55 protein-coding genes and 1 pseudogene (1 of these 56 only partly in view) are annotated in these 54,825 nt (G+C 65.1%); 26 read left to right on the top strand and 30 right to left on the bottom strand.

Annotated features, from left to right (window positions below; all coding sequences use genetic code 11):
- The 6 genes from MRBLSP13_RS07835 to MRBLSP13_RS07810 form a co-directional block, all read right to left on the bottom strand.
- Positions 1-814, bottom strand: partial view of a phage major capsid protein gene (locus tag MRBLSP13_RS07835; protein ID WP_363753867.1) — the 5' portion only. It extends 299 nt beyond the left edge of the window; only the first 814 of its 1,113 coding nucleotides appear in the window; it begins with the start codon at positions 812-814; its stop codon lies off the left edge, out of view.
- A gap of 127 nt (positions 815-941) precedes the next feature.
- Positions 942-1,334 (bottom strand): HK97 family phage prohead protease, encoded by a 393-nt coding sequence (locus MRBLSP13_RS07830; RefSeq protein ID WP_363735291.1) that lies wholly within the window; start codon positions 1,332-1,334, stop codon positions 942-944.
- On the bottom strand, positions 1,327-1,647 hold the full coding sequence (locus tag MRBLSP13_RS07825; protein ID WP_363735292.1) for a DUF6127 family protein: 321 nt from the start codon (positions 1,645-1,647) through the stop codon (positions 1,327-1,329). The genes MRBLSP13_RS07830 and MRBLSP13_RS07825 overlap by 8 nt, the downstream gene beginning before the upstream one ends.
- A 23-nt stretch (positions 1,648-1,670) precedes the next feature.
- Positions 1,671-2,801 (bottom strand): phage portal protein, encoded by a 1,131-nt coding sequence (locus tag MRBLSP13_RS07820; RefSeq protein WP_363753865.1) that lies wholly within the window; start codon positions 2,799-2,801, stop codon positions 1,671-1,673.
- Between the two features lie 113 nt (positions 2,802-2,914).
- Positions 2,915-3,253, bottom strand: coding sequence for a hypothetical protein (locus MRBLSP13_RS07815; protein WP_133651678.1), 339 nt, complete (start codon positions 3,251-3,253; stop codon positions 2,915-2,917).
- 143 nt (positions 3,254-3,396) lie between these two features.
- On the bottom strand, positions 3,397-4,710 hold the full coding sequence (locus tag MRBLSP13_RS07810; protein WP_363753862.1) for a DNA-packaging protein: 1,314 nt from the start codon (positions 4,708-4,710) through the stop codon (positions 3,397-3,399).
- Positions 4,711-4,774: 64 nt separating this feature from the next.
- Here MRBLSP13_RS07810 and MRBLSP13_RS07805 point away from each other — a divergent pair, with 64 nt between their 5' ends.
- Positions 4,775-5,221 (top strand): acetyltransferase, encoded by a 447-nt coding sequence (locus tag MRBLSP13_RS07805; RefSeq protein WP_363735424.1) that lies wholly within the window; start codon positions 4,775-4,777, stop codon positions 5,219-5,221.
- 318 nt (positions 5,222-5,539) lie between these two features.
- Here MRBLSP13_RS07805 and MRBLSP13_RS07800 read toward each other — a convergent pair whose 3' ends face one another.
- The 3 genes from MRBLSP13_RS07800 to MRBLSP13_RS07790 form a co-directional block, all read right to left on the bottom strand.
- On the bottom strand, positions 5,540-6,103 hold the full coding sequence (locus MRBLSP13_RS07800) for a hypothetical protein (protein WP_363735296.1): 564 nt from the start codon (positions 6,101-6,103) through the stop codon (positions 5,540-5,542).
- 161 nt (positions 6,104-6,264) lie between these two features.
- Entirely contained in the window at positions 6,265-6,990 is a 726-nt protein-coding gene (locus MRBLSP13_RS07795; protein WP_414714704.1) for a hypothetical protein, read from the bottom strand.
- Between the two features lie 119 nt (positions 6,991-7,109).
- Positions 7,110-7,352 carry a hypothetical protein gene (locus MRBLSP13_RS07790; RefSeq protein ID WP_133651675.1) on the bottom strand — a complete coding sequence of 81 codons (243 nt, stop codon included), beginning with the start codon at positions 7,350-7,352 and terminating at the stop codon, positions 7,110-7,112.
- Between the two features lie 42 nt (positions 7,353-7,394).
- Here MRBLSP13_RS07790 and MRBLSP13_RS07785 point away from each other — a divergent pair, with 42 nt between their 5' ends.
- From MRBLSP13_RS07785 to trmB, 6 genes are all read left to right on the top strand, one after another.
- The gene (locus MRBLSP13_RS07785) at positions 7,395-8,015 is read left to right on the top strand and encodes a GNAT family N-acetyltransferase (RefSeq protein WP_363753858.1); all 621 of its coding nucleotides are present in this window, start codon (positions 7,395-7,397) and stop codon (positions 8,013-8,015) included.
- 12 nt (positions 8,016-8,027) lie between these two features.
- The gene (locus MRBLSP13_RS07780; protein ID WP_133651674.1) at positions 8,028-8,663 is read left to right on the top strand and encodes a YqaA family protein; all 636 of its coding nucleotides are present in this window, start codon (positions 8,028-8,030) and stop codon (positions 8,661-8,663) included.
- Between the two features lie 11 nt (positions 8,664-8,674).
- Positions 8,675-10,249 (top strand): apolipoprotein N-acyltransferase, encoded by a 1,575-nt coding sequence (gene lnt, locus MRBLSP13_RS07775; protein WP_363753855.1) that lies wholly within the window; start codon positions 8,675-8,677, stop codon positions 10,247-10,249.
- Between the two features lie 58 nt (positions 10,250-10,307).
- The gene (gene metK / locus MRBLSP13_RS07770) at positions 10,308-11,513 is read left to right on the top strand and encodes a methionine adenosyltransferase (protein ID WP_363753852.1); all 1,206 of its coding nucleotides are present in this window, start codon (positions 10,308-10,310) and stop codon (positions 11,511-11,513) included.
- A gap of 122 nt (positions 11,514-11,635) precedes the next feature.
- Positions 11,636-12,343 carry a methyl-accepting chemotaxis protein gene (locus MRBLSP13_RS07765; RefSeq protein WP_363753849.1) on the top strand — a complete coding sequence of 236 codons (708 nt, stop codon included), beginning with the start codon at positions 11,636-11,638 and terminating at the stop codon, positions 12,341-12,343.
- Between the two features lie 557 nt (positions 12,344-12,900).
- On the top strand, positions 12,901-13,596 hold the full coding sequence (gene trmB, locus MRBLSP13_RS07760) for a tRNA (guanosine(46)-N7)-methyltransferase TrmB (protein WP_363735301.1): 696 nt from the start codon (positions 12,901-12,903) through the stop codon (positions 13,594-13,596).
- Between the two features lie 383 nt (positions 13,597-13,979).
- On the opposite strand, the gene MRBLSP13_RS07755 is transcribed toward trmB, so the two are convergent.
- From MRBLSP13_RS07755 to hpxZ, 3 genes are read right to left on the bottom strand one after another with little or no spacing between them, the layout of a single operon-like run.
- On the bottom strand, positions 13,980-14,978 hold the full coding sequence (locus tag MRBLSP13_RS07755) for a bile acid:sodium symporter family protein (protein WP_363753846.1): 999 nt from the start codon (positions 14,976-14,978) through the stop codon (positions 13,980-13,982).
- A 37-nt stretch (positions 14,979-15,015) separates the two neighbouring features.
- Positions 15,016-16,596 carry a gamma-glutamyltransferase family protein gene (locus MRBLSP13_RS07750; protein WP_363753843.1) on the bottom strand — a complete coding sequence of 527 codons (1,581 nt, stop codon included), beginning with the start codon at positions 16,594-16,596 and terminating at the stop codon, positions 15,016-15,018.
- Entirely contained in the window at positions 16,596-16,979 is a 384-nt protein-coding gene (gene hpxZ / locus MRBLSP13_RS07745) for an oxalurate catabolism protein HpxZ (RefSeq protein ID WP_363753840.1), read from the bottom strand. The genes MRBLSP13_RS07750 and hpxZ overlap by 1 nt, the downstream gene beginning before the upstream one ends.
- 221 nt (positions 16,980-17,200) lie before the next feature.
- Between hpxZ and MRBLSP13_RS07740 the strand changes: the two genes are divergently transcribed.
- Both MRBLSP13_RS07740 and MRBLSP13_RS07735 read left to right on the top strand, forming a co-directional pair.
- Complete coding sequence (locus tag MRBLSP13_RS07740; RefSeq protein ID WP_363753838.1) at positions 17,201-19,621, top strand: TonB-dependent receptor; 2,421 nt, start codon at positions 17,201-17,203, stop codon at positions 19,619-19,621.
- Positions 19,622-19,629: 8 nt separating this feature from the next.
- Entirely contained in the window at positions 19,630-20,595 is a 966-nt protein-coding gene (locus MRBLSP13_RS07735) for an isopenicillin N synthase family dioxygenase (RefSeq protein ID WP_363753837.1), read from the top strand.
- An 80-nt stretch (positions 20,596-20,675) separates the two neighbouring features.
- On the opposite strand, the gene MRBLSP13_RS07730 is transcribed toward MRBLSP13_RS07735, so the two are convergent.
- Positions 20,676-21,902 carry an MFS transporter gene (locus MRBLSP13_RS07730; RefSeq protein WP_363753834.1) on the bottom strand — a complete coding sequence of 409 codons (1,227 nt, stop codon included), beginning with the start codon at positions 21,900-21,902 and terminating at the stop codon, positions 20,676-20,678.
- A gap of 127 nt (positions 21,903-22,029) precedes the next feature.
- Positions 22,030-22,953, bottom strand: a complete 924-nt coding sequence (locus tag MRBLSP13_RS07725; RefSeq protein ID WP_363735309.1) for a LysR family transcriptional regulator — start codon at positions 22,951-22,953, stop codon at positions 22,030-22,032.
- A gap of 116 nt (positions 22,954-23,069) precedes the next feature.
- Here MRBLSP13_RS07725 and MRBLSP13_RS07720 point away from each other — a divergent pair, with 116 nt between their 5' ends.
- The 7 genes from MRBLSP13_RS07720 to MRBLSP13_RS07690 are packed head-to-tail and all read left to right on the top strand — an operon-like array spanning position 23,070 to position 29,644.
- Positions 23,070-23,903, top strand: a complete 834-nt coding sequence (locus MRBLSP13_RS07720; RefSeq protein WP_363753831.1) for a creatininase family protein — start codon at positions 23,070-23,072, stop codon at positions 23,901-23,903.
- Complete coding sequence (locus tag MRBLSP13_RS07715; RefSeq protein WP_363753828.1) at positions 23,900-25,237, top strand: FAD-binding oxidoreductase; 1,338 nt, start codon at positions 23,900-23,902, stop codon at positions 25,235-25,237. The genes MRBLSP13_RS07720 and MRBLSP13_RS07715 overlap by 4 nt, the downstream gene beginning before the upstream one ends.
- A 2-nt stretch (positions 25,238-25,239) precedes the next feature.
- Positions 25,240-26,940 (top strand): CocE/NonD family hydrolase, encoded by a 1,701-nt coding sequence (locus MRBLSP13_RS07710; protein WP_363753826.1) that lies wholly within the window; start codon positions 25,240-25,242, stop codon positions 26,938-26,940.
- Positions 26,933-27,367, top strand: coding sequence for a cupin domain-containing protein (locus tag MRBLSP13_RS07705; RefSeq protein WP_363735312.1), 435 nt, complete (start codon positions 26,933-26,935; stop codon positions 27,365-27,367). Before MRBLSP13_RS07710 ends, MRBLSP13_RS07705 begins: the two co-directional genes overlap by 8 nt.
- Positions 27,367-28,137 (top strand): cysteine hydrolase family protein, encoded by a 771-nt coding sequence (locus tag MRBLSP13_RS07700; protein WP_363753824.1) that lies wholly within the window; start codon positions 27,367-27,369, stop codon positions 28,135-28,137. The genes MRBLSP13_RS07705 and MRBLSP13_RS07700 overlap by 1 nt, the downstream gene beginning before the upstream one ends.
- On the top strand, positions 28,134-28,310 hold the full coding sequence (locus tag MRBLSP13_RS07695) for a hypothetical protein (protein WP_363753822.1): 177 nt from the start codon (positions 28,134-28,136) through the stop codon (positions 28,308-28,310). Before MRBLSP13_RS07700 ends, MRBLSP13_RS07695 begins: the two co-directional genes overlap by 4 nt.
- Positions 28,307-29,644, top strand: coding sequence for an AtzE family amidohydrolase (locus MRBLSP13_RS07690; protein ID WP_363753820.1), 1,338 nt, complete (start codon positions 28,307-28,309; stop codon positions 29,642-29,644). Before MRBLSP13_RS07695 ends, MRBLSP13_RS07690 begins: the two co-directional genes overlap by 4 nt.
- A gap of 375 nt (positions 29,645-30,019) precedes the next feature.
- Here MRBLSP13_RS07690 and MRBLSP13_RS07685 read toward each other — a convergent pair whose 3' ends face one another.
- Genes MRBLSP13_RS07685 through MRBLSP13_RS07665 form a run of 5 tightly spaced genes read right to left on the bottom strand, consistent with a single transcriptional unit; the run spans position 30,020 to position 34,542 of the window.
- Positions 30,020-31,192 (bottom strand): glycosyltransferase, encoded by a 1,173-nt coding sequence (locus tag MRBLSP13_RS07685; RefSeq protein ID WP_363753818.1) that lies wholly within the window; start codon positions 31,190-31,192, stop codon positions 30,020-30,022.
- 3 nt (positions 31,193-31,195) lie between these two features.
- Positions 31,196-31,687 carry a DUF2141 domain-containing protein gene (locus MRBLSP13_RS07680; protein WP_363754334.1) on the bottom strand — a complete coding sequence of 164 codons (492 nt, stop codon included), beginning with the start codon at positions 31,685-31,687 and terminating at the stop codon, positions 31,196-31,198.
- 5 nt (positions 31,688-31,692) lie between these two features.
- A complete protein-coding gene (locus MRBLSP13_RS07675) occupies positions 31,693-32,637 on the bottom strand; it encodes a hypothetical protein (RefSeq protein ID WP_363753815.1) in 945 nt (314 codons plus the stop codon).
- Positions 32,634-33,803 (bottom strand): glycosyltransferase, encoded by a 1,170-nt coding sequence (locus MRBLSP13_RS07670; protein WP_363753812.1) that lies wholly within the window; start codon positions 33,801-33,803, stop codon positions 32,634-32,636. Before MRBLSP13_RS07670 ends, MRBLSP13_RS07675 begins: the two co-directional genes overlap by 4 nt.
- A 1-nt stretch (position 33,804) precedes the next feature.
- Positions 33,805-34,542 (bottom strand): polysaccharide deacetylase family protein, encoded by a 738-nt coding sequence (locus tag MRBLSP13_RS07665; RefSeq protein ID WP_363753810.1) that lies wholly within the window; start codon positions 34,540-34,542, stop codon positions 33,805-33,807.
- 221 nt (positions 34,543-34,763) lie between these two features.
- Between MRBLSP13_RS07665 and MRBLSP13_RS07660 the strand changes: the two genes are divergently transcribed.
- Positions 34,764-35,807: an endonuclease/exonuclease/phosphatase family protein gene (locus tag MRBLSP13_RS07660; RefSeq protein WP_363753808.1), complete on the top strand. Its 1,044-nt coding sequence runs from the start codon at positions 34,764-34,766 to the stop codon at positions 35,805-35,807.
- On the opposite strand, the gene MRBLSP13_RS07655 is transcribed toward MRBLSP13_RS07660, so the two are convergent.
- From MRBLSP13_RS07655 to MRBLSP13_RS07645, 3 genes are read right to left on the bottom strand one after another with little or no spacing between them, the layout of a single operon-like run.
- Positions 35,791-38,082, bottom strand: coding sequence for a TonB-dependent receptor (locus MRBLSP13_RS07655; RefSeq protein ID WP_363753806.1), 2,292 nt, complete (start codon positions 38,080-38,082; stop codon positions 35,791-35,793). The genes MRBLSP13_RS07660 and MRBLSP13_RS07655 overlap by 17 nt on opposite strands.
- Positions 38,054-39,079, bottom strand: a complete 1,026-nt coding sequence (locus tag MRBLSP13_RS07650; RefSeq protein ID WP_363753804.1) for a FecR family protein — start codon at positions 39,077-39,079, stop codon at positions 38,054-38,056. Before MRBLSP13_RS07650 ends, MRBLSP13_RS07655 begins: the two co-directional genes overlap by 29 nt.
- 40 nt (positions 39,080-39,119) lie before the next feature.
- Positions 39,120-39,638 (bottom strand): RNA polymerase sigma factor, encoded by a 519-nt coding sequence (locus MRBLSP13_RS07645; RefSeq protein WP_363735326.1) that lies wholly within the window; start codon positions 39,636-39,638, stop codon positions 39,120-39,122.
- A gap of 391 nt (positions 39,639-40,029) precedes the next feature.
- Here MRBLSP13_RS07645 and MRBLSP13_RS07640 point away from each other — a divergent pair, with 391 nt between their 5' ends.
- Complete coding sequence (locus tag MRBLSP13_RS07640; protein WP_363753802.1) at positions 40,030-41,529, top strand: right-handed parallel beta-helix repeat-containing protein; 1,500 nt, start codon at positions 40,030-40,032, stop codon at positions 41,527-41,529.
- 298 nt (positions 41,530-41,827) lie between these two features.
- On the opposite strand, the gene MRBLSP13_RS07635 is transcribed toward MRBLSP13_RS07640, so the two are convergent.
- The 3 genes from MRBLSP13_RS07635 to MRBLSP13_RS07625 form a co-directional block, all read right to left on the bottom strand.
- Complete coding sequence (locus MRBLSP13_RS07635; RefSeq protein ID WP_133651661.1) at positions 41,828-42,376, bottom strand: hypothetical protein; 549 nt, start codon at positions 42,374-42,376, stop codon at positions 41,828-41,830.
- Between the two features lie 234 nt (positions 42,377-42,610).
- Positions 42,611-42,862 carry a hypothetical protein gene (locus MRBLSP13_RS07630; RefSeq protein WP_363753800.1) on the bottom strand — a complete coding sequence of 84 codons (252 nt, stop codon included), beginning with the start codon at positions 42,860-42,862 and terminating at the stop codon, positions 42,611-42,613.
- 79 nt (positions 42,863-42,941) lie between these two features.
- Positions 42,942-43,172: a hypothetical protein gene (locus MRBLSP13_RS07625; protein WP_363735329.1), complete on the bottom strand. Its 231-nt coding sequence runs from the start codon at positions 43,170-43,172 to the stop codon at positions 42,942-42,944.
- A gap of 185 nt (positions 43,173-43,357) precedes the next feature.
- Here MRBLSP13_RS07625 and MRBLSP13_RS07620 point away from each other — a divergent pair, with 185 nt between their 5' ends.
- Entirely contained in the window at positions 43,358-44,470 is a 1,113-nt protein-coding gene (locus MRBLSP13_RS07620) for a sensor histidine kinase (RefSeq protein WP_363753798.1), read from the top strand.
- Position 44,471: 1 nt separating this feature from the next.
- Positions 44,472-45,215 carry a LytR/AlgR family response regulator transcription factor gene (locus tag MRBLSP13_RS07615; RefSeq protein WP_363735334.1) on the top strand — a complete coding sequence of 248 codons (744 nt, stop codon included), beginning with the start codon at positions 44,472-44,474 and terminating at the stop codon, positions 45,213-45,215.
- Positions 45,216-45,384: 169 nt separating this feature from the next.
- Here the strand turns inward: MRBLSP13_RS07615 and MRBLSP13_RS07610 are convergent, their stop codons facing one another.
- The 3 genes from MRBLSP13_RS07610 to MRBLSP13_RS07600 form a co-directional block, all read right to left on the bottom strand.
- On the bottom strand, positions 45,385-45,729 hold the full coding sequence (locus MRBLSP13_RS07610; protein ID WP_363735335.1) for a UrcA family protein: 345 nt from the start codon (positions 45,727-45,729) through the stop codon (positions 45,385-45,387).
- Between the two features lie 435 nt (positions 45,730-46,164).
- A complete protein-coding gene (locus MRBLSP13_RS07605; RefSeq protein ID WP_363753796.1) occupies positions 46,165-46,302 on the bottom strand; it encodes a hypothetical protein in 138 nt (45 codons plus the stop codon).
- Positions 46,303-46,318: 16 nt separating this feature from the next.
- Entirely contained in the window at positions 46,319-46,891 is a 573-nt protein-coding gene (locus MRBLSP13_RS07600; protein ID WP_363753794.1) for a septal ring lytic transglycosylase RlpA family protein, read from the bottom strand.
- A 159-nt stretch (positions 46,892-47,050) separates the two neighbouring features.
- On the opposite strand from MRBLSP13_RS07600, the gene uvrA reads away from it, so the two are divergent.
- Entirely contained in the window at positions 47,051-49,963 is a 2,913-nt protein-coding gene (uvrA, locus tag MRBLSP13_RS07595) for an excinuclease ABC subunit UvrA (RefSeq protein WP_363735337.1), read from the top strand.
- A gap of 9 nt (positions 49,964-49,972) precedes the next feature.
- Here the strand turns inward: uvrA and MRBLSP13_RS07590 are convergent, their stop codons facing one another.
- Positions 49,973-51,838, bottom strand: coding sequence for an NACHT domain-containing protein (locus tag MRBLSP13_RS07590; RefSeq protein ID WP_363753792.1), 1,866 nt, complete (start codon positions 51,836-51,838; stop codon positions 49,973-49,975).
- A 210-nt stretch (positions 51,839-52,048) separates the two neighbouring features.
- On the opposite strand from MRBLSP13_RS07590, the gene MRBLSP13_RS07585 reads away from it, so the two are divergent.
- From MRBLSP13_RS07585 to MRBLSP13_RS07565, 5 genes are all read left to right on the top strand, one after another.
- The gene (locus MRBLSP13_RS07585) at positions 52,049-53,044 is read left to right on the top strand and encodes a hypothetical protein (protein ID WP_363753790.1); all 996 of its coding nucleotides are present in this window, start codon (positions 52,049-52,051) and stop codon (positions 53,042-53,044) included.
- 192 nt (positions 53,045-53,236) lie between these two features.
- Positions 53,237-53,449 carry a cold-shock protein gene (locus MRBLSP13_RS07580; RefSeq protein ID WP_363735342.1) on the top strand — a complete coding sequence of 71 codons (213 nt, stop codon included), beginning with the start codon at positions 53,237-53,239 and terminating at the stop codon, positions 53,447-53,449.
- 135 nt (positions 53,450-53,584) lie between these two features.
- A complete protein-coding gene (locus MRBLSP13_RS07575) occupies positions 53,585-53,761 on the top strand; it encodes a hypothetical protein (RefSeq protein ID WP_363753788.1) in 177 nt (58 codons plus the stop codon).
- A 117-nt stretch (positions 53,762-53,878) separates the two neighbouring features.
- Positions 53,879-54,097 (top strand): hypothetical protein, encoded by a 219-nt coding sequence (locus MRBLSP13_RS07570; RefSeq protein WP_363753786.1) that lies wholly within the window; start codon positions 53,879-53,881, stop codon positions 54,095-54,097.
- Between the two features lie 172 nt (positions 54,098-54,269).
- Positions 54,270-54,614, top strand: coding sequence for a glycine zipper 2TM domain-containing protein (locus tag MRBLSP13_RS07565; protein ID WP_363735346.1), 345 nt, complete (start codon positions 54,270-54,272; stop codon positions 54,612-54,614).
- A 62-nt stretch (positions 54,615-54,676) separates the two neighbouring features.
- On the opposite strand, the pseudogene MRBLSP13_RS07560 reads toward MRBLSP13_RS07565, so the two are convergent.
- A pseudogene (locus MRBLSP13_RS07560) lies at positions 54,677-54,825 on the bottom strand (electron transfer flavoprotein subunit alpha/FixB family protein); the annotation flags it as partial.

The raw sequence follows: 54,825 nt of genomic DNA, 5'->3' as shown, positions 1-54,825 counted from the left end.
TCTTGCGAATGACCGACAGCGTCGCCGAATTCATCATGAAACAGGCCCCCTGGCGATAGGGCGCGCGCAACGCCTGCACCAGGTCGATCAGCTTGTCCTGCCCCGACGCGGCAAAGGCGCCCGACGCGCCCGACGCCACATATTGCAGCAACCCGAAGGCCCGCACGCTGTCCACCTCATTGGTGGTCGTATAGGTCAGGAAGCCCTTGGGCTTGTTCGTCCCATTGCCGTTGACGAAGGCCGCGCCCTCCGCCGCCGCGAACTCGCGGGCGATCTCCCCCGCCAGCCAGCTTTCGACATCGAACTGCGCATCGTCCAGCATCGCCTGGCTCGCCGCCGGATTGGCGTAAAGCTCGCCCGAAGGGGGCACGATCTCGTTGAAGCTCGGCGTCACCGTCTCCGCCCGCGCCCCCGTCTCGCTGGCCCAGCCCGACACGATGCCGCCGGCCGTCACCAGCTTGCGATAGCCCGCCGTCCCGGTCCGCACGACATTGGCGATCGAACGAATGGGCGAAATCGCCTTCAGCGTCGCCCCGATGATCTGGTCGATCTCCCGCGGCACCGCATAGCCGCCAGCCGCGCCCGACGCCCCGGAAAAGCTCTTCAGCTCGACTCCGGCCTCCAGCCCCTGCCGCACATATCTCTCGACAAAGGCGCCGCGCTGCGGATCGACCGCCCCGCCCTTGACGCCATCCAGCGCCGGCCGCTGCTGCATCAGCAGGGCCCCTTTCAGCGCCGCCACCTCGCTCTCCAGTCCCGCAATGCGTTCACCCTGCACCACCGCGTCAAAGCTCGCTTCCAACTGATCCGTCATCCACCACTCCCACGAAAAAGGGCGGCCCAACCGGACCGCCCGAACACTTCCTTCTCCCAGCGGGAAAAGGATACGAAACCTTGGCGACCCAGCCGCCTAGGCGAAGTTGGATGAGGGCGACTGCCCCCTATTCCACCGCGATCACCCTCGCCCGATCCTGCATCGGATGGGTCACGACACTGACCTCCACCACCTCCAGTTCCAGCAGTTCACGCGGCGCTTTCCCCCGCGCCTCCCGCACCCGATAGCCAAAGGACAAGCCGTCCACCGCCTTCTCCCGCAACGCCCGCGCCGCCTCCCGCCCAACGGCGGTCCGTGCCGACACCCGGCCGATCACGCGCAGTCCAAGGCGATCCTCCTCGACCTTCTCCACCGTCCCGATCACCTCGCCCGGCCTGTGCTGCCACAGCAGCGGCATCCCTGCCGCCACCCCGACAAAGGCCCCCGCCCGCACCACGTCACCGCCCCGATCCACCCGGTCGAACACCGCCGCATAGCCGGCAAACCGGACGTCACTCATGCCCCAGCCCCAGCAATCCCATCTTCACCGCCATCCCCAGCAGCATCAGCGCCGTCACGATCCGCACGACCCATGCGACCACGGCGCCGCGCGCCGCCTTCTTCGCGTCGCGCCAGGCACCCAGCAGCTCGCGCAATTCCCGCACATCCGCCTCGGCCCCACGATCCGCCAGTCCCAGCCGCGCCAGCGCCCGCCCGGCGCCCAATTCGCTCGCCTCCTCGATCAGCGCCCGGATCATCAGCATGTCCATCCCCACCGGCTGCACCTCGGCCTGCGCCACCAGCCGCGCCAGCATCTCTCCGTCATGTTTCATCCCTTGCCTCCGCACCCGCCGCCTCAACCCATGCCCAGCATCGCCTTCTTCTCCTCCGCCGACAGGAAGTCCGCCGCCGCCACCCGGTCCCACAGCGCGCCGCGCTCCTCGTACAGCGCGGGCACCGCATCCAGGTCGGCGCTCAGGCACAGCGCCGGCCACCAGCCCTGCAACCCCTGCGCCAGCCCGCCCCAGATCTTCGCCAGCAGCGGCAGGATCGTCTGCCGCCACAGCGCCCGATTGGCCTCGCGATAATTGGCGTAGCTATTGTCCCCCGGCAGTCCCATCAGCATCGGCGGCACGCCAAAGGCGAGCGCGATCTCCCGCGCCGCCGCCGCCTTCAGCCCGACGAAATCCATCTCGGCGGGCGTCAGGCTCATCGCCTTCCAGTCCAGCCCGCCCTCCAGCAGCATCGGCCGCCCGGCATTGGCCGCGCCGGAAAAGGCCATCTCCATCTCCCGCTTGACCCGCTCGAACTGTTCGGGGCTCATCACCGATCCGTCACCCGGATCATAGACCATCGCTCCCGAAGGCCGCGCCGCATTGTCCAGCAGCGCCTTGTTCCACACCGTCGCCGCATTGTGGATCGCCACCGCCCCGGCCGCCGCGCCGACGCAGCCCAGCCCGTAATGATCGTCCAGCGGATGCAGCGCCTTCAGATGCACGATCCCGGTCCGTCCGGCGCCATCCTCCGGCGACAGGCGCGTCACGCTTTCGCCGACGCGATACAGATAGGCCGCCGGCCAGCCCCGCGCATCCGCCTCCACGCTCACCCGTTCGGGCCGCAGTGCATAGAGTTCGCCCGGCATCCCGTCCGCGCCCAGGATGATCTGGACATAGGCGTTGCCGTGCAGCAGCAGGTGGCTCGCCACCGTCTCGACCAGCGACTGGCCGGAGGAACAGCGCGTCACCAGCGCCTTCACCCGCCCCCGGACATCCTCCGCGACGCCGCCGACGACCGGCACTGTCCCGCCCGCCCCCTCCGCCACCAGCCGCAGGGCGCGCTGCGCCACCGGATTGCCGACCACCCCGGCGCGCACCTGCTGCTCATAGCTGGCCGGCCATTCGCCCAGCGCGACCCCGCCCGAACCCCAGGCACGCGCCAACACCGGCCGCGCCCCGCCGCGCCCCGCCTTCACTCCGAAAAATTTCATTAGATGCACCCACAAAAAATCCTCCCTCCGGAACCGGGGGGAGGATAGTGAAGGTCGACGACGCCCGGCCGCCTACCGAAAGCTATAGGGGGGCTGTCCCGCCCCCGACATCCTCAGGGATTGCGCGCCAGGACCCGGTCGCAGGCCGAATTCGTCCCTTCGCTCTTGCCGATCACGCGGCCCGCCACGGCGCCCGCCGCACCGGCCAGCAGGGACTCGCCCAGGCTGCCACCGGCCAGCGCGCCCACGCCCGCGCCACCCGCCGCGCCGATCACCGTGCCCTTGTCCCGCCCCTTCTTGGCCTGGAGCAGGCAATAACGCACATCATCCCGGTCCCGCGGCGCTGCCCGCGCCACCCGCGCCCGCTCCTTGCTGTTCAGCGAAGCCGCCAGCACCGGCGAGCCCACCAGCGCCAGCCCCGCGGCAGCCATCGTCCATTTGGCCAATCTCATGACCCGATCTCCTTGCAAATCACACGAAAGGACTACGCAGACCCCCGCACTCTTGTTCCCTCATTCCGCCACCGCAACAGAGCCTGTCCCCGCGCCGTTCCGCGCTCCTGTGAAGGCGGGAACAGGAAGGAACCCGGCTTCCCCTAAATCCCCCGCACCCGCGCATCCCCGCGCCGCCCCAGCATCAACTCCGTCAGGCCCCAGACCAGTGCATCGGCGCGATCCGGCGATCGCCCCGGCCCCTCATATCCACCGCCCAGCATCATCCCGCACATCTGGTCCTCCAGTTCCGGAAAGCTCCCGCGATGCCCCACCCGCCCGGCCTCGTACAGCGCCGCCACCGGCTCTGCCCGCGCCACCTTGCCCCGGCTCGCATGCACCAGCCGCACGGGCAGCCCGGCCTCGGCCGCGCGCAGCACGCTCTCCACCATCGCGCCGCCATTATTGGCCTCCGCCACCACCCGGTCCGCGCCATGCAACAGCGCCGCCGCCGCCGCCGCCCGCGCCCAGCCCTCGGGCGTCGCCCCCTCCACGGTCGCATCGGCAATCACATAGGCCCGCCGGTCCTCGCCCAGCCCGACCACCACGATCCCGCAGGCATCTCCATGGGCGGAGGCGGGCGGATCGACCGCCACCACCACCCGCGCCAGCGCGCCACGCACATGCGCCACCCGGCACCGCTCCAGCAGGTCCCGGCGCCACAATGCGCCCTCGATCTCCTCGATCAGTTCGCCGTCCAGTTCCTGCCGCCCCAGCCGCGTGCCGCCATAGCCGCGCTCCATCGCCGCGAGGAACCCTTCGGCCAGATGCGCGACATTGTCCGCCGTCCGCCCCCGCGTCACGGCCACGTCGACGCCGCTGCGCGCCACCAGTCCCCGCAGCAGGGCGACGGGCCGCGGCGTCGTCGTCGCCAGCACGCGCGGCGCCGCGCCCAACCGCATCCCCATCATCAGATTGTCCCAGACGGCCTCGCTGCCCGCCCATTTGGCGATCTCGTCGGCCCAGCCATGGCTGAACTGCGGCCCGCGCAGGCTCTCCGCCTCCGCCGCGCCATAAAGCGTCGCGACCGCGCCATTGGGCCAGACCAGCTTGCGCAGCGCCGGCGCGAAGGCCGGCCGGTTCCACCAGGGCGCGATGGACAACAGGCCCGACGCCCCCTCCACCATCACCGCCCGCGCCTCGCCCAGCGTCGCCCCGACCAGCGCGATCCGCGCCGACGGGTCGCTCTCCGCAATGCCGCGCACCCATTCCGCCCCGGCCCGCGTCTTGCCGAACCCGCGTCCCGCCATCATCAGCCAGATGCGCCAGTCCCCTTCGGGCGCCAGTTGCTCCGGCCGCGCCAGCCAGCGCCAGTCATGCGCCAGCGCATCGGCCGCCGCCGCGCTCAGCCCCGCCAGCACCCGCTCGCGCGCGCCCTCCGGCAGATGCGCCAGCCGCTCGAAATCCGAAAGAGCCATGCACCGCCTCCATTCATCGATTTTCTCCCGGCCCGGATTTGGCCGACCCGCGCCCCGCCCCTATATGGCCGCCATGAGTTCGATCCGCCCCGCCCGCACCGCCGATGGCGCCCGCCTGCTCGACATCTGGCGCAAGGCCGTCGACGCGACCCATGATTTCCTGACGCCGTCAGACCGCGTCGCGATAGAGGCGGAGGTCGCCGCCTTCCTGCCCCATGCCCCCGCCTGGCTCGCCACCGACCCGGACGATCACGCCATCGGCTTCATGCTGATCGACGGCACGCATATGGAGGCGCTGTTCATCGATCCCGCATGGCGCGGCCAGGGCGTCGGCCGCCGCCTGGTCGACCACGCCCTCTCGCTCCACCCCACGCTCACCACCGACGTCAACGAACAGAATGCCCAGGCGATCGGCTTCTACGAAGCCATGCGCTTCGCCCGCACCGGCCGCTCCGACCAGGACGGCCAGGGCCGCCCCTACCCCCTGATCCACCTCCGCTACGCCCCCTGAAGGCATGGCTGGAAACGACCATTTGCGGCCGTTGACTGAATATAGCCCATCGCTCAAAAGTGGTCGCTATGGGGACCAAGAAGCTCGCAGTATGGCTCATCATCTCAGCGACGGCTTTTTCCGTTTGCTGCCTTGTCATGCTTCGATACGGTCGTTCTATGGATGCACCTGTATTGGTTTACCCATTCATGACCGTATGGGGTGTGAGTGCGCTCGCTTGGCCACTGTTTTTCGTTCGGCTGGTGCGTAAGTCTATCGTGGCAGCTTTTGCAAAGGCACGCTCATAACCGGACGGTCCGCAATCCACCCGAAATCCCCCTATCCCCCGCTCCGCTTCCGCACCTCATCCAGCGCCACCCGCAACCGCGCCACCGCATCATCGCCATCCGGCCGCTCCACGCTCTCCAGCCGCTGCATCTCCTCCACCTCCTTCTCATGCGCCCTGAACAGCAGCGCCTGGATCATGTGCGGATGCCCGCGCCTGATCTTCCGGCTCTTGACCGCCCCTTCCGCGTCCAGCACGATCTCCTCATCCTCGATGCCGAACAGCGCCTGCCGCAGCATCAGCGCCCTCAACTCCTCATGTCCGATGCTCAGCGCCTGCTTCCACGCCCGCGCAAAGGCCGGATCGCGCCGCTTGAGATAATAGACCGTCGACAAATTCCGTCCGACGACCCGCGCCGCCTCGCTGACGTTGCAGGTGAGCGCCAGCGTCTCCAGGAACTTCTGCCGCAGTGCGGGCGTCCAGCCATTCTTCCGCACCGCCCGCATCTGCGGCGCGACGCCCAGCGCGCCCTGCGGCCCATTTTCCAGCGCCAGCACCCGCTCGGGCGCATCGGCCCGACCGCCGAACCGGCTTCTCTTCCCTTCTCCGTCCGCCACAGCCAATCCCCCGCATGCAAAGCAAAAGGGCCGGCCCCGCAAGGACCAGCCCTTCACCGCCTCTCCGGCGACTCACATTTTCCCAATATCGACTTATGTGCCAGAACAGCGTTACGATGTCAAGAAAAATGTTCCATATAGGTTAAATCAGCGCAGCCAACTCACCGCCCCGCATCGTCCGCGCCCGCCACGCTGCGCGTATAGTCGATCCTGATCCGCACCCAGCTTCCCACCATCACCTTGCCATTGACCCGCGGCGGCAACACCAGAAATTGCCACGCCGCCAGCCGAACCGCCTTGGCAAAGCCCGACCCCATGGGCGATTCGCCCAGCGCCTGGCAGTTTTCGACATGATAATGGTCCACCGTCTTGCACGCGACCAGGCCCCATCCACTGGCCGGCGCATTGACGGGAAGGTAGCCTGCCAGTTCCGCATGATTCGGCCGGCGGTACCATTCGGCGTCGAACAATTGCACGCCGCCCGGCCCTTCGCCCGGCCCGGCCACGGCCGCGCTGTTGCCCGGGCCAGTCGCTCCGTCCGCCGCGCCCTTCTTCGCCATCTTGCCGATGTCGGCGGACGCCAGCTGCTGGCTGTCCATCACCAGGAAGGGCAATGGAGAAGGCGGCTGCTCGACCGGCTTCACCACCGGACGGTTGGGCCTGACCACCGGCTGCACCTGCCGCTGTGCCGGTTTCTCCTGCTTCTTCTTCTCGCTCTTCTTCTTCTCGCTCTTCTTCGCCTTGCTCTGCGCCTTCTCCGCCTTGGGCGCGGGCGCCATCTCGAACGTCACCGGATTGCGCAGGTCGGGCAACCGGATCACCGGATCGGGCGCCAGCGTCAGCAACGCCAGCAGCAGCAGCGCATTGAACAGCAGAGCCAGCAGCAATCCGCCGCCGCGCTCGCGCCATTGGGAAGGAAGGGACAAGGTCAATTTCACTCGGTGCGCCGGGCCGGATTCAGAAGGGGGTCATGCCCAGACGCCGCCGCGCCGTCAACGCCGTGGCGTCAACAGATGTCCTCCTCCCGGACGACAGGACGACTTTCCCGGGTCGCCCGCATCCGGCTCGCCTTGTCTTCCGGGTCGGAGGTCAACACGACATGATCCTCATGCACCTCCAGCAGCACGCCGGCAAAGGGCATGCCCTCCAGGCTGCCCGTCACCCGGTAGCTGACCGAATCGCCGACCTTGAAGGTCGCCGGATCAGTGTTGAAATCAAAGGGGCAGGCGCCCGTTCCCATGCCTAACATATGCGTATCTCCTACAGGCCACATAGCTAGTGCAGTCCTGCCATGGCTTTCAAGCCCCCGTCGCTTTCAAACGCCGCCGCTCTCAAACCTCACCGCCTTCAGACCCCTGTCGCTTCCATCGCCGCCGCGCTACAGCGCGCCATGCCCATCCGCCTCGCCACCCTGTCCGACCTCCCGCGCCTGCACCCGGTGATAGAGCGTGCCTATCGCGGCGACACCGCCAGCGAAAGCTGGGCCTTCCAGTCCGCGCCACCCGCCAGCCCACGCACCAGCCTGCCCGCGCTGGCGGACATCCTCGCCGATCCCGCCGAACGGCTGCTCATCGCATCGGGACCGGACGGCGCGCCCGACGGCTGCGTCCAGATCTCGGACCGGGGCGACGGCCGCGCCTATCTCGGCCTGCTCTGCGTCGATCCGGCACTTCAGTCCGACGGCCTTGGCCATCGCCTCATCACGGCCGCCGAACAGCTCGCCATCACCGACTTCGGCACCCGGCGGATGGAAATGACCGTGATCTCCACCCATCACAAGCTCATCCAATATTATCAGCGACGCGGCTATGAACCCACCGGGGAACGGCGCCCCTATCCCGTCTTGCTCGATCCGCCGCAGCAGATGATCGTCCTGGCAAAAGCACTGGCGGCCCGAAAGCAGTTCGGCTAGGGCCTCAATCCGATGCTCACAAAGCTCTACCAATGGACGCTGGCGAAAGCCGCCCACGCCCACGCCGAACGCTGGCTCTTCGTCATCAGCTTCATGGAAAGCAGCTTCTTCCCCATCCCCCCGCACCCGCTGCTGGGCCTGATGTGCCTTGCCCGCCCTGAACGCGCGATCCGCTTCGGCCTGATATGCACCATCGCCTCGGTGCTGGGCGGCCTGTTCGGCTATGCCATCGGCCATTTCCTCTATGAAACGGTCGGGCAACAGATATTGCACGCCCTCGGCCTTGCCGCCAAATTCCCCGTCGCCGCCTGCTATCTGCGCGATTACGGGGCAGAGATCATCCTGATCAAGGGCGCGACGCCGATCCCCTTCAAGCTCATCACCATCACGGCGGGCTTCATCGGCCTGTCGCTCTTCACCTTCCTCTGGGCCAGCGTGCTCAGCCGCGCCTTCCAGTTCATGCTGGTGGGCTTCCTCTTCTGGAAGTTCGGCCGCCCGATCAAGGCGTTCATCGAGAAATATCTCGGCCTGCTGTCCGCCGCCTTCCTGGTGCTGCTGGTCGGCGGTTTCATCGCGGCCTCGGCGCTGTCGGGCGGCGGGGAGAAAAGCGACAAGTGCAGCAACGCCACCATGGCCACGCTGCACTGACCGGCGGCGGCATGAGGCAGATTCCGTCCCGCGTGCCGAAACTCGCCGCCATGCTCGCCGGATGCCTGGCGGCCACGGGCTTCGAACCGCTGAACCTCTGGCCGCTCACCCTGGCCTGCTTCGCGCTGCTCATCGTCCTGATCGAACAGGCCCCCGACCGCCGCGGCGCCTTCATGCGCGGCTGGCTGTTCGGCGTCGGCCATTTCACCCTGGGCCTCAACTGGATCGCCCACGCCTTCACCTTCCAGGACGCGATGCCCCACTGGTTCGGCTATGGCGCGGTTTTCCTCCTGTCCCTCTATCTGGCCGTCTATCCCGGCCTGGCGACGCTCGCCGCCTGGTGGCTCAGGCACCGGGTACGGACCGCCATGCTCTGGCGCAACCAGGAACGGGCCGCACTTCCCCTCATCCTCTTCCTGGCCGCCACCTGGCTCGCCTCCGAATATCTCCGCGCGACCGTCTTCACCGGATTCGCCTGGAACCCGTTGGGCGTCATCCTCCTCCCCACCGGCATGGCGATCGCCGCCACGCTGATCGGCACCTATGGCCTGGGCGCGCTCGCCATCCTCGCATCCGGCGCGCTCCTCCTCGCCCTTCGCCGTCGGATCGGGCCCGCCGCCGCCATCGCCGCACCGCTCTGCGCCCTCGCCCTCTGGGGGAATTTCTCGCCCGCGCCGCCCACTCCGGCCGGCGCGCCGCGCATTCGCGTGGTCCAGCCCAATATCGGCCAGGACGAAAAATATTCGCCCGAACTCGAACAGGCCCATTTCCGCACCCTCGCCGCCCTGTCGGGCACGCCACGCCCCGCACCGCGCCTGATCTTCTGGCCGGAAGCCGCCATTCCCGCCTATCTCGACATGGAACCGGAATGGCGCGCCCGGCTGGCGGCCCTGCTCGGCCCCGGCGACCTCCTGATGACCGGCGCCACCAAGGTCTATTTCAAGCAGGTCGCGAAAGACGGGATCGCGGAAAACGCGCTCGCCGGCGCCAACAACAGCCTGTTCGTCGTGGATAGCGGCGCCCGCCTGCTGGGCCGCTACGACAAGTCCCATCTCGTCCCCTATGGCGAATATCTGCCGATGCGGAACATCCTCCAGCCGCTCGGCCTCTCCCGCCTTGTGCCCGGCGATGTCGATTTCTGGCCCGGCCCCGGCCCGCAAAGCCTGACCCTGCCCGCCACCCTTGGCCGTCCGCAACTCAGCATGGGCGGCCAGATCTGCTACGAAATCATCTTCTCCGGTCAGGTGGTGGACAAGGCGCACCGTCCCGACTTCCTCTTCAACCCCTCCAACGACGCCTGGTTCGGTAGCTGGGGGCCCGTCCAGCATCTGGCGCAGGCCCGCCTCCGCGCGCTGGAGGAGGGCATTCCCGTCGTCCGCTCCACCCCCACCGGAATCTCCGCGGTGGTCGATGCCCGCGGCCATATATTGAACAGCATCGGCCATCATCGGGCAGGCTATATCGACACCGCACTGCCCCCCGCGCTGCCGCCGACGCTTTTCTCCCGCCTCGGCAACCTGGCGCCTTTCGCCTTCATGGCCGTGCTTATCCTGCTGGCCATTGCCACCCGCAGAACGACCCGCTAATAGCCACATAAACTTTTCTTTATGTCGCCTGCTCAAACAGCGTGCTAACGGGAGTCCCATGCGCAACAACTATCTCTTCACCTCGGAATCCGTCTCCGAAGGCCATCCCGACAAGGTCGCAGACCAGATTTCCGACGCCATTGTCGACCTCTTCCTGTCGAAGGATCCGGAAGCCCGCATCGCGTGCGAAACGCTGACCACGACGCAACTCGTCGTGCTGGCGGGCGAAATCCGCTGCAAGGGCGTCTATGAAGATGGCGAATGGGCGCCCGGCGCGCAGGAAGAGATTGAGAGCGCCGTACGCGAAACGGTGAAGCGCATCGGCTATGAACAGGACGGCTTCCATTGGGAAAGCTTCCGCTTCGAAAACAATCTGCACGCCCAGTCCGCGCATATCGCGCAGGGCGTGGACGCGGCCGGGAACAAGGATGAGGGCGCCGGCGACCAGGGCATCATGTTCGGCTTCGCCTGCGACGAAACGCCCGACCTCATGCCCGCAACACTGGACTACAGCCACAAGATCCTGGCGAAGATGGCCGCCGACCGCCACAGCGGCCGCGCCCCCTTCCTGGAACCCGACGCCAAGAGCCAGGTGACGCTGCGCTTCGAAAATGGCAAGCCTGCCGCGGCCACCGCCATCGTCGTCTCCACGCAGCACGCCAAGGGCTATGACGAGGGCGCGAAGGAAGCGGAACTCAAAAATTACGTGAAGGGCGTCGTCGCCGAAGTCCTGCCCGGCAACCTGCTCTCCGACGAGACCGTCTACCACATCAACCCGACCGGCAGCTTCGAGATCGGCGGCCCGGACGGCGATGCCGGCCTTACCGGCCGCAAGATCATCGTCGACACCTATGGCGGCGCCTCGCCCCATGGTGGCGGCGCCTTCAGCGGCAAGGACCCGACGAAGGTCGACCGTTCGGCCGCCTATATCACCCGCTATCTTGCGAAGAACATCGTCGCCGCCGGCCTCGCCCGCCGCTGCACGATCCAGCTTGCCTACGCCATCGGCGTGTCGGAACCGCTGTCGCTCTATGTCGACACCCACGGCACCGGAACGGTCGGCGACGACCGGATCGAGCAGGCGATCAGGAACATCAAGGAACTGGGCGGCCTCACCCCGCGCGGCATCCGCACCCATCTGGGCCTCAACAAGCCGATCTATCAGCCCACCGCCGCCTATGGCCATTTCGGACGAAAGGCGGAGGGCGACTTCTTCCCCTGGGAACGCACCGATCTGGTGGAAAAGCTCAAGGCCGCGCTTTAACCGCACTGAAAAGGCCATGCCGATAAAGGGGTTGCCGGTCGCCCGGCAGCCCCTTCTTCTTATGCCCTTACCTTTCCTTAACCATGCCTGGCCTAGCGCGCGACGGATCAAGGAGACATGGTTTGGCCTCTTCCCTCTCATATGGCACCAGCGGCGCCGAAGCAGCCTGGACCGCCCTCAACCGCAGCCAGGCGGTGATAGAGTTCGCGCTGGACGGCACGATCCTGACCGCCAATGCAAATTTCCTGTCCCTGATGGGTTATCAGCTCGAAGAGGTCGTCGGCCAGCACCACCGGATCTTCTGCGCGCCGGACCATGCCGCTTCGCAGGATTATGCCGATTTCTGGCGGAAACTCGGCTCCGGCTCATTCGACGCGGGCGCCTATGACCGCCGCGACCGCCACGGTCGCGAAATCTGGTTGCAGGCGACCTATAATCCCGTCTTCGAAGCCGACGGCACGCCGCTCAAGGTGGTCAAGATCGCCACCGACATCACCCGCCAGGTCCGGCAGGAGCAGGAGGCCCGCCACCGCCTCGCCGACAGCCACCGCCTTCAGCATGATCTGGAGCGGCAGAAGAACGCGCTGGAAAGGACCATGGACCAGTTGGCCGACATCGTCTCCACCATCCGGGGAATCGCGGCCCAGACCAACATGCTCGCCCTCAACGCCCGGATCGAGGCCGCCCGCGCCGGCGAGGCCGGGCGCGGCTTCGCGGTCGTCGCGGGCGAGGTCAAGAAACTGGCCGACGACACCCGCGTCGCCACGGAACGCGCCGCGGCCATGATGCAGCAGGAAGGCATCGGAATCGCGTGCTCCGGCGCGCGCTGACGCCCGACTCGCATTGCGGCAACATGACGAAAAGTTCATTGGCATGCCGCCTGCAAAACGCCCATAAACAGGGCGTCGGACCCGCACCCCTGTCGGGTCCGGCAACCCTCTTACCAAGGGGAATGCGATGACCAGGTCACTGACTTCCGCCCTCCTCGGCCTTGCTCTCGTGGTTGGCAGCGCCGCCCCAGCGCTCGCCGCACCCTGCAAGGACGCGAAGGGAAAGTTCGTCAAATGTCCGCCCAAGCCGGTTGCCAAGAAGGGACCGTGCAAGGACGCCAAAGGCCGCTTCACGAAGTGCAAATGACCTGACGGGTTCCGCGCCGACCCTCATCGAACGCGGCACCCGATCCCTCGCACCCCAAGGAACAAGCCGGCGCCCGCCCACGGCGTCAGGCCTGAGCCTCCTGTCCCCGGCCCAACCTCCTCAACACCGGGGACAGGAGGCGCCCCATTGCGCCTCGATCTTCTTGCCGCGCCCTCCCATTTCGATCGACCCCGCATCTTTATCCGCGGGGTGATTTCGTTCGCCTCGAAAATGCTCTATCGGGCCGCGCATGACTGCGCATAAATCCGGCGATCCCACCACGCTCAACCGCCTCTACGGCCGCCAATCCGGGCACAAGCTCCGCAAGGGGCAGCAGGAACTGGTCGACACCCTTTTGCCGGCCCTTTCCGTGCCGGAGGAGGGGGAAGTCACCGCCGCTGGCCTGTTCGGCTATGATCGCCCGCTGCATTTCGAGATCGGCTTTGGCGGCGGCGAACATCTCGCCTATCGCGCGGACCTGCTGCCCGATCATGGCTTCATCGGCTGCGAACCCTTTCTGAACGGCGTCGTCACGGCGCTCGGCCATGTCCGCGACCAGGCGCTGGGCAATGTCCGCCTCCATATGGGCGACGCGCTCTCGGTCCTGAGCCGGATACCGGACGGTGCGCTCAGCTTCGTCTATCTGCTCCATCCCGACCCCTGGCCAAAGGCCCGCCATGCCAAGCGCCGGATGATGAACCCCGGCCCCGTGGCGATGATCGCGCGAAAGCTCAAGCCCGGCGGCGAATTCCGCTTCGGCACGGATCACCCCGTCTATCTGCGCTGGGCGCTGATGGTGATGAACGGCCATCCCGATTTTGAATGGCTGGCCAGCACCCCCCGGGATTTTCAGAACCGCCCCGGCGGCTGGCCCGAAACCCGCTACGAAGCCAAGGCGCGCAGCCTTGGCCATGAAGTCTGGTATATGAAATTTCAACGTCGTTAATATAAGAACCCATCGGATAACTGCGATTTCCGGCTTAACCATGCGCAAATAAGGAAAATTCCTTCGGCATCTCGTGATTGTCCGATGATTACTTTTCGGCGATGGGTCATAAGGTTTTTTGCTTCTGCTATTTCGAAGCCTGCCAGTTGTGGCAAACAAGCGATCCGGCCTGAGGAGGAGCCAAGCAGCCAAGGACGGTTCCCCGCCGGTTTTCCTATAGTGTTAGCGGGAAGGTTAAGGCAGCGGATACACCTTACGAGAAAAGGCACATGGCGAACGCGACTTCTGGTTAGCACGGATGCACAGGCCTAAACTTCTGAGGTCCGATATCCCAGCAGGGCTTGCGTGAAATCCGGATGCTGGCTGATGCATGGACACACACCTCACGCTTCGGCGCGGGCAGGTTCGCCATAAGTAGCCTGACTCTCGTTTGCATAACGGCGCGCCAGAAATGCACATACGATCAACTGGATCTGGTGGAAGACCATCAGGGGCAGGATAACCAGACCCACTTGCGCGGCCGGGAACAGCACGCCCGCCATGGGCACTCCCGATGCGAGGCTCTTCTTCGACCCGCAGAACTGCAGGACGACCAGATCTTCCCGGGCGAGACCAAGGACCTGGCCCATTGCCCGCGTGGCGAGGAGCACCAGCGCCAGCAACAGACAGCAGAGCAGAGCGACGACGAGCAACGCCATTGGGGAAACGCGGTGCCATAACCCCTCCCGCACCGCTGCTCCGAAGGAATTGTAGATGACAAGAAGGATCGAACCGCGATCGACATAGGAGAGGAGCGATTTGTGCCGAGCGACGAAGCTGCCGATCACAGGGCGCAGGAGATGCCCGGCGAAGAAGGGCACCAGCAAGTGCAGCACGATCGATTCGAGCGTCCCCAGGGAAATGCCGCCTTGCCCGGCCGCGCCTGACATCAGCAGCGCAACCAGCAACGGCGTCACGAAAATGCCGAGCAGATTGGAGAAGGATGCGCTGCAGACCGCCGCCGCCACATTGCCTCTCGCCACGGCCGTGAAGGCGATGGAGGACTGGACGGTCGAGGGCAGCAACGTCAGGAACAGCAAGCCGGCGGCCAGCGGCCCCAGGCCGAGCGGCACGGCGGTGAAGGCAAGGCCAAACAGGGGAAACAGCAGGAACGTCGTCGCCAGTGCGGCGATGTGCACTTTCCAGTTGCGCGCGCCTTCGCGGATGGCTTCCCGCGACAGCTTGGCCCCGTGCAGGAAGAACAGCAGCGCAATACCGGCGTCCGCAAACCCGTCCATGACCGGGACGAACGCTCCGTGCGCGGGCAGGAGCGACGCCAGCAGCACCGTACCCACCAGCGCGAGGACGAGCGGTTCAAATAAGCCGATTATACGCACGATCATCGATATGTCCTGTTGCAAAACATGATGGGGAAGCAGGTCACCAGGCCGCGACCGCGCCGTCGGAGCGCGGGTCCCCGGCGCCTTCGATCATCCCGTCGGGATGGCGAACGATTGCGCCGGCATGACCCATGACGGAATTGAGCGGTGCAACCGGTTCGATTTCATGCCCCGCCTTTGTCAGAGCCGCGACGAGGCCGGCATCGAAGCCGGCTTCCAGCTTCAGCGTCGTGCTCTCCTCGCCCCAGGTCCGGCCGAGAAGCCAGCGTGGTGCGCACAACGCTTCCTGCAACGGCGCACCATAGCGGGCATAGCGAGTGAACAGCGCCGCTTGTGTTTGTGGCTGACCTTCGCCACCCATCGTCCCATAGGCCATGACGCGCCCGTCATCGAAGCGGGCAAGGGCCGGGTTCAATGTGTGAAAAGGCCTGCGGCCAGGTTTCAGCGCATTCCAGCCATCGGCTGCAAGACGGAAGGACGCGCCCCGGTTCTGCCAAGTGATGCCGCTGCCGGGCAGCACGATGCCTGAGCCGAATTCGAAATAGGTGGACTGGATGCAACTGACGACCTGCCCCCGCGCGTCCGCCGCCCCGAACCAGGTCGTGTCGCCCAGCGCCGAGGGGTGCGGCCACGGCAATGCGCGGGCCGGATCGATGCGCGCCGCCATGGTGTCAAGGGCGGCGCCATCGTCGAGCAACGCCTGGGCATCGACCGTCATGTAGGCCGGATCGCTGCAATGCGCATCGCGCCAGATAAAGGCCTGCTTGGTCGCTTCGATCAGCCCGTGAATGTGCGCAAATTCATCTGGGCCGCCAGCCTCGAGCCGGTCGAACAGGCCCAGGATCAGCAGCGAGGCGATGCCCTGCGTCGGCGGTGGCATGTTGTAGAGACGCGCACCGCCGATGGACAGACTAAGCGGAGCGACATGCGAAGCCGTGTGCCGGGCCAGATCGTCCTGCGTGACCGGACTGCCCAGCGCGGCAAGGTCGGCAGCGATGCTACACCCCAGCTCACCGCGGTAAAAGCTGCCGAGCCCGTCGCGCGCCAGTCTTGCCAGGGTTTCGCCGAGCGCAGGCTGCCGCAGCCGATCGCCCTCGCGGAGCGGCCTGCCTTCCGGCTCGAAGATGGCGGCGTAAGCGCCCGGCTGGTAGCGAAGTTCATCGCCCTTGGCTGCCGCAACATTCGCACCGCCGCGCGTTATCGCCACGCCATCGCCGGCGAGCGCAATGGCAGCGCGCAGCAAGCGGTCAAGCGGCAACATCCCGCTGTCCCCGGCCAGCGCTGCTTCCCAGCCCGAGACAGTGCCCGCCACCGTATTCGTGGCGAGCGGTCCGCGCCAAGGGATGACCGTATGCCCTGCGTAAAGCGTGAGGTCGGCCCCGGAAGCGGCTTTCCCGCAGGCATCGATCGCGCGCACCGTTCCGTCCGGCTCGGCGATCAGCCAGAAGCCGTCGCCGCCGATGCCGGTCATGTGCGGATAGACTACCGCCAGCGTCGCCGCGACCGCAACGCACGCTTCGACGGCCGTGCCGTCATCCTTGAGAATGTCGAGGCCAGCCTGACTCGCCAGGTGGTGCGGCGCGGTAACCATCCCGCGATAGGCACGTGGCGTGTGCAGCATCAGGAGGTCTGCCCCATCAGCGAGACATGCGCGGCAACGATGCGCCAACCCTCTGGCAAACGGACCCAACTCTGGCTTTGCCGGCCGATCGTCTCGCCGCCAAGGCGCTGGAACTCGACGTTGGCGACGGCGAAGTCGCGCCCGAACGTGGTGATCGCGATCCTGCGCACCGTGCGCGGCGGCGATCCTCCTTGGCGCTGCCGACGGAACGCCGCGATTTCGGCCTCGCCATAGAGATTCTCGCCCACGCCAAAGCGCACCACTTGCTGGGAGTGCCAGAACATGGCGTCGAGCGCCCCGATGTCGTTGCGGTCAAGCGCATCTTCGTAGCGCTCGACCAGCGCGGCGATCTCGGCATGAGTTTCAGGTTCGTCGATCATCATGGCGGCGTACTGGTCCTTTCCGGTAGCGCATCCGAGCTATCAGCGTCGCCACTGTGCAAAAAGCATCGTTATGCGTCTGTTGCGATGCTTCAAAGGCAGCAATAGAAACCTGGTCCGGCAAAGCGCGGAATAGGTCGCTTGATCAAGCGACATCCCCTGCGTCCCCTTTTTAGCATCAATATTGAGCAAAAACGGTTCTTTTAAGTGCGCACAGACTGCGATTGTATGAGCAGCAGCAACACCGCGTGATCGGAGCAGGAGCATCGGCCTGGTGCGCCCGACAAACGTCTGGGGAGAGGTCCGGGAGGGGCCGTGCTCAACATCGCTGGCACAACCATGCCGGCTCTTCGGGGGACCATATCATGACGATCTTCAATACCGGACATATCAGAAACCGTTTCCGCACCGGCGCATCGCTGCTGCCGATGCTGTTGCTGCTTCCCGCTGCTGCGCATGCCGCGGATGCATCCGCAAATGCGGATGAAGCTTCCGACGCGGGTGCCGGCGAGATCGTCGTTACCGCTCAGCGGCGTGAGCAATCGACCATGGACGTCGGCATCAACGTGACGGCGATTTCCGAAGAACGCCTCAAGGTGGAGCGCGTCGAGCGCATCGGCGAGCTCAAGCAGCTGACGTCCAACGTCGAGGTCCGTGAAATCCGGCCCGGCGGCGGCCAGCCGGTGATCACCATCCGCGGCGTCGGCATGAACGACTTCACCGTTGCCAGCAACCCATCGACCTCCGTCTATTTCGATGGCGTCTACAGCCCGAATATCGGCACGATCAGCCAGCAGTTCTTCGACGTTCAGAGCGTCGAGATCCTGAAGGGCCCGCAATCGACGCTTTATGGCCGCAATGCCACGGCGGGAGCCGTCACGGTTAGCTCAGCCCAGCCGACAGATACCTTGTCCGGCTATCTGACCGGCGGCCTCGGCAATTACCGCGCTTTCGAAGGCGAAGGAGCCATCAGTGGGCCGATCGGCAAGGGGCTCACCGCGCGCATCTCGGTCAGAACGCGGCAAATGTACGACGGCTGGATCAACAACCTTTACCCCGGTGGCCATGATATTGGCCAGATCCACCAGGTGGCCGTACGCGCGCAGCTAAAGTGGGAAGCGACGGACAGCCTGACGCTGCGGGGCATCTTCGGGTATCAGCACGAGGACGACGAGCCGGGCGCCTTCACCGCCTTTGGCCGTCACGTCCCTGGCGGCGCGCCGGGAGCCACGACGCCTTTCTGTCCAGTATCGCTGGCCAACCAGATCGATTTCGGCAACACTTGCGCTTCGCTCTTCGGCGCGCTGCGCACCTCCACCGATGTCCATACGATCAGCGAGAACGATCCATGGACCGTGAAAGGCAAGGCCTATACCGGTACGCTGATTGCGACTTGGCGCGGCGATGGTTTTGCGGTCACTTCGACCACCGGCTATCTCCACTGGCAGGAAAATTACATCAAGTCCGACGCGCTGCCGATTACCGAGCAGACGGCAATTCTCGACCAGCGTACCTGGCAGTGGTCGCAGGACCTGCAGATCGCCTCGACCGGTACTCGCCCGTTGGAGTGGATGGGCGGTGTCTATCTTTCGACGGCGAACACCAATAACCCGACCTACACCATCGCTCCGATCCAGAACGGCAACTTCATCGGCACCAACAGCGCCGACACGCGTACGGCGCAAGCCTATGCTCAACTTGACTGGAACGTGACCCCTACGCTGCAACTCACCGCCGGGGCACGCTACATCCACGAATTCAACAGCAAGATCGGCGGCACCTGGAAGGACGTCAACAAGAACGGCGTCGTCGACGTCGGGGACGTCAACCAAGCCTTCATGGACGGCTCTATAAAACAGGATGCCGTGTCCTGGAAGGTCGGCGTCAACTACAAGCCAAGCCGCGACACACTGATCTATGGTAGCATCACGCACGGCTTCAAGAGCGGCGGCTTCATAGCCCCTGCGGTCGCGACGAACTCCTCGCAGCTCCTGCCGTACAAGGGCGAACACCTCTATGCGTTCGAAATCGGCTGGAAACAGAACCTCTGGGACAATCTGGTCAGCCTCACTACCAGCCTGTTCTATTACAAGTACAACGACATGCAGACCAACCAGCAGCAGCTGGTCGGCAACCTCCTCGTCAACCGCTTCGCCAACCTGTCCGACGCCCATATCAAGGGCGTGGACTTCGAACTGGCGGTGCGACCGGTGCGCGGAATGGAGCTGCGCTTTGACGGTGGGCTTATCGATAGCTGGGTCGGAGCTTTCACCAGCGGCGGCGTGAATTTCCCGGCGGGCAACCGCTTCGCGAATGCGCCGACCTTCACCGGCTCGGCCTCAGCCCGCTATCGCTGGGCTGTCACCGATGATCTCGACATGTCGCTGAGCGGATCTGTCCACCGCCAGAGCAGCGTTTTCACCAATACGGAGAACACGCCGATCTACCGGATCGACAGCGACGCGACGCTCGTCAATGCCCAACTGCAGCTCATCATGCCGGAAACGGGCTGGACCGCGTCGCTCTGGGCGAAGAACCTGACCAACGACGAATATACAAACAGCACGTTCCAGAACGGCTCGGCGGTGAACACGGTCTACAACATGCCGCGCACTTACGGCCTGTCCTTCACCAAGAAGTTCTGAGGAAGATCATGCGCATCTACACGCCACCAAGGCCTGCCGCGGTAATCCCGGTGATCGACATTTCGGGGCCTCCGGCGGCGGTGGGGAAGGCGATAGGCAAGGTCTGCCGCGAGATCGGTTTTTTCTACATCGCCGGTCACGGCGTTCCAGAGGAATTGATCGCGCGGCAGTTCGCCGCGGCCAAGGCGGTGCTGGACACGCCGCTTGCCGAAAAACAAGCACTTCACATGAAGAACTCCCCCGCCGGTGCCGGCTTCGAGCCGATCGGCGCGCAGATACTCGACAGCCAGGAGGATGGCGGCGACTTAGCGCCCGTCGATCTCAAGGAAAGCTTCTACTGCACCACGAACCTTCCCGCCGAGAACGCGCGCACGCAGGCCCGGACATCCGGCCACAATCAATGGCCGGATCTCCCCGGATTCCGTGAGCAGACCCTGGTCTATGGCGATGCCTTGCAGCTTCTGGGCGACCGGGTTCTGCAACAGATCGCGCTCTCGCTCGAGCTACGGGCGGACTGGTTCGCGCCGTACTATGCCGGTGCCGAAGCCAAGCTCAGGATGCTGCGCTATCCGCCGCAAAAGGCCGATGCGGCGTTCAACCAGATCGGCGCTGGCGCGCATACCGACTGGGGCGGCATCACCCTGCTGGCGCAGGATTCGCTTGGTGGACTGGAGGTGTGCGACGTCAACGGGACGTGGGTCAGGGCCGATCCGATTCCCGGTACGTTCGTCGTCAACCTGGGGGACCTGATGATGCGCTGGACGAACGGACGCTATGCCTCGAACTTCCACCGGGTCCGGAACAATCACGGCGCAGCGGATCGCTATTCGCTCGCCTTTTTCTACAGCCCGCGCAGCGACGCCGTGATCGATCCGATCCCGTCCTGCATCAATGCCGACCGGCCTCGCCGCTTCGCCACCTGCACGGCGGGCGAGCATGTCCGCGAGATGTTCCGCCGCTCATACGGCTATTGACCGTCTTCGCAAAAGAAAGGACGCGCTGGTTCGCCATGCGGATCGGCGCGTTACATTTCGTTGGCAGGCAGCGCCGCGCATCAGGCTCGCCGGGCATAGAGAAATAGCGCCGCTGCGCTCAACAGCAGGAAGGGCCCGAAAGCGACCGCAACCGCTATTGTCGGCAGGTTCCAGGCGAGCAGCCAGCCCCCGGCCAGCGGGCCCAGACTGCCACCGATCAGGCGCGCGAGGCCGATCGTGAACCCCAGCGCGGTTGCCCGCATCTCCTGGGGATAGACCTGTACCGGCGCGGCAAGAGCGCCGCCGAAAGCGCCATTGATGCACAAACAGATGCAGCAGCAGCCAAGCACCAGACCCACGAAGCTGCTGGGAAGGCCCACCGCTGCGGTCAACACGATCGCGGTTACGGCAAAGATCGCGGCTAGAGCCCGCAATCCGTTGCGGTCCATAGCCCAACCGGTGAGGAGCGCTCCAGCAAGACTGAATGTTTGCGCGAGCGCGTTGGCAAGCGCGACCTTCTGCATATCGGGATCGTGCCGCAGCAGCAGGGAAGGCAGCCAGAAGTTGAAGAAGAAGGAAGTCGCGTAGATCGTCGTCATGACGAACAGGAGGACGAGGGTCGCACGCCGATAAACAGGAGCGAACAGCGCTCCAACATTATGCGAAGGTCCCAGAGCTGCGGTCGCTTCATGGACAGGCTCGCGCACGAGTTTCAGGATCGGCAGCGCAAGCACCAGGGCGAACAGCCCGCCGACATACATCAGCGACTGCCAGCCGTGGTCCGGCACAAGTGCCGCCGCCGCCAGACCCGAGGCGACAATGCCGATGGCAATGCTGGCGGACAGCAAGGCCGCCGTCGCCGCCCTCCGCGACGGGGTAACCGCGTCGCATGCCAGTGCGATGGCGCTCGGCACCGAGGCACCTAGCGCCAGGCTCGACAAAATGCGCACAGCCGCCAGTTCAGCCATATTGGCGACATGCGCGGTGATCAGCGTAGCAAGGCCAAAGACCACGAGGGCGACGATCAGGCAAGGCTTTCGGCCGAATCGATCGGCGATCACGCCAATGCCCATCGTGCCGATCGCCGAAGCGACGACACTGGCGGCGAACAAGTTGCCGATCATCGTTGGGCTGGAGCCCCATTCGCGTATGATGATCGGGGCCGCATAGCCCACGGAGTAGGTGTCGAAGCCTTCGGCCACCATCGCCAGCGCGCAGAGCGCCACGGCCGGTCTTGCCGAGGGGACACTTTCCCGCGCCTGCGACAAGTGAGGCGTGATCGTTTGAACACCTGCTGGACTCGTCATCACCACGCGCTCCCCTTAACTGGCAGACACACGCAGGATATGAAAACTTCTCTACAAGAAAAGCATCACTTTGCGTCGTGTGCGCTGCCTTTATGGCAGCAGTCTGACCGGGCTGTTTCTTGCAAAACTATCCGATACGCGCATCCGCAACGTCCCCGGCAAGTGCTGTCACGCGCTCGATCAGATGCTGGGCAAAGTGGCTGGCGATCGAGTCGAGCGGATCGTTTGAGCGCGAAATGAGCCTTAGGGTCTGCGGGTGGAGATTTTCATCATCCAGAGGTATGAAGGCGAGGCGCTGCGAAGCCAGTTCCGTCACGACGTCGAGCGGATTGAGAAGCGCGACCGCATCCGAAGCCGCAACGAAATTGCGCATCAGTTCAACAGAATTGGTCTCCAGCACCGGGGCAACCGCCTCGAAGCGGCTGAAAGCCACATCGATCACGGTGCGCAGACTCATGCCCGGCTCCGCGATTACGAGCCGATAGTCCAGAAGTTCGCTGAGGCGAAGCCGGTCGCGGCTCGCCAAAGGATGGCCGGCCGCGACGATTGCGCCCAACGGCAGGTCCACCGCGAACAGGGTTTTGAGCCCCGGTCTCGGCGGTATGCTGTACGCTAGCCCAAGGGTCGCTTCGCCGTTCATGACCGCGTTGGCTATCCCCTCGGTCACCGCACTCGAAACTCGCACACGCACACGCGGATAGGAATCGACATAATCGCTGATGATCTGCGACATCGGCCCTGCCGACAGCCCGAGCGTGGTTGCGAGCGTGATGGCACCGCGCTTGAGCCCCTTCATGGCCTCGATCTGCTGCATCGTCTGCTCGTGGGCCCTCAGCGTTTCGCGCACATGCTGGATCAGGACTTCGCCGGCGGCAGTCAGGCGCATGCGGCGCGGCATACGCTCGAACAGCGGTTCGCCCAGTTCCTCTTCCAGCGCGATGATCTGGCGGTTGATCGCGGACGACGCGATGTGGAGCTGCGCCGCAGCCTTTCGGATCGTCCCCACGCGGGCAACGACATCCAGGTACCGCAGCATACGTCCGTGCAACAAGGTAGCGACTCCCTCTGTTGGCGAAAAAAGGCATCACCGCGGTCGCAAATCGATGCTTTTTTCAGTGCAAGGAAGCTTTACCGTGAGGCGGGCTCGGCAAGAAAGGATAATTTGCAATGCCGCCCCACTTTTACCCGGCCCGGCTCTGGCGCGACATGCCGTCATCCGCTTTTCAGGCCCTGCCCGCCAATACCATTGCGATCTTGCCGGTGGGCGCCATCGAGCAGCACGGACCCCACCTGCCGGTCTATGTCGATAGCTGCATCAACGAGGGCCTGCTCTCACAGGCTCTGAGCGAAGCCCCGGCAGAACTGCCCGTCGTGGCCCTGCCGATCCAGTCAGTCGGCAAGAGCGATGAGCATCTCGCCTTCCCCGGCACGCTGAGTCTTCCGGCTTCGGTGCTGACGGATCTGCTCCTGGAACTGGGCCGATCCGTTCGTAGGGCAGGCATCCGACGGCTCGTCCTGCTCAATTCGCACGGCGGCCAGCCTCAGATCATGGACATCGTCGCACGAACGCTACGGGTTGAGTTAGGCATGTTCGTGGTCAATGCCGCGTGGTCGAAGATGGGCATGCCTCCGGGGCTCTTCTCGGCAGAGGAATGTGCCCATGGCATCCATGGCGGCGAGATCGAGACTTCGCTGATGCTGCACTTGCGCCCTGACCTTGTCGACATGGCGAAGGCGCGGAACTTCGTTTCCTTGAGCAAGACGATGCAGGCTGACTTCGACATCCTGACGCCGGAAGGCAAGGTCGGTTTCGGTTGGCAGATTCAGGACCTGAACCCCGAAGGTGCATGTGGCAACGCCGCCGCCGCAGACGCTGAGCGCGGCAAGCTGGTCGCCGATCATGCTGCTGCGCGCTTCATTGCCCTTCTCCACGAGGTCGCGCGCTATCCGGTCGAGCGCATCGGCGCTCCGGCCGCTATTTCACAGGCCGCAACCGCATGAACCTCGCCGGTTTCCTCGACCAACTAGGCGATGTGCCGTGGAGCCGGGCGCCCGCCGATCTCAAGCGCAAGAGCAAGGACTATTTCTGGTTCAGCCCGGTGCTGTCCGCGCTGCTTCACGACTGCGAAGCTGACGTGATCGTCTCTCCCCGCTCCGTCGATGAGGTCATGACCGTCGCCGCGGCCAGCGCGCGCACTGGCGTTCCGCTGACGCCGCGCGGCGGCGGGACCGGCAATTACGGGCAGGCCGTTCCACTGAGACGCGGAGCGGTGATCGACATGACCGGCCTTGCCCGGTTGATCGAGGTTGCGGACGGTGTCGTCACGGTCGAGGCTGGCATGACGCTTCACGCGCTGGAGCAGGCGCTACGCGCGCGGGGTCATGAACTGCGCATGTTTCCCTCCACCTGGGAAACGGCGACCGTCGGCGGCTTCGTCTCGGGCGGGACCGGCGGCGTTGGTTCGGTCACCTGGGGCGGTCTGCGCGAACCCGGCAACCTGATCGGCGCCAGCCTCGTTACGGTAGAGGACACGCCCCGCCTGATCGATCTGACCGGCAGCCAATGCAACCTCATCAATCGCACCTTCGGGACGACCGGCCTGCTCGTCCGGCTGGCGTTGCCGGTGCAACCGGCCGTCGACTGGCATGACCTGCTCGTGACCTTCGAACAGTTCGAGGATGCAATCGCCTTTGGCCACGCGATGTGCAAGGCCCAAGGCGTGCAGAAGCGTCTGTGCTCGATCTCGGATGACCGCCAGGCGCGCTATTTCCGACCCTATGTTCCCTATATTCCCGAAGGCAGCGCCATCGCCGCGCTGATGGTCGCGCCGGCGGGCCTTGTCGCGGCGCACGAACTGGCGGCGGCGCACAATGGCCGCGTCACGTTGGAACGCGCTTCGGGAGGGGAAGAAGGCCCATCCCTCCCGATCTACGAACTCGGCTTCAATCACGCGACCCAGCACGTCCTGCGGCGCGAGCGCGGCCACACCTATCTGCAGACTATCTTCCCCACGCCCGAAATACTCCACGGCCTACGCACGCGGCTGGGCGACGAAGTGATGTGGCATGTCGAGTTCATCGGCTTCGACGGCGGTCATGTGATGAACAGCCTGCCCGTCGTTCGCTACACCGGCGAAGAGCGGCTCGCCGAGCTGATCGCGATTTTCGAGAACGCGGGCGCGCCCGTCGCCAATCCTCATGTCTACACTGTCGAGGACGGTAGCCGTTACAAGCGACTGCCCGGAGACCAGCTCGGGTTCAAGCACGATGTCGATCCCCAAGGGCTTCTCAACCCCGGCAAGATGCGTACGTTCATGCCGTCAGAGACGCTATAGCCGTGCTCGACCGGACCATGCCGCACAAGACCATTGCGTCCTCCGGCGAAGGCGCTCTTCCCGGCCTCGTCCAGGCATCGATGCTGACTTCGGACGGAGTGCGGCTGGACGCCGACATCTGGATGCCGCTTGGCGAGGAGGATGCGCCGGTGCTCCTGATGCGGCAGGCCTACGGCCGGCGGCTCGGCTCGGCGCTATGCTACGCGCACCCCGCCTGGTACGCACGCCAGGGTTTCATCGTAGTTATCCAGGATGTGCGAGGACGCGGCACCTCCGAGGGCGAATTTACCGCCTTTGTCCATGAGGCACGCGATGGCGCCGAGGCGATCGAATGGGCCGCTGCGCTGCCGCGTTCCAATGGGCGGGTCGGTCTTTATGGGTTTTCCTATCAGGGCACCAACCAGCTTCTCGCGGCTGGACTGCGTCCGCCCGCGCTGAGGGCCATGGCGCCCGCGATGATCGGTTGGGACCTGTTCGCCGACTGGGCGAGCGAGGACGGCGCGCTGCGCCTCGCGTCCAACATCAGCTGGGGTATCCAGATGGCGGCGGGTACCGCCGAGCATCGTGGCGAGATGGCGGCGTGGGAGGAGCTGTTCGCCGCATCGCGCGCGCTCCCGCTCAATGCCCCCGTCAACGCGCGGCCGCCGGTGCTCGAACGCCACCGCGCGCTCGGGCACTATCACGACTGGCTGGAACGCCCCGCCAGCGATCCCTACTGGTCCGCCGTCTCACCGAGCGCCGCGCTCGCGGAACTGCGCGCGGGCGGTGTTCCGGCGCTGTTCGTCGGCGGCTGGTTCGACACCCATCTGCCGGGCACGCTCGCGGGCTTCGATGCACTCGGCGGCGCGCTCATGATCGGCCCCTGGACGCATTTTCCGTGGGACCGCTCCGTGGCCGATCGCGATTTCGGGTCCGCCGCCGTCAGCCCCGTCGACCATGCCCAAGTCCGCTGGTTCCGGCGCTGGCTCATGGACGATGCCAACGTCGAACTCTCGCCGCCGATCTCGCTATTCGACATGGGTACCTGCGAATGGCGGACGGGCGACATCTGGCCGGAGGAGCGGACGACCTTCCATCTGGGTGGGGAAGGCATTGCCTCGGTTGACGGAACAAGCGCAACACTTGGGCCGGCTCCCGGAGAGACTTGCATTGAGTACCTTGTCCACGATCCCTGGCGGCCGGCACCGAGCGTGGGCGGCGCATTCGGCACACCGCCGGGACCTGTCTACCGGGCTAAGGTGGACAATCGTACCGACGTGCTCACCTTCACCACGGCTCCGCTTGAAGATTCGCTGGCGTTGTTCGGCGAAGTCGGCGCCGATCTTGCCGTGGCCTGCGACAGCCCGGCCTTTGATCTTGCCTGCGTTCTCTCGCGCATCGACGCGCGAGGAAGGGTGACCCAGATCGCCGAAGGCCATCGCTCCCTGCTCGATCACCGGGCGGGGGATCGCATCGCCGTGTCGCTGCGCAAGACCTGCGCCACGCTGCGCCCCGGTGAGCGGCTTCGCCTCTCGATCGCCGCCGCCGCCTATCCGGCCTATCCGGTCAATCCCGGCACCGGACGCCGGCCGGCCGATGCTCCCCGGAGCGAGGCACGGCTCATCACGATCGGGATCATCACCGGCGGCGCGGGCGGATCGCTGCTGCACCTTTCGATGGCTCAAGGGCAGACCACCCAACAGGAAAACCAGGACTATGTATGAGATGATGCTAGCCCGCTCGGTCCGCGATGTGGAAGCGCGGCGAATCGCCCCCGGCGATAGCAACTATTTCGCTCTCCTGTTCGATCCGCTGGCCGACGGGATCGAACCGGTCTGCGTCGTGGAGATATTTGCGGTCGGCGGACGGACCCCGCCCAACAGCCACGCGCATGCCCATGAATATTTCTACGTCATTTCGGGCGAGGGTGAGGCGCATTGCGGCGACACCGTCCGGCGCATCACGCCCGGCGACGCGCTGATGCTACGGCCGGGCGCCGAGCATGTCGTCGTCAACACCGGCGCGGCGAAGCTCTACACGCTTACCTTCATGGTGCCGAACGAGGGCTTCGCCGAATTGATCCGCGCCGGGGAGCGGGTAGAACTGGATGCCGAGGACCTCGTTACGCTGACCGGCCTCAAGGCCGCGTGATGGCCGTGATGCACCCGCTCGGCAGCGCCCCGCACAACCAGTGGCGCGTCAATGAAGCCGCCGTGGATTTCGTCCGCACGCCACGCCTCCCGCGACCCGTGGCGATCCCGGCAACGCCGCAGCATATCCGGCTCGACCTTGCCCGCACGGCGCTTGTCATCGTCGATATGCAGAATGACTTCTGTCACGCCGACGGCTGGCTTGCCTCGATCGGCGTTGACGTGTCGCCCGGACAAAGGCTGATCGCGCCGATACATGCGATGCTGGCAGAGGCCCGCAACGCCAATATTCCCGTCGTCTGGGTCAACTGGGGCAACCGGCCAGACCTTCTGAACCTGGGCCCCTCGACCCTCCATGTCTACAATGCTTCGGGCACCGGCACAGGCCTCGGCAATCCGCTTGCCAATGGCGCACCGGTGTTGCAGGCCGGTAGCTGGGCCGCGGCGATCCTCGAGGAGTTTGGCGATACCGCCGGCGACATTCACGTCGCCAAGTTCAGCATGTCGGGCTTCTGGGAAACGCATCTCGACGCGATCCTGCGGAACCTTGGCGTTACGACGCTACTCTTCGCGGGGGTAAATCTCGACCAGTGCGTGCTATGCACGTTCCAGGACGCGAGTTTCCGGGGCTATGACTGCGTGCTGCTGGAGGATTGCAGCGCGACGACATCACCCGGCTTCTGCGCCGAAGCGACGCTCTACAACATCCGCCAATGCTTCGGCTTCGTCGCCGCGTCGCCCGATGTCATCGATGCGGTGAAGCAGGCATGAGCCTCCAGCCCGAACTCGCCGAACGCATCGCCGCAATGGCGCCGCTGGACGTACCGGACGCCTATGCCGAAAGCGTGGCGCAATGGCTCGATATTCTGGCCGATCATATAGTAGCCTTTTCCGGGATTGAATTGCCTGACGCGGTCGATCCTGCGCCGATGTTTCGCGCATGAGCGGCCTCGCACGCCAGGCAGTGCTGCGCAGCCTCGCCGCGATCGCCGATCGGGACGCCGCGTTCAACTGCTTCACTTCCGTCCAGCCCGAACGGGCGCTGGCCGACGCCGACCGGGCCGACCGGACGGGCGCTCCGCTCGCCGGCCTGACCTTCGCCGTAAAGAACCTGTTCGACATTGCGGGTGAGGTGACGCTGGCCGGATCGATCATTCTCAAGGATGAACCGCCCGCAGCGCGTGACGCCTTTCTGGTGGAACGGCTGCGCAGCGCGGGCGCCGCGTTGCTCGGCACACTCAACATGGATGAGTTCGCCTACGGCTTTTCCACCGAGAATTATCATTACGGGCCGACGCGAAACCCGCACGATCCCGCGCGGATCGCCGGCGGATCATCGGGCGGTTCGGCAGCGGCGGTGGCGGCAGGACTGGTGGACGTCGCACTGGGATCGGACACCAACGGCTCGATCCGCATCCCGGCCTCGCTCTGCGGCGTTTATGGCTTGAAGCCTACTTTCGGGCGCCTTTCGCGGCGCGGCGCCTTTCCCTTCGTTGCCAGCCTTGATCACACCGGCCATTTCGCAGCGAGCCTCGACGGCCTTGCCCACGCCTTCGATGCGATGCAAGGCCATGACCCGGAAGATCCAGCCATGCTGGACATGCCGCCCGCCGCCTCGGTCGCGGCGCTGGCCGATAATGGCCGACCGCTGCGCGTGGCACGCCTCGGCGGCTGGTTCGCCTCGGTGATGACCACCGAGGTCGCCGAGGCGATGGACCGGATCGCGGCCGCAGCCGGAGCCGACCGCACTGTCGACCTGCGCGGCGCTGAAGCGGCGCGCTCAGCCGCCTTCACGATCTCCGCCGCCGAGGGTGGGCAATTGCACAGCGAGCGATTACGCACCCGCCCGCAGGATTTCGACCCGGCGACGCGCGACCGCCTTTTCGCAGGCGCGCTACTTCCAGCCGCGGCCGTCCTCCAGGCGCAGCGCGTGCGGACATGGTTCCGCGATCAGGCGGCCAAGCTGTTCGCCGAGCACGACCTTCTCCTCGCGCCCGCCACATTCACCACAGCGCCGGAGATCGGCCAGGCCTCGGTAACGGTCGATGGCAGAACAATCCCGGTGCGCGCCAATCTGGGCCTCTATACCCAGCCCATCAGCTTCATCGGTCTGCCCGTCCTCACCGCACCCGTGGCCGTGGCAGGCCTTCCCATCGGCGTGCAGATCATCGCGCCGCCATGGAAGGAGGAAGCCGCTTTCCACCTTGCCATACGACTGGAACGCATCGGGGAACTGATGGTCCGCCGCGCCGGAAGCGCCGGCAAACCGAGCGGATGAATGGCGCCGCTTCACCGCCAGTCTTGTGTCGTTCTGGGAAAAATCAGTGCTTACCCGGTGATTATTTTTACCATAACACGCTTCACAAATAGACCAGAATATCGACTATTATCAGACTTTTAATGAGTATTCGTACCGATGGTCCGGTATTTTCCGCGACCGGCGTCAGGCACGGCCGGCGCAGCCCGGCCGCGCCGATGTCACCGATCGGAACGCAACAGCCACCAGAGAATGGCGGTCATCAAGGACCAGCTTTCGCAGGTGGAACGATGGCGCAGACCACAGGAATGGGCCTGTCCCGCGTCGGGCGGCCGCCTGCGGAAGACAGGAAGGCTCAGGCGGCGGCGCGGGCGCATGGGGCGAGCTATAGGCCGGTCAAGCAACATGGCGCCGTTCCCTGGTCATGTCGTCATAGACCGCGAACAGCCGGTCGAAATGGTCGTCCATGGTCATGACCGATGAAGCCGACGCCAGCGCCGTCCGGCGCCGCGCCACAGCATCAGCCTGCGCGAAATCGACGATGGCCGCGGCCAGGCTGTCGGCCTGCCCGGCGCGATAGAGCAACCCTCCGCCACTGCGCGCCTGGTCGGACGCACCGCCCTCGTCGGGCACGATGACGGGCAGGCCGCTGGCGCGCGCTTCGGCCGCCACCATGCAGAATGTCTCCGCCTCGCAGCCATGGACGAGCGCGTCGGCGCTGGCGAGCAGTTCGGCAAGCGCCGGTCGCGCATGCATCGGCGCCAGCAACTGGATATGCGGATTATTGGCCGACGCCCGGCGCACCCGCGCCCTTTCCCGGCCGTCGCCGACCAGCACCAGGCCGACCGGCGTCGAAAAGCCCGCCGACGCCACCGCATCGATCACCATGGGCCAGCGCTTTTCCGGCGCATGACGGCCCACCCCCAGCAGCAGCGTCGCCTCCGGCCCAAGGCCGCAACGCTCCAGCAGGCGCGCGCGCAGTCCTTCATTGCGATGCGCCGGGCTGAAATAGCCCGGTTCGACGCCCATGGGCAGGGTCATCACCCGCCGCAGCCGGCCGGCCTCCAGCCGCTGGGACAGGCTGTCGCTGGCGCTGACCACCAGGTCGAACTGCTGGTCCAGCCGGCGCAGATGGCGCCAGAACCAGTCGAACCCGCGATCGATCGCCTCGCGGCTCAGCACCGATCCGAACCAGCGATAGGCATAGGCCGACAACGGATCGGCATGCATGATCAGCGCGCGCGGCGCATCGCCCCGCCAGCGCGCCACCATCGCCGCGCTGGACCAGGGGGAGGATGCCTCGACCAGATCGGGTTGCAACCGGTCCAGCATGGCGTGGAGCGAGGCTTCATCGTCGAAATAGGAATAGCGCCGGTCGAGCGGAAAGCGCCGCGCGGGCAGCATGACGATCCTGCCGCCCCCCGCTTCCACCACCTGGTCGCTGTCCGACGGAGCCAGGATGATGACCTCATGGCCGGCCATCGCCCCTGCGCGCAGCTTGCGTTCGACATAGGTCTTCACGCCGCCGCCGCTGGGCGCGTAGAAAGCGCAGACATCCACGATGCGCATGACCTATTCCTTGATCGGGCCGAAGGAGAAGAGTCCCCGGCGATAATTGACGATGATGACGATGTGGGCCGGGCCGCTGTCCACCGTCGCGCTCGCGGCGGCGGCAGACGGCTTGGACCAGCCCAGCTTGGGATTGCCGGCAAAACCGATGCCGTCGACCGAAATCGAGAAGCGGCGATTGGCGTCGCGATCGTGCAACAGGCTGAGCGCATAGGTGCCGGGGCCCGGCGCGCGGATGCAAAGCTGCACCGGCCCGGCGGCCGGCACCGCCTCCTCGACCCTGCGAAACGGCTTGCCCGCCGCCACCAGCACATTGTCGTCCGCCAGGAAATCCGTGTCGTTGGCGGGGTAGAGTTCCAGCTTCAGCCGACCCTTGCGATCCTTCAGGCCCTTGACCTCTACCAGGAAGGCCGAGCCATTCTCGCTCGCGCGGCACCGGCCCTCCGCCTTGCCCAAATCCGGGCTGGACGGGATGGCCGCGGCGAGCATCAGCATCGCGATCACTGCGCCCGTCCCTCTTTCATGAGGCCGGTCACGCCCAGCGCCATGCCGACCAGCAGGTGCGCCGCCAGGATGAGCGACGCCATCAGCGCCATGGCCGACACGATCTCATTGTCGCGTCCGATCAGGAAGGCGGCCATGCCGGCGAACACCACATCCTTGTTGGGCAGGAAGGGCAGGCGCGACACAAGCTGGCGCAGCGTGCCCAGCAGGATCCACCAGCTCAGCGGAATGTCCGGCAGCAACATGTGCCACATCATCGCCGCCAGCACCGTGGTCGCGATGATGCGCAGCAAATGGATGCCCGCCACCACCCACAATTCAGCGCGCGGCAGGGTGAAGAGCCGCTTGCGCAGCAGCATCGCCACCAGCGACGTCGCCAGCACGAACAGGATCGACCCGCCGACTTCCCAACTGTTGAGCCGCGCATCCACCACACCCAGCAGCGGCACGGCAAAGGCGACCATGACCAGCGTGACGCCATTGCCGACCAGCGCGGACAGGATGGTCACGTCCTTGATCGCGCCAAAGGGCGCGGTGGTGATCTTCGCGCTGCGCCGCGCCCAGGCGTAGAAATAGACCTCGCCCAGATAACCCAGCAGGATCTCATTGCTCACCAGCTTGCGCAGCAACGCGGCGAAACCTTCGGCCGGGATCGCCCAGAGCCGGCGGAAAATCACCCATTCCGACAGCGGACCGGCCAGGTAATAAAGCGCAAAGGCCGCCCAGAAGGCGATGCTGCCCGGCACCATCGCCCACAGGCTGGCGGGATCCAGCCCGTGAAACTGGTGGAGCGCCACGACCAGGATCAGCACCGACACCAGCGGCCCGGCCCAGCGGGTCCAGTTGCGGCCCGACTGTATCAGCGGCTTGGGGTCCAGCATTGCCTGGTCGATCGGCACGGCGGAGGGAGGAAGAAGGCCGGTAGTGCTGTTGCCGGTCATAGGGGGCTCGTCATTGTGGACGGGATGGAGTGACGTCGCGCGCCGCGGCGAACCTCAGTCGGCCGCGCGGAAATTCCGGCGAAACAGTCGAGATAGGCGGCCGATGCCGCTTCCAGCGTGAACCGCCGCGCCTGCGCCAGGCTGGCGGCGGCGTCCTGCGGCATGGGCGCTTGCGCAAGGGCGGCGGAAAAGGCGGCAAGGTCGCCCGGCGGCACAAGCTGGCCCAGCGCCCCGTCCTCCAGCAGCGATCGCATCGCCGCGCTGCATTCGGTCGCGATCACCGGCAGGCCCACGGCCAGCGCCTCCAGCAGCACGGCGGGCACGCCTTCATAGTCGGACGACAGCAGGAACGCGGCGGCCCCGCCGGTCTGCAGCGCGGGGTCGGCGACATGGCCCATGAACATCACCCTGTCGGCAATGCCCAGCCGCCGGGCGCAGGCGGCAAGCCTGCCCCGCTCCGGCCCTTCGCCAAAGATCTGCAACTGGTCCTCGGCCCCTGCCGCCCGGGCAAAGGCGGCCAGCATCAGCGCGAAATTCTTCTGCCGCGCCAGACGGCCGATGGCGACGAAGCGGCGACCGCTGCCCTCGCCTGCCCTGCGGACGGCGCGCAAACGCTCGATCTGGTCGACCGACAGGGCCGGATCGGGAATGACGCTGATCGCACCGGTGCCCGGACGGACAAGCGCTGTGATCTCCCGCTCCAGCCCCGGCGCCATGGCAATGAAATGATCGATGAACCGGCCCTGGATGCGCAGCCACAACCGATAGGCGATGCGCGCGGGCCAGATCATGTCGCGCCTTTCCAGGTCGTTGCTGATCTTCGCCAGCACCGGCGGACAGGCGCGCCCCAGCAACAGCTTCATCGCCACGGCGACCACGGCATAGCTGTTGCCCGCGCAGAACAGGACATCGGGCTTCGTCCGGCGGATGAACCCTGGCAGGGTCATGATCATCCACAGCGTCTCGAAGGCCGCGACGGAAAATCCGGGACCGCGCGGCACATGGGGGTCCAGTCCCTCGCCGGTCTCGCCCCGCATCGCGCCCTCGCCGCGCCCCAGGAACAGCGGCGCATCGACGCCCTGCTCCCGCCAGCGGCGCACCAGCCTCAGCGCGACCCGTTCGACCCCGCCGGGCTCGAAACTGTGGAGGAAAGTCAGGATCCGCATCTCATCCCGCCAGCAGCTCGCCGTAACGGGCGGGCCGGTGCGTGCGTGCCAGCCGCCGCACCACCCGGTCGATGCTCTCCAGCAGGACCGGCACATGGGCATCGCCCGGATGCACCGCCACCCGCGCGACCGGCGCATGGCGCAGGACCGGCGGCAACAGGCGCGCCGCCAACAGCGACGATGCGATCCGCGCCCGGCTGCGGCTGGCCCAGGTGATGACCGGCCCTCGCGCCAATATCCTGCCCGACGGCGGATGCCACACCCTCATATGGTCCTCCGCCAGCGCAAATCCGCTCTGGCCCAGCGCCTCGCGCGCGGGTGCGCCATATAGCCAGGCCGGCGCCACGAAGCCTGTGACCGCTACGCCCGTGACCTGTTCGATCAGGTCCCGGCCCTCGGCCATGCGCCGCGCCGCCGTCACCCTGTCCAACCCCAGGAATTCGCCCTCGCCGGCGGTCATGTGCCTTGCCTTGAACCGCGCGATCGCATCGTCATGGGTCGCCATGTCCTTGTGGAACCAGCCATGGGCGAACATGCTGACCCCCGCCTCCGCCCAGCGGCGCAGCCGCGTCGCAAAGGGCGATCCGGGCAGCAGCGGATGCGCGCCCCAATGATTGGGCACCACCAGCATCGCCAGCGTGTCCGGCGCGGCGTGAAGCGACAGCCGGTCCAGCAACCGGTCGACTTCACCCTCGAATCGCGGGCCGACATCATGAATGGATAGAAGAAGCCGTTTCATGACAGGTTCACGCCCCCCGAACACCTGCGCCGATCGAACGCCCTATGATGCCGGGTGATGACTTCACTGTGACAATTGTCGCCATATCTGCCTTTCGGTCTTGTCTCGATGACGCCACCGCCACGGGACACCGCAGCCCGAGCAGGAATATTTTTTAATGTGGCACGACAACTGCGGTGCCGCCGCGCCGACGCCGTCATCGCGCCACAGGAGAACAGGCTGTGCGCATTTTAACATGGACCGTGCCGATGATCGCCGCCGCCGCCCTCGTCGCGGCGGCCCCTTCCGCAAACACGCGCGGCGCGGCGCCCCGGACGGAAGCTGTGCATTTCGACGGCACGCTGTCGGTCATGACCTATAATATCCACGGCCTGCCCTGGCCGCTGGCCTGGGGTCGTCCGGCCGATTTCGACCGCATCGCGGCAACGCTGCGCGACATGCGGGCCGCCGGGCGCAATCCCCATATCGTGCTGCTGCAGGAGGCGTTCACCGACGATGCGAAAGCGATCGGACGGGCGGCAGGCTATCCCTATGTCGCGGACGGACCGGACGACCGGGCGACCAACGGCACCACCCCGGTCGGCGCGCAGCAGCGCTTCGCCGCCGATGAAAGCTGGACCCATGGCGAGGGCGTCGGCAAATATGTCGGCAGCGGGCTTCAGATCCTGTCCGATTATCCGATCGTCGCGATCCACCGCATGGCCTTTCCGCGCTTCGCCTGCGCGGGGTTCGACTGCCTGGCGAACAAGGGCGCGATGCTGGTACGGGTCAGCCTGCCCGGCCAGGCCGAACCGGTCGATGTCGTCACCACCCATCTCAACAGCCGCCGCGCCTCCGACGTGTCGGACGCCCGCTCCAATGAAGCGCACAGCCTTCAGATCGCCAGCCTCACTGCCTTCATCCGCCAATGGCACGACCCGCGCGACCCGCTGATCGTCGGCGGCGATTTCAATGCCGGCCAGACCAGCGGACGGCGCATCGACCTGACCGACCATGCGGCGCGGGACTGGAGCTTCGGCGCCCCCATGAACAACGCCTATGCCGCGGCGGCGGCGCTGCATCTCCCCTTTTCCGCCGACGCCCGCCTGTCGCAGCAGCGCGCCCGCGACTGGGAGTTTTTCGCGCCGGGCCAGCGGACGACGCTGACGCTGCGCCGGATCGACATCCCCTTCGGCCATGGGCCGGACGGCACCATGCTGTCCGACCATGTCGGCTATACCGCCACCTATGCCCTCGACCGGCGGCCGGTCACCAGTTTTTCGTGAACCCGACCGTCCACTGCCGCGGTCGCAGCGGGGTATATTGCGGCCCCCTGTCCAGCGTAAAGGGATTGCCGAAGGCAAAGCTGTCCGCCTTGCAATCGAACAGGTTGCTGCCTGACAGCCGCACGCTCCATCCACCCCGACGCAGCGTCAGATCGGCATCGGCCAGCGCATAGTCGCCCATCCGCCTGTCCAGGCCGGGATCGAAACTGAGGTGCGATGGGCTGAGATAGCTGACATGCGCGCCCATGCTGCCTCTCCACCCCAGCAGGCCAAGATCACGGCTTATCCCCAGCCGCGCCTTCCAGTCGGGAATGACGGGCAGATGCCGGTCGTCCACCCGCAGGCCGGCGCTGGTCCGGGTCAGCAGCGCGCTCTGCCCCACCAGCCCGGCGCTGACGGCCCAGGCCGAAGCCGCTTTCCAGTCGATCGACGCCTCGATCCCGTAGATGCGCGCGTCACCGACATTGCGCGTGCCGATCAGCCCGTCCGTCAGCAGATAGTCGGACTGCATGTGCGACCATGTCGTCAGGAAGGCGTCGGCATTGACCGTCAGCGATGGCGAGGCCGTATGCCGCCACCCCGTTTCGAATGTCTGCAACTCGTCGGATTCGAACCGTTCGGCCGACCTCGCGCTGGTCTGCGTCAGCCCGCCTGGCCGCCGCGCCCCGGCATAGCGCAGATAAAGGAAGTCGCGCGCGCCCGCCTGCCAGGACAGCGCCAGCGACGGGGTGAAGCCGCTGCGGGTCACCGACACCTCCACCCGCGTGCGGCGGCCGCCCTGCTCCGCCTCCAGCCGGGAAAGGAACAGCCGCCCGCCGACGCTGAGCGACAGGGCCGGGGTCAGCGGCACGCGCATGTCGCCAAAGGCGGCGAATTCGGCCACGCCCTGGATACCGGTGGCGACCGTCCTGTCCCGCGCACCCTCGATCACGCCCGAAAAATGGTTGCGCACATCCATGAAGGACAGGCCCGCCAGCCAGGACAGGCCGTCGTCCCGCTGGCCCGACAGGCGCACTTCCTGATCGAACAGCCGATTGCGCCGTTGCTCCAAATAGAGAGAGGGCGGCGCGACGCCGAAGGCGGCCTGGGAAAGGTCGCTGGCGTTCAGCGTGCTCGACACGTCGTGGTCGACCCAGTTGCCGGCATAGACCAGATCCATGTCGCCCAGCTTTCCCGCCACGCGCAGCGAGGCAAGGGCGAAGTCGTTGTCATGCGGCTCGGCCACCTGGTCCGGCCGCGTCAGCGCATGGCGGGCATAGACATATTGGCTGTCCGCGACATCCTGCAACTGAAACATGCCGTTCAGGTCGACGGTCCAGTCGCCCGCCAGGGCGCGCACCGCCAGCCGGGCGCCGCGCACCTCGCTGCGGTTCGAATCGCCGCGGCCCGCCGTGTCGATCCAGCCCGGCTCGCGCGCCGCATAACCGACAGCACGCACCGCCAGCCGGTCGGTCACCACCGGCAGGTTGATCATCGCCTCCGCGCTGCCGCCCATTTCGCCATGGGTGGCAAGCGATGCCTCCAACCCCGCCTGTCCCGCGAACGCCCCGGCATCGGGCGGGCGGGTGACGATATGATAGACGCCGCCCAGCGTCCCGCTGCCGTAAAGCGACCCCTGCGGCCCTTTCAGCAGTTCCACCCTCTCGACATCGACCAGCCGCAGGTCGGGATCGGGCGCGTTATAGGTGGCGCGGGCATCGTTGATCAGGATGGCGACGGTCGACTGGCTGTTGCCGTTGAACGGGCTGTCCGCCACGCCGCGGATGAACTGGCGGTTGCGCCCCGGCCCCAGATTGGTGAGCGTCAGCCCATCCAGCCGCTGCGCCACTTCCTGCGTGCCGGAAAGCAGCGTGCCGCCCTGATCGCCTGGCGCCTGCACCACCGCGACGGAGATCGGCAGGCGCGCAAGCGGTTCCTCCCGCTTCGCGCCGGTGACGATGATGTCCGCCATTCCCTGCGGCGGCGGTGCGGAGGCCGACCGGACAGGCGGGGGCGGCGCGACGGGCGCGGCGCGCACCAGCCGATAGGCGGTCGGGGACAGGCGCCGCGCCTCCAGCCCCGTTCCCGCCAGCAACCGCGCCAGCGCCTGCTCCACCGTCAGCCGCCCGTCGACGCGGTGCGACCGGCGCGCGGGCAGCCGCCCTTCGAAGCCGATCGCTATCCCCGTCTGGCGCGACAGGTCCGCCAGCGCATCGGCCAGCGGCGCGGATTCGATATGGATTGGCCGTTCTTGCTGCGCCCAGGCGCTACCGGGCGCCAGCGCGCAGCAACACAATGCCGCCCTTATGCACGATCCTGAGGTCCATGAACTGCGCGACTTCACCGACAAGACCCGAACCGTCCCCCACGATCAACACACCGGAAAATGGCCGGTCGGCAACATCGGCCCCAGCCTTCACAGGCACCCCTGCATAGCGGCTGAGATCGGACGCGACCAGAGAGAGCGGCACGCCTTCATAGACCAGCCGTCCCTGCTGCCAGCTTCCGACCGTTCCGGGGGATATGGCGGCGGTCGTTCCCCGGCGCGTCACCCGGTCGACCAGCAACTGCCGCCCGGCCGGCAGTTCGACCGTATCGCCGCCGTCACGCGGCGCGACGCTGATCCTGCCTTCGGCAACGGCCACCCGCATCATGCGGGCGTCGGCCAATATGTCGAATCGCGTGCCGATATCGCTGATCCGCTGCCCGCCTGCATCGATCGTCATGGTCCTGTCCGGGCGATGGGGAATGTCGAACAGCGCGCTGCCCTCCAGCGCCAGCCTGTCCTGCGCCGCGCCCGCCACGCGCAAATGGCTGGCGGCGGCCAGCGCGATGCGGGAACCGTCCTTCAGCATGATGGTGCGCGCCTGCCCCGGCCCGGTGCGATAATCGACCGGCGGCGGCATAGAGGGACGAAAGAAAGGAATGCCGACCGCCAGCGCCAGCGCCGCAGCGATCCCGCCGCCGATCCAGCGGCGGCGGCGGGGCGCCCGCATCGCGACCGGCGGGACGGACATGCCCATCGACGGCGCGTCCATCGACGGCGCCTCCATTGACGGCATCAGCGCGGCCAGGGTGGCGCGATGATCGGCGATCCTTGCGTCGATCAATGCGATCGAATCGAACGCGGTGCGATGTGCGGGATCCGCCTCCAGCCACAGCGTGAAGCCGTCCCAGTCGAAATCCGCGTCATCCTGCGCGCGGTGCCAGGCAATCGCCTGGTCGAGGATCGTCTCATCGTCCAAAGCCGGTCCCATCAAACCTGTCCAGTCGCTGCGCAGCCCCCCGCACATGCGCCGTTCCCCGCTATAACGTCACCGGGTCAGCCTGGCCTCAGTCCTCGGACAATGCGCGGCGCAAATATTTCATCGCCACCGCCATATGCTTTTCGACCCCGCTCTTGCTGATGCCCAGCCGCTGCGCCACCTCGTCATGCGACAACCCCTCCAGCTTGTGCAACTGGAAAGCGCGGCGGGCGCCAGCGGGCAGGTTGGCGATGGCGGAGGCAAGGCGCGCCACCTCCTCCCTTTCGCTTATCTGCGCCAGCGCATCGGCGCGGGGATCGGCGGGATCGGGACCGCGCAGGTCGACGCCCGACGCCACTTCCATCCAGCTCTGCTCGCGGGCGCCGCGCCGTCGCGCCTCCCGCAGGCGGTCGAGCACGAGATTCTGCGCAATCCGATAGAGATAGGCGCGTCCATTGGCGACGGGGCCGCTCCTGCCCTCGCCGATCCGCAGCCACATGTCCTGCAGTATATCCTCCGCCTCGGGCCCGCTGCCGGTGCGCGCGACCAGGAAGCGCAACAATTCGGCGCGGCAGCTATGATAAACTGTCTCTAGCCCGCCTTCCATAAAGGGCGCCTTTCCCAAGCCATGCCCCTCCTTCGACGCCCCCGCCGAATTGTTCAATTTAATTGCCTGTAATCTTTTGCCCACATGCCGGGCGGCGGGCAAAAGAAAACCCCGCCGGAGCAGAGCTGCACGGCGGGGCCAAGGTTCAGGGAGGTGTCACTCAAGGGGGGAGAGTGACCAGCCCAATCTAGGCGCCCCAGCCAGCAGTTCAAGGGGCTTTCCGCCGCTATTTTCCCTGCCTGCGCGACTTTTCCGGGGGCCGCCATCTCTTCATTGACCGTTCAGCGGCCATCCATCAGGCTGGAGCGCGACCGTCATGCCGCGAAAGACAGACCTCTTGCCAAAGCCCTTTCGGCTCCTTGCTCCAGCGCTCCTGTTCCCCGCCGCATCGATGGCCGCCGCCCTTGTCGATGTGGCCCGGGCCGAAACCTATTATGTCGATTCCCGCATGGGCGACGACCGGGCGGACGGCACGGCGGGCGACAGGGCGTGGCGGTCCCTGGCGCGGGTCAATGGCTGGCCGCTCCAGCCCGGCGACCGCGTGCTGCTGACCGCCGGCTCGGTCTGGCAAGAACCGCTGACGATCGCCCGCTCGGGCAAGGCGGGATCACCCATCATCGTCGGTGCGACCGGCGCCGGTCCCCGGCCACGCATCGATGCGGGCGGCGTTGCCGAATATGCCATCGGCGTGATCGACGCCGATCATGTCACGATCAGCGGCCTGGAAGCCACCAACGACGCGCCCTCCCCGGCGCCCCGCATCGGCATATTGGTGCGCGCCGAAAATCGCGGCGTGACGCGGGGCATCCGCATCAGCGACAATTATGTCCACGATGTCCGCGGCACCAACGACCGCAAGGACAATGGCGGCATTCTCTTCCGCGCCACCGGCCGGCAGGTCGCCACCCGCTTCGACGATCTCGCGATCGAACGGAACATCCTGTGGCGCGTCGACCGATCCGGCATCGCGGGGATCAGCGACCGCGTGTCCTCCCTTGACTGGTTCCCCAGCAGGAAGGTGGTGATCCGCGACAATTATCTGGAGGATATTGGCGGCGACGGCATCGTCCCGCGCGGCACCGACGGCGCCCTGATCGAACATAATATCGTCCTCGCCGCCGGCAGCCGCGCCCCCGGCTACAATGCCGGCATCTGGCAATGGAGCACCGACAACAGCCTGATCCAGCTCAACGAGGCCGCGCATACGCGCACCCGCTATGACGGCCAGGGTTTCGATTCCGATTTCAACTCGCGCCGGACGACCTTCCTCTACAATTACAGCCACGACAATGCCGGCGGATTCCTGCTGATCTGTTCGCCCCGGCCCAATGACAAGGACAATCTGGGCAATCGCGGCACGCTGGCGCGCTTCAACGTCAGCCGCAACGACGGCACCCGCATCTTCCAGCTTTCCGGCAATGTGTCGGACGCCCGGATCGAAAGAAACGTCATCCATGTCGGCCCGGCGATGGACGTGCAGATGATCGTCGCCACCCAGTGGGAAGGCTGGGCGCGGAAGGTGCGCTTCGCGCGCAACGTCTTCAGGGTGGCGGGCACCGCCCGCTACGGCAGCGAAAACGGACGCAGCGGCCCCGACTATCTGATCAGGGCCGGCTTCGCCCCGGCCGAATCGATCCGCTTCCGGCGAAACAGCTATTTCGGCAGCCATGTCGACCTGCCGGACGATGGGGCGGGCCAGACCATCCAGCCCTATCAGGAAATCGCGTCGGACTGGGATGTGCCCCGGTTCGATCCCGCGCAGCCCGACACATTCCCCGAATTCATCGAGCGCCACCGCAACTGGATGCTGGCAATGCTGAAACGCGAACTGGGAACGCCCGTCCGACTCCGGCAGCCGCGCACCACTTCCACCTTCGAAACCCGCCGCTGACCCGATTTCCCTTTCCCAGAGGCAAAGGAGCCCCGCTCCTTGCGAAGGAAGGCGGGGCTTCAGTTGGGTCGCACACAGACTGATGCCTGCGGACCGCAATAAGACATGGTTCAGACGCGAAGTCGATTGCGATAATCTAGACCTGGATCAAGCCTCCAGAGCGGGTTCCGATCGCTTGGAAATCGCTCTAGCTGCCTTCACGCGCTCAAAAAGCCAACGGCGCGCCGGACCTCCTCCGCCGCGCCGTCATCGCCGCATCGCCACGGCCCCTCCCCCCGGATGGGCCGGTCAAGCTTGCTCAGTTCGCCTTGCTCAAATCCACCTTCTCGACCCATTCGGGATAGAAGGTCGGCTCCCTGTTCGACCATCCGACCGCCGTCGCCGCCGCCTCGCTGATCGACTGGAGCAGCGCCCGGCGCTTTTCGGGATGCAGATGCGGCAGGCTGGCCGCCGCACAGAAGGCCCCCGGCAGCCATGGCCGCGAACCCGCTCCCAGCAGGCGCTCATAAAGGAAGCGATAGGCAGAGAAGCTGCACAGCCGATCCTGCCCCAGGTCGAAGGCGGAAACCGTCACCAGCGGCGCCATGAACGGCTCCATCTGGTCCAGGCCGCTGTCGTCGGGCACCCGCGCCTTGATCTCGTCCAGCCGTCCATAGATCCGTGCCTGGGCGCGAATGCTGGCTTCCTCCACCATGTCGCGCGACCACAGCTTCATGGCGTCGCGCCGATGCAGCCCAATGTCCAGCGATCGTCGAATATAGCGCTGCGTGGCGGCCGGGAAACTGGCGAATTCACGCAACTCGGCCAGGGTGATCGCCCCGTCCGCAGGTCTTGCACTCGTGCCCATGTCTTTGCCCTCCGACTTCAAGTCGTAAGCAGAACATGCGCCCCATATGGTTACTGCAAGCTTAAGCGCCGGTTCTGCCGACAGGTACAGGGAATCATTTTTTCTTGTGCGGCGCAACATGTAATTTTTATGAATGCGCTCAATCGAATAACACGCCCTGGCCAGCAGTGACCCGGCCCCGCGCAGCCAGCGCCTTCCCCCAATGCGCCGCAGGGAGCAGGCCCTGACCGCCCGCTATCCGGCGCGGCGCTCCAGGACCGCGCCGATCATGCTGCGCCACACGGTCACGTCACCCGCCTGCGCCATTTGCGCATCAGGCTCGCGCAGCGTGTGGAGGATCGCATAGGCATCGTCGACATGGTCCTGCCAACTGGCATCGACTGCGCTCGCCGCGTGCGGATCCTTGCCCTCGCCATTCAGGCTGAGCTGGCGCCCGGCCAGCACGCGGGCAATGCGTTCGATCGCGGGAGTGGCGGAAGTCGGCATATGAATTGGCTCCTCTCACCTGCGGGGGCAGCGACGCGGCCACCCCTCCAACCGATCATATCACGATTTGCCGGGCCGTCTATCGCTCGTCCTTCTTGTCCTTGCCTTCGGGAAAGCCGGAAGAAGGGACCGGATCGCCATGATCGCCAGGCGCCGTGGCCGATGGCGGATCGGACGCATCCATGCTGTCCATCAATCCCTCGTCCAGCTTCTCCTCGGTCGTCACGGCGTGGTCCTGCGCATCGGTGGACCGCTTGTCATGCGCTTCCTCGCGGCTGTTGGGCCTGATATCGGTCTTGTCGTTCATCATGCTCTCCTCATGGTCGCGCCGCGCTGAAAAAGGCCAAAGCGGTCGCGAGCACCTTCCGGAACAGGAAACGGACGGCGGCAAGGGCGGGTTCCGCCGGCCGCCTCCATCGACCAACGCATGGAAGCTTTCGACCAGCTTCGGCGCGAAGGGGCGACAGACGCCGCGCCCTCGCCTAGACTGCGGCCATGAACATAAAAAATGAAGACGGCGAGCCGGGCGTGCCGCCGACGGTCGCGCTTTATTCGATACTGGGTTTCTGGTTCTTCTACGCGATGCTGGTGACACTGCGCGCCTCCGTCATGGGGTTCGAGGCGCAGGGAGCCATGGCCGCCCGCCGCGCGGTGGTGACGGTGATCGGCATCGTCGTCACCTGGATCCTCTATCTCTGCTTGCGGCGGTTCGACCGCCAGCCGCTGGCGACGCGCATCATCGCCGCCTTCTCGCTCGCCGCGCCCTTCGCGCTGGCCACGGCGGCCGCCAATTTCTACGTCTTCAACATCTACGACCCGGTCTCGCTCATCCCCGATAGCGATTATCAGAAATATGCCAGCGAACAGGGATTTGCCCTGATGCAGATCGTGGAGGACGCGATCAGCCGCTATTTCTTCCTCGCTGCCTGGGCCGGCCTCTATCTCGCCTTGTCCTACGCCAGCGAAGCCCATCGGGTGGAACGCCGTGCCGCCCGGCTGGAACGCGCCGCCCAGCAGGCGGAACTGCGCTCGCTGCGCTATCAGGTGAACCCCCATTTCCTGTTCAACACGCTGAACTCGCTCTCTTCCCTCGTCATGAAGGACCGGCGGGACGAGGCGGAACAGATGATCCTCTCCCTCTCCAATTTCTACCGCACCAGCCTGACGGGCGACCCGCTGGACGATGTCTCGCTGGAGGAGGAGGTGCACCTCCAGAAACTCTATCTCGACATCGAATCCGTGCGCTTTCCCGATCGCCTGTCGACCAGCATCCAGATCCCGCACCGGCTGCTGGGCGCCTGCGTCCCCGGCCTGATCCTCCAGCCGCTGGTGGAAAACGCCATAAAATACGGGGTGTCGCGCACGTCCAGCCCGGTCACCATCACCATCGCCGCGCGGGAGGAGGAGGGCATGCTCCGCCTCAGCGTCACCGACAATGGCGACAAGCCGCCAAGCGGCGCCGATGCGGGCAGCGGCATCGGCCTTGCCAATGTGCGCGACCGCCTGATTGCCCGCTTCGGTGAAGAGGGCCGCATCGACTATGGTCCGCGCAACGGCGGCGGCTTCACCGTGGACCTGACCCTCCCCATCATCCGACGGAGCATCTGACATGACCATCAGGACTCTCATCGTCGACGACGAACCGCTGGCGGTGGAACGCCTGCAGATGCTCTGCGCCCGTGAACCGCGCATCGCGCTGGTCGGCACCGCCAGCGATGGCGAAGCGGCGCTGCGCCTGATCGAGGGGCTGGAACCGGACCTGGTGATGCTGGACATCGCCATGCCGCTGCTCGACGGCATCGGCGTGGCGCGGGCTACCTCGCGCATGGGCCTCTGCCCGGCGGTGATCTTCGTCACCGCGTTCGAAGGTTTCGCGGTGGAGGCGTTCGACCTCGCCGCCGTGGACTATCTGCTGAAGCCGGTCGCGCATGAACGCCTGTCGCGCGCCATCGATCGCGTCGAACAGGCGCTGGGCAACCGCGCCGCGCCCTCCCCCGCCACCAGCGCGAAGGAGGAACCGGAATGGGCGGAGGAATTCTGGGTGCCGCACCGCTCCGAACTGATCCGCATCGGCGCGGCCCAGATCGACCGGATAGAGGCGGAGCGGGACTATATGCGGCTGCATGTCGGGGCCAACAGCTACCTTCTGCACCAGACGATCAGTTCGCTGGAAAACCGGCTGGACCCGCAGCAATTCGTCCGCCTGCACCGCTCGCACATCGTCCGCCGCGACCATATCTCCCGGCTTCGCCATGACGGCAGCGGCGTCTGGTCGGCCTGCCTCGCCGATGGTGGCGAAATCCGCATCGGCCGCACCTATCTCACCAACGCCCGCGCCATGGCCGGGCGCTAGGATTTCCAAGCGATCGGAATCGATCGCTGGTCAGGAAATCACGGAAAACAAAGAATCCAGAACGGCGATCTGATTCAATCAGATCGCCGTTCCAGTAAAAACGATCTGATCCGGAAACGAAAAAAGGCCCGGCATCCACCGGGCCTTCTTCAGGATCGACTGGAAAAACTCAGTTGCCCAGGCCGACCGGCTTTTCCTTGTTCATATCGGCATAGCGCTCGCCGCTCTGGGCCTTGGCGACCGCCAGTTCGACCGAGCTGCGCACATGCGCCGCGGCGACCGACTGGCATTTCTTCATTTCGGCAGAGGTCGCGCCATCCGCGCACACCTTCCAGGCGGCCCGCCAGATGCGGCCCTTCAGCATATTCTGTCCCTTCGCGCTGGACAGGTCCAGATCATGATAGTTGACCTCGACAGTCTTCCCGTTGGACTGGAATTCGGTGGCGGATGCCGCGCCGGCCGCACCCAGGGCGACGATGGCGGCGAAGGCGGGGGCGAACTTGAAGGCGATCATGGCAATTGTCTCCTCGACTCTAATGCTTTTCCCGGCCCCCTCGCGCCACGCGCTCGGCAAGCCTCAGGCGAAGAGAAGAGCGGCCTGAACAACCAGATCCCTGAATGAAGAGATCCCAGAACGAACAGATCATTGTCCCTGTCTTCGCACTTCATCCGTGTAGGCCTTTTGCGAATGCGTCGCTTTTCGCTTTCGACCGGCGGCCAGGCGGGTCGGCCAACGACGCTCTTCTCGACCAAATGCAGTCTGGCGCGGACGAACGACAATTTTACGTCAGGAAAACAGCCATTCCGTAACGTAAAATTACCAGGAGCCAAAGAATGACGCACATAAGAAAGCACCCCCGGCGCAAGGGAACGGCCGGGGGTGCATCCAGGAAGCTGTCGGGCTCTCCGGGATTTCTGTCAAATGCTCGGACGCGGATGGCTTCGATCCTTAGCGGATCGTCGCCTGCCGGATCGTCACCATGTCGGACGCCACCATATCGCGAAGGCGCAACCACCGTTTTTGCCATTCGATGATCCGCGCATCGGCGCCGCCCGGCAACATCCGCCGGGGACAAACCGACGACATTCTTCCACGAACGACATCATTGCCCCGACGCCGCCAGCTGGGCGCGCAGCTTGGCCAGCGTCCGCGCGTCGACGACGGGGCGCTGGGGCGCCTCCTTGCCCTCGCGCAGCTTCCTGCGGTCCTTTTCCGGCGGCTCCACCACGCGCACCCTGACCGGTGCATGGCCGGTGGCCCTGATCCCCAGTTGTTCCGCCGCGCCGCGCGACAGGTCGATGATCCGCCCCCGCCCGGCAAAGGGGCCGCGATCGTTGATCCGCACCAGGATCGTCCGCCCCGTGTCCAGCGCCGTCACCTCGACATAGCTTGGCAGGGGCAGCGTCACATGCGCCGCCGTCACCGCCCTCGGTCGGAAACGCTCGCCGCTCGCGGTCTGGTTCCCGCTCTCGCCGCCATACCAGCTCGCATAGCCCAGATAATCATAGACCGGATCGGCGGCAGGCACATAGGTCACGCCCCTGACGCTATAGGGCTTTCCCACCCGCACCGGCACATCGCTCACGGGCCGATACCGCACGCCCCCGCCACAGGCCGCCAGCGCCATCGCCACGCCCAGCACGCCATATCGCATCCGAACCGAAATCCCGCTCATCCCCGCCCTTTAACCCGGCGAGGCGCGGGAGCAAAGCCGCTGCCTTTTCCTTTCGCCGCACAGTCCCTATCTTGCGCCCGACCGGCCCTTGCCTCCCAAGAACAAATCTGGAACAACACGCCCCATGAATCCCATCACCCCTCGGCAGAGGTTTCCCGAATGCTGACCACCATAAGCGTCCGCGGCGCGCGCGAGCATAATCTCAAGGGCGTCGACGTCGACCTGCCGCGCGACAGCCTGATCGTCATCACCGGCCTTTCCGGCTCAGGCAAGTCCTCCCTCGCCTTCGACACCATCTATGCCGAGGGTCAGCGCCGCTATGTCGAATCCCTCTCCGCCTATGCGCGCCAGTTCCTGGAGATGATGCAGAAGCCGGACGTCGAACATATTGACGGCCTCTCCCCCGCCATTTCCATCGAGCAGAAGACGACCAGCCGCAACCCGCGCTCGACGGTCGCCACGGTGACGGAGATCTACGACTATATGCGCCTGCTCTGGGCGCGCGTCGGCATTCCCTATTCGCCCGCCACCGGCCTCCCCATCAGCGCCCAGACGGTCAGCCAGATGGTCGATCGCGTGATGCAGTTGCCCGATGGCGCGCGCTTCTACCTGCTCGCCCCCGTGGTGCGCGGCCGCAAGGGCGAATATCGCAAGGAACTGGCCGAATGGCAGAAGGCCGGCTTCACCCGCGTGCGCATCGACGGCGAACTCTACGCGATCGAGGACGCCCCCGCCCTCGACAAGAAGTACAAGCATGACATCGAAGTGGTGGTCGACCGCCTCGCCGTCAGCGAAGACATGGCCACGCGCCTTGCCGACAGCTTCGAACAGGCGCTGAAACTCGCCGACGGCCTCGCCTATGTCGACCTGGCGGACGGCGTCGTCCCCGGCCGTGAGGAGGAGGCCGAATCCACCGGCAACCTCAAGGGCGCCGGCATCCCCGCCAACCGCATCGTCTTCAGCGAGAAGTTCGCCTGCCCCGTCAGCGGCTTCACCATAGCCGAGATCGAACCGCGCCTCTTCTCCTTCAACGCCCCCCAGGGCGCCTGCCCCGCCTGCGACGGCCTGGGCGAACGGCAGGAATTCGACCCCGAACTCGTCGTCCCCAACGAAGCCCTCAGCCTCAAGAAGGGCGCCATCGTCCCCTGGGCCAAGTCCAACCCGCCCAGCCCCTATTACATGCAGGTTCTCGGCTCCCTGGCGAAGGAGTTCGGCTTCTCCCTCGACACCCCCTGGGCCGACCTTCCGGGGGAGGTGAAGCTCATCATCCTCCACGGCACCGGCGGCAAGCCGGTCACCCTGCGCTTCGTCGACGGCCGCAAGAGTTATGAGGTCAAGAAAGCGTTCGAGGGCGTCATCGGCAACCTCAACCGCCGCCTCCTCCAGACCGAATCCGCCTGGATGCGGGAGGAGCTCAGCAAATATCAGACCGCCATGCCGTGCGAGACCTGCCACGGCGCCCGCCTCAAGCCCGAGGCGCTGGCGGTAAAGATCGCGGGAGAGGACATCTCCATGTCCACCCGCCGCTCGGTGGTGGACGCGCTCGGCTTCTTCTCCACCCTCCCCACCCGCCTCAACGACCAGCAGAACCAGATCGCCCGCGCCATCCTCAAGGAAATCGTGGAGCGCCTCGGCTTCCTCAACAATGTCGGCCTCGACTATCTGAACCTCGACCGCACCAGCGGCACCCTGTCCGGCGGCGAGTCCCAGCGCATCCGCCTCGCCTCCCAGATCGGCAGCGGCCTGTCGGGCGTCCTCTACGTCCTCGACGAACCGTCGATCGGCCTGCACCAGCGGGACAATGACCGCCTGCTCATCACGCTGAAGCGCCTGCGCGACCTCGGCAACACCGTCATCGTCGTGGAACATGATGAGGACGCGATCCGCACCGCCGACTATATCGTCGACATGGGGCCGGGCGCCGGCGTCCACGGCGGCACCATCGTCGCCCAGGGCACCCTGAACCAGCTCCTCGCGCACAAGGACAGCCTGACCGCCGACTATCTGAACGGCACCCGCCGCATTGAGGTACCGCCCCGCCGCCGCAAGGGTTCGGGCAAGAAGCTCACCGTCCACAACGCCCGCGCCAACAATCTGCAAAACGTCACGGCGTCGATCCCGCTCGGCACCTTCACCTGCATCACCGGCGTGTCGGGATCGGGCAAGTCCAGCTTCACCATCGACACCCTCTACGCCGCCTCGGCCCGCACCCTGAACGGCGCCCGCATCGTCGCCGGCCCGCATGACAAGGTCACCGGCCTCGAAAATTGCGACAAGGTGATCGACATCGACCAGTCGCCCATCGGCCGCACCCCCCGCTCCAACCCGGCCACCTATACCGGCGCCTTCACCAACATACGCGACTGGTTCGCGCAGCTTCCAGAGGCGCAGGCCCGCGGCTACAAGCCCGGCCGCTTCAGCTTCAACGTCAAGGGCGGCCGCTGCGAAGCCTGCCAGGGCGACGGCGTGCTCAAGATAGAGATGCACTTCCTCCCCGACGTCTACGTGACCTGCGACGTCTGCCACGGCGCCCGCTACAATCGCGAGACTCTGGAGGTGAAGTTCAAGGGCAAGTCCATCGCCGACGTGCTCGACATGACCGTCGAGGACGCGGTGGAATTCTTCAAGGCCGTCCCCCCCATCCGCGACAAGATGGCGATGCTCGCCGAAGTGGGCCTCGGCTATGTCAAGGTCGGCCAGCAGGCCACCACCCTCTCCGGCGGCGAAGCCCAGCGCGTCAAGCTCGCCAAGGAACTCTCCCGCAGAGCCACCGGCAACACCCTCTACATATTGGACGAGCCCACCACCGGCCTCCATTTCGAGGATGTCCGCAAACTGCTCGAAGTCCTCCACGCCCTTGTCGAACAAGGCAACAGCGTGGTCGTGATCGAGCATAATCTGGACGTCATCAAGACCGCCGACTGGATCATCGACATGGGACCGGAAGGCGGCGTCAAGGGCGGCGAAGTCGTCGCCGAAGGCACGCCCGAGAAGGTCGCGAAAAATGCCCGGAGCTTTACCGGGCGCTATTTGGCGCCGCTGCTTGGGTTGGAGGCTGTGGCGGCGGAGTGAGAGAGGCTGTCAGTGAGCCTCACCAAATAGGGATGCCACATCCAGAGAGAACTTTGATTCCTGTTCGAGGAATAACAAAATCTCCGCCTCAGCACGTTTAAGATGGTCCGATGTTAACCGCAAACAAGAAGGAATTCGCGAATTTAGTACCCAATCGTCGTGCTTGGATACTTCGAAATAGATACAGTTATCCTCATCTCGCTCCCCATCCCCCAGTTGCAGAATGAAGTTGGAGTTCTCACTGATTTCTTCATTGATGAAGCATTCACATTCAGTAGAATTTTCTCCAGCGAGCAGTCCTGAAAACACGTCGATTTCAGTTCTGAAACCACCGGATCTTAGTAGGCTGTTTAATGCTCGAAGGGACGCGGCTTCTTTATCCATTGTGTAGGCATAGTTCGATATCTCAAGATTTTCGTCATGAAATCCTATGTCGGATACGAAGGCATTCACAACATTCACCACATCCTGTAAGTTATCCATATCATGGCTGTCGATGAGGTCATAAAGCTCTTTAACCTTCGGCAAAGCCCATTCCCGTAGTATTTTATTGTAGTTTAACTCACCAATTAACTTTACCACATTCTCTGCCGACCGACGGGCCAAGTTATCAATTATGCGAAAGTAATCTTCTCCGCTATAGAATAACATAAACCTAGCACAAAAGTACTCTTGGAATGATCGATGAGAAAACGTTATGTAAAGACCATCTTCGACCATGAGACACAAAGAGTTTATGCAATCTTTTATGAAGTCGTCGCTTTTCACTACGGATTTACGAGAAAATTCTATAGCTTCTTTCATTAAGTAAGACAATTCCGTCGCTTCAAATGTAAACTTACCTTTTGCATAGGATTTGAAGCAAAAAGCTCGAAATATGGCTTCGAAATCCTCTATATCAAGATCTGTGTACCGTTCTCTAGAATAGACCCCTTTTGAGGAATCGTGTTTATAAAAAAGCGCCTCATAAGCTTGACTATAGAATAGAGAAAGCTTTTCCGGTATCTTTGATGTATCATCAAAGGTAATCAACATGATCGTTGCAAGTAAGGGGTTTGACAGAAAGCTGTGATGCTTTTCATATAATCCGCTTTCAAGTTCTTGAATGAAAGACCGCTTTTTATCTTCGTCGAACACCGATTTGTTAATTACATCTGCGATCTGTTCAAGTGACATGTTATTTACCCGGTAGACCTCAAGTCCGACTGCCGACTCGAGTGAACGGTCTGGTCGGGAAGAGCAGACAATTGGAGTTTCCGGAAATCTTCGTTGGAAGTCAGATAATTCCCCGAGGAATGCTGATCTTTTCTTAGGAGCGATTTCATCGAGGCCATCGATTATGGGTATAAAGAACCCTTTTTTTAGACCGATAACAAACTGGTCGAACGTAGCCTTCGAACTGGAAGAAGCACATTTCTGAAAAAGTATGATTTCGATGTTACTGGTTGACAGCCTTTCAGGAATCTCCCGTGCTTCAAGGAAAAGAGGGATCCGCTGATGGTGTGGCATGCTCGCGATCAATTGGAGAACGCACCAGCGCATGAACATTGATTTCCCGGAGCCCGCAGAGCCTACCACCAAAAGGCGCTCATTTCCGGCCTGAAGTGATCGCGACAGGTCCATATCCGTACGTTCACTATCTCCAGAAAACTCCAAATTTACATAATGCTGTTCAAGATCAATAGCCGAAGATCTAGTAACAATAGTCTTGAGACTTTTACACCTTAGGTATGATGTTTTAACATGATCGGAAAATATGTTGGTGCATGTGGCAACGAAATCATCATAAGCATGCCTTCCTATGCTCTTCGACAACGCAATAACATGAGGGGCGGCAGATTTCCCCGCTGTTAAGCCAATTGCTGATAGATCCATTACTGCTCCACTGAAGGAATTTTTCCTCAGGATGCCTCAATGCGCGCGAATCTGCAACTGTGTCGTTGCAGAAGCAGCAGAGGATCGTGGCTCGTATAAATATCGCGCATTGCCACTGACATCTCCCAATGTTCCCATTTTGTTCTGTCCTACAACCCCTCACCTTTTATACCCTCCCCGGCAAATCCTCCCATAAAAAGGAGCTTTGCCATGTCCTACCACTTCTCCTCCCTCCCCACGGCCGCCGATCAAGTCCGCACCGACGGCTGGAGCCCCGCCCGCCAGCGCCTCTTCCTTGAAACCCTCGCCGCCACCGGCATCATCCGCGCCGCCTGCGAAGCCGCGCAGATCAGCACCCGCGCCGCTTATGCCCTGCGCATCCGCCGCGACGGCGCGGCCTTTCGCCTCGGCTGGGACGCGGCCATCCTCATCGCCCGCGCCCGCCTCGCCGATGATCTGCTCGCCCGTGCACTGACCGGCCATGAGGAGGTGATCCGCAAGGACATGGACGCCGGCGAAATCACTCGCCACCGCCACGACAACCGCCTTGCCATGTCGATGCTCTCCCGCCTCGACCGCATGGCCGACAGCCCGCCCGCGGGGTCCGACGCCGCGCTCGCCCGCGTCGTGGCGCAGGATTTCGCCGCCTATCTCGACATGCTCTGCCCACAGGATCAGACAGAGGCAGATCAGGCGGAGGCGGATCGCCCCGCAACCCCGCCCTCCCCGCACGCTTTGCCCGACCCCGACGCCCTCGATGAAGCGCCCGCGCTCGAACAGGCCGCCGCCGCTTTGTCGCCGGGCGCCTCCGCCGCGCTGTTCGTCGCCGCCCGCATGGCGCTGGGCGAGGGCGGCAAGGCCCCCTTCCATCCCTTCGATGAACGGTGTGAACTTCGGCCCATTCCGGCCGTCCCGCCGGTCGAACGCGCCAGCTTCCCGCCGGATGAAGCCGCCGCCCGGCTGCGCGGCATCTGGTGGGATGAGGAAAGGGACGGCTGGCGCACCGACTATCCCGCCCCGCCCGGCTTCGACGGCGACGAAAGCGACCTCCACTACGACATCGACGCCTATGAGCGCGACCTGACCATGGCGGAGGAGGAAGCGCTCGCCATCCGCGTGGAGGCGCAGCGCCGCCCCTATGAACATGCCGCCGCCCGCGCCCGCGACGTCTTTTTCGGCTTCGCTGCGCTGGATCGGGCGGGCTGATCGCACCCGCCGGAACGGGCCGCCGCGCCCGCCGATTTGCTATTTGGCGCCCATGGCCCTATATGGGGGGTGCTACAGTCGCAAATCGACGGTCTTTCGGCGCTTTGCGGCACCAAACTTCCTTCTTTCCCTGCCCCTCTAGCGCCAGGCCCGTCCACACGGGACGCGCCCACGTAAAGAAGGAAATACCCAATGAGCATCGTCGGAACCGTCAAATTCTTCAACGCCGACAAGGGCTATGGCTTCATCGCCCCCGATGACGGCACCCCGGACGCCTTCGTCCACATCACCGCCGTCGAGCGTGCCGGCCTCGCCACCCTGCGCGAAAAGGACCGCGTCTCCTATGATCTGGAGCAGGACAAGCGCGGCAAGATGGCGGCCGTGAATCTTCAGCACGCCGAATAAAGACGGGGTTAAGCCCGAGCGGCGCCTGAGCATTGCCAGGATGCTGATGCGTCAGCATCACTGCATCCTGACATAAGACGCCGCTGACAGGCGGGGCGCCGTTCGCGGCGCCCCGCACTTTGAAAGGAGCGTCCCATGGCCAGCCCCGATTTCCGCGCCCTCGCCCGCCAGGCCCGGATCGAAGCCGACGCCGCCACCCTGGACAATGTCCGCCAGCGCTGCCTGCGTTCCGAAGCCGCCTTTCTGGTCATGGCCCGCCGACAGGAATATGTCGACGAAAGCCGCGCCCGCCGCATCGCCGGCACGCACTGAACAGCCGCCCGACTCCTCATATCGACGGCGCTGCCCGCTCTGCCGCACCGCCCCGGAACCGATCCGCGCCGCCACGGTTATCCTTGCAAATTCCCCACGGAACAAGGAGCCAACCCCATGATCCGCACCCTGATCTTTGGCGCGATCGCAGGCTATGTCGGCAAAAAGCTCTATGACGAAGGCAAGCTGACGGAGTTCAAGGACGACCTCGTCGCCCGCTACAACCAGGCCAGGTCCGACCTCGACAACCGCCGCGCCAGCGACACCACGCTGACCAGCCCCAATCTCGCCACCCCCACCGCCAGCACCGCCGGCACCGCGCCCCTCACACCCTGAGCGGCCACCCCCTCATTCCCTCCCGGCGGTGAATACCCTCTCGCCGCTGGCACCACTGCCCGCCCGGCTGCCTTCCCCCTTTCGGCGCCGCGGCGGGCAGACTATTTTCGCGCAACTTCCTCCCCTCCCGCGGGTTGTCACTCCAGCAGGGAAAGCACAGGAGAAAATGACAATGCGCACCCCCCTACTCGCCGCCGCGCTGCTTGCAATGCCGCTGACGGCCTGCGTCTCGGACGGCGGCGGCTACGGCTATGACCGCCCCAGCTACGGCCACGGCCCCCATCACGGCGGCCGGCCCATCGGCGACAATGACTATATCTACCGCGACAATGACGGCCGCTATTATTGCAAGCGCGACGACGGCACCACCGGCACCATAGTCGGCGCCATAGCAGGCGGCGTATTGGGCAATATCATCGCCCCCGGCGGCTCCAAGACGCTGGGCACCATCTTGGGCGGCGCAGGCGGCGCACTGGCGGGCCGCGCCATAGACAAGAACGACGTCCGCTGCGAATAAAATGAAAAAAAGGGCGCGGACCCAAGGCCCGCGCCCTCAATCTGAACCCAAAGGCGAGGCGCTTACAGCTTCTCGACCAGTTCCGGCACAACCTTGAACAGGTCGCCGACCAGACCGACATCCGCCACCTGGAAGATCGGCGCATCCTCATCCTTGTTGATGGCGATGATGGTCTTGGAATCCTTCATCCCCGCCAGATGCTGGATCGCCC

It is taken from the genome of Sphingobium sp. LSP13-1-1.1 (assembly GCF_040676415.1).
Taxonomy (GTDB): Bacteria; Pseudomonadota; Alphaproteobacteria; order Sphingomonadales; family Sphingomonadaceae; genus Sphingobium.
The sequence above is the reverse complement of the archived record's forward strand: the minus strand, read 5'-3'. Positions and strand labels throughout refer to the sequence as shown.

Bases quoted from the DNA above. Each gene is read 5' to 3' on its own strand.
- MRBLSP13_RS07640 (WP_363753802.1), top strand. From the start codon at position 40,030: ATGGCCGCCGCCCTTGTCGATGTGGCCCGGGCCGAAACCTATTATGTC.
- MRBLSP13_RS07705 (WP_363735312.1), top strand. From the start codon at position 26,933: ATGTATGAGATGATGCTAGCCCGCTCGGTCCGCGATGTGGAAGCGCGG.
- MRBLSP13_RS07680 (WP_363754334.1), bottom strand. From the start codon at position 31,687: ATGCTGATGCTCGCCGCGGCCATCCCGTCCAGCCCGGATTTGGGCAAG.
- MRBLSP13_RS07700 (WP_363753824.1), top strand. From the start codon at position 27,367: ATGGCCGTGATGCACCCGCTCGGCAGCGCCCCGCACAACCAGTGGCGC.
- MRBLSP13_RS07610 (WP_363735335.1), bottom strand. From the start codon at position 45,729: ATGATCGCCTTCAAGTTCGCCCCCGCCTTCGCCGCCATCGTCGCCCTG.
- MRBLSP13_RS07565 (WP_363735346.1), top strand. From the start codon at position 54,270: ATGCGCACCCCCCTACTCGCCGCCGCGCTGCTTGCAATGCCGCTGACG.
- MRBLSP13_RS07720 (WP_363753831.1), top strand. From the start codon at position 23,070: ATGCCGCCCCACTTTTACCCGGCCCGGCTCTGGCGCGACATGCCGTCA.
- MRBLSP13_RS07815 (WP_133651678.1), bottom strand. From the start codon at position 3,253: ATGAGATTGGCCAAATGGACGATGGCTGCCGCGGGGCTGGCGCTGGTG.
- metK (WP_363753852.1), top strand. From the start codon at position 10,308: ATGCGCAACAACTATCTCTTCACCTCGGAATCCGTCTCCGAAGGCCAT.
- MRBLSP13_RS07615 (WP_363735334.1), top strand. From the start codon at position 44,472: ATGACCATCAGGACTCTCATCGTCGACGACGAACCGCTGGCGGTGGAA.
- MRBLSP13_RS07805 (WP_363735424.1), top strand. From the start codon at position 4,775: ATGGCCGCCATGAGTTCGATCCGCCCCGCCCGCACCGCCGATGGCGCC.
- MRBLSP13_RS07605 (WP_363753796.1), bottom strand. From the start codon at position 46,302: ATGTCGTCGGTTTGTCCCCGGCGGATGTTGCCGGGCGGCGCCGATGCG.
- MRBLSP13_RS07730 (WP_363753834.1), bottom strand. From the start codon at position 21,902: ATGACGAGTCCAGCAGGTGTTCAAACGATCACGCCTCACTTGTCGCAG.
- trmB (WP_363735301.1), top strand. From the start codon at position 12,901: ATGACTGCGCATAAATCCGGCGATCCCACCACGCTCAACCGCCTCTAC.
- MRBLSP13_RS07675 (WP_363753815.1), bottom strand. From the start codon at position 32,637: ATGACCGGCAACAGCACTACCGGCCTTCTTCCTCCCTCCGCCGTGCCG.
- MRBLSP13_RS07620 (WP_363753798.1), top strand. From the start codon at position 43,358: ATGAACATAAAAAATGAAGACGGCGAGCCGGGCGTGCCGCCGACGGTC.
- MRBLSP13_RS07780 (WP_133651674.1), top strand. From the start codon at position 8,028: ATGCTCACAAAGCTCTACCAATGGACGCTGGCGAAAGCCGCCCACGCC.
- MRBLSP13_RS07630 (WP_363753800.1), bottom strand. From the start codon at position 42,862: ATGCCGACTTCCGCCACTCCCGCGATCGAACGCATTGCCCGCGTGCTG.
- MRBLSP13_RS07810 (WP_363753862.1), bottom strand. From the start codon at position 4,710: ATGGCTCTTTCGGATTTCGAGCGGCTGGCGCATCTGCCGGAGGGCGCG.
- MRBLSP13_RS07750 (WP_363753843.1), bottom strand. From the start codon at position 16,596: ATGCTGCACACGCCACGTGCCTATCGCGGGATGGTTACCGCGCCGCAC.
- MRBLSP13_RS07585 (WP_363753790.1), top strand. From the start codon at position 52,049: ATGTCCTACCACTTCTCCTCCCTCCCCACGGCCGCCGATCAAGTCCGC.
- uvrA (WP_363735337.1), top strand. From the start codon at position 47,051: ATGCTGACCACCATAAGCGTCCGCGGCGCGCGCGAGCATAATCTCAAG.
- MRBLSP13_RS07695 (WP_363753822.1), top strand. From the start codon at position 28,134: ATGAGCCTCCAGCCCGAACTCGCCGAACGCATCGCCGCAATGGCGCCG.
- MRBLSP13_RS07645 (WP_363735326.1), bottom strand. From the start codon at position 39,638: ATGGAAGGCGGGCTAGAGACAGTTTATCATAGCTGCCGCGCCGAATTG.
- MRBLSP13_RS07665 (WP_363753810.1), bottom strand. From the start codon at position 34,542: ATGAAACGGCTTCTTCTATCCATTCATGATGTCGGCCCGCGATTCGAG.
- MRBLSP13_RS07755 (WP_363753846.1), bottom strand. From the start codon at position 14,978: ATGATCGTGCGTATAATCGGCTTATTTGAACCGCTCGTCCTCGCGCTG.
- MRBLSP13_RS07735 (WP_363753837.1), top strand. From the start codon at position 19,630: ATGCGCATCTACACGCCACCAAGGCCTGCCGCGGTAATCCCGGTGATC.
- MRBLSP13_RS07570 (WP_363753786.1), top strand. From the start codon at position 53,879: ATGATCCGCACCCTGATCTTTGGCGCGATCGCAGGCTATGTCGGCAAA.
- MRBLSP13_RS07820 (WP_363753865.1), bottom strand. From the start codon at position 2,801: ATGAAATTTTTCGGAGTGAAGGCGGGGCGCGGCGGGGCGCGGCCGGTG.
- MRBLSP13_RS07685 (WP_363753818.1), bottom strand. From the start codon at position 31,192: ATGCGCATCGTGGATGTCTGCGCTTTCTACGCGCCCAGCGGCGGCGGC.
- hpxZ (WP_363753840.1), bottom strand. From the start codon at position 16,979: ATGATGATCGACGAACCTGAAACTCATGCCGAGATCGCCGCGCTGGTC.
- MRBLSP13_RS07600 (WP_363753794.1), bottom strand. From the start codon at position 46,891: ATGAGCGGGATTTCGGTTCGGATGCGATATGGCGTGCTGGGCGTGGCG.
- MRBLSP13_RS07625 (WP_363735329.1), bottom strand. From the start codon at position 43,172: ATGATGAACGACAAGACCGATATCAGGCCCAACAGCCGCGAGGAAGCG.
- MRBLSP13_RS07670 (WP_363753812.1), bottom strand. From the start codon at position 33,803: ATGCGGATCCTGACTTTCCTCCACAGTTTCGAGCCCGGCGGGGTCGAA.
- MRBLSP13_RS07650 (WP_363753804.1), bottom strand. From the start codon at position 39,079: ATGTGCGGGGGGCTGCGCAGCGACTGGACAGGTTTGATGGGACCGGCT.
- MRBLSP13_RS07830 (WP_363735291.1), bottom strand. From the start codon at position 1,334: ATGAGTGACGTCCGGTTTGCCGGCTATGCGGCGGTGTTCGACCGGGTG.
- MRBLSP13_RS07575 (WP_363753788.1), top strand. From the start codon at position 53,585: ATGGCCAGCCCCGATTTCCGCGCCCTCGCCCGCCAGGCCCGGATCGAA.
- MRBLSP13_RS07590 (WP_363753792.1), bottom strand. From the start codon at position 51,838: ATGGATCTATCAGCAATTGGCTTAACAGCGGGGAAATCTGCCGCCCCT.
- MRBLSP13_RS07635 (WP_133651661.1), bottom strand. From the start codon at position 42,376: ATGGGCACGAGTGCAAGACCTGCGGACGGGGCGATCACCCTGGCCGAG.
- MRBLSP13_RS07785 (WP_363753858.1), top strand. From the start codon at position 7,395: ATGGCTTTCAAGCCCCCGTCGCTTTCAAACGCCGCCGCTCTCAAACCT.
- MRBLSP13_RS07715 (WP_363753828.1), top strand. From the start codon at position 23,900: ATGAACCTCGCCGGTTTCCTCGACCAACTAGGCGATGTGCCGTGGAGC.
- MRBLSP13_RS07580 (WP_363735342.1), top strand. From the start codon at position 53,237: ATGAGCATCGTCGGAACCGTCAAATTCTTCAACGCCGACAAGGGCTAT.
- MRBLSP13_RS07825 (WP_363735292.1), bottom strand. From the start codon at position 1,647: ATGAAACATGACGGAGAGATGCTGGCGCGGCTGGTGGCGCAGGCCGAG.
- lnt (WP_363753855.1), top strand. From the start codon at position 8,675: ATGAGGCAGATTCCGTCCCGCGTGCCGAAACTCGCCGCCATGCTCGCC.
- MRBLSP13_RS07690 (WP_363753820.1), top strand. From the start codon at position 28,307: ATGAGCGGCCTCGCACGCCAGGCAGTGCTGCGCAGCCTCGCCGCGATC.
- MRBLSP13_RS07790 (WP_133651675.1), bottom strand. From the start codon at position 7,352: ATGTTAGGCATGGGAACGGGCGCCTGCCCCTTTGATTTCAACACTGAT.